Below are 55,882 nucleotides of genomic sequence, written 5' to 3'. Positions count from 1 at the left end.
TGCCGAGGATGACCGCCGGGCCGTGGTCCTGGCCCGCGGCCAGCAGCGCCACGTCGGCCGTGAGCGCGCCCGCGAAGGCCAGCGCGATGCCCTGCCGGGCCGGCCACATGCCGTTCAGCCGGAACCAGCCGGCCGCGGTGACCGCCTGGAGGACGACGAGTGGCACGAGCAGCGCGTACGAGCCGGCCGTGGCCGCGCCGGACAGCAGCGCGCCGAGCAGCGCGGTGAGGGCGGCGGGCTGGAGGCCGGGTTCGATGATCGGGGAACGGCCCTCCAGCCGGGCCCGCTGGGCCGCCGTGAGCGGCGCGGCGGGGGTGGCGGGCGCGGCGGGCTCCGGTTCGGGAGCCGGTGCCGGTGCCGCCGCCGCGGGGGCCTGGGGCTCGTACGGCTGCTCGGGCATCGCGTACGGCTGCTGCGGCGCGTACTCCGCCGTCGCCTGCTGGGTCTGGGTGTCCCAGGTCTGCCCCTCCCACTGCTGGGTGTACTGCTCCTGGTACGCGGGCTGCTGCTGGTACCCCTGGAACTGCTGATACTGCTGATACTGGTGATGCTGCTGGTACTGGGCTTGCTGGTACGGCTCGTAGCCCTGGTACTGCTGCCCCTCGTAGGGCTGCTGGTCGTACGGCTGCTGGTCGTTCATCGGTCCGGTCACCCTCCTGCGAACGGCGGGAGCACCTCGACCGTGCCGCCGTCGGTCAGCCGTACCGTCTCATGTCCACGGGTCCCGACGGGATCGCCGTCGATGAGGAACGAGCATCGCCGCAGCACGCGCGCGAGTTCGCCGGGGTGGCGCTCCCGCACCGCGGCGAGCGCGTCGGCGAGCGTGGCCGCCTCGTACGCCTCCTCGGCGACCCCGGCCGCGGCCTTCGCGGCGGCCCAGTAGCGCACCGTGACCTTTGCCATCTCGTCCCTCACGTCAGTCCACTCATGACACGGCCAGGCTAGCCCGCCGCGCTGAGAGCCCAGTCGCCGATCCGGGCGAGGAGGGTGTCGTCGGCCGCGTTCTCGGCGTGGCCCATGCCGGGTTCGATCCACAGGTCGCCGTGGTCGCCGGCCGCCGAGGCCAGCATGTACGGGTGGTCGAGCGGGAAGTAGCCGTCCCGGTCGCCGTGGACGATGAGCAGCGGGGTCGGGGCGATCCGCGGGACCGCCTCCACCGGGGAGAGCGGGACCGGGTCCCAGTCGCGGTGGTGGATGCGGGTGCGGAAGCCGTAGCGGCCGACCAGGCGACCGGCGGGGCGGGTGACCAGCCAGTGCAGGCGGCGCATGGGGGCGGTGCCGCGGTAGTACCAGCGGGCCGGCGCGCTGACCGAGACCACCGCGGCGAGCTCCTGCTCCCGGTGCAGCGCCGCGTGGCGCAGCACCACCGAGCCGCCCATGGAGAAGCCGACGGTCACCACGCGCGTGTGCCCGAGGCCGCGGGCCCAGTCCACGGCGGCGGCCAGGTCCAGCACCTCACGGTCGCCGACGGTCGAGCGGCCGCCGGAGGCGCCGTGGCCGCGGAAGGAGAAGGTGACGACGGCGCCGTGACGCGCGAGGGCGCGCGCGACCCGGCGCACGTGCGGGCGGTTCACATCACCGGTGAAACCGTGCGCGATCACGAACACGGGGTGGCCGGCGGGTGGCCGCGCCGTGTCGTATACGACCGACGGTGGTTCGTATACGGCTTCGATCCGCACCCTGTCGGCCGTGTACAGAAACGTCCGCTTACGTGCGGGGACGGTCTCCCCGGCCGTCTCGCGATGCGGACGAACGGTGGATGGCGGGGTGGATCGGGCCACATGACCTGCCGGACCTGAGCTCATGTGGGCTATTCTGCTGGGCAGAGGACTCGGGCAGCGTAGCCCCCGGGTCCTTTTGTGCTTTCGGAAGCGTTGTATACGACGCGGGAAACCGCAGGTGTACGGGCCGTCGATCGCATGAGTGGCAACAAGCGGCCCCCGGGCCGCCGTGGATCCCAGGGGCGCGGGGATCCGCACCGTACGAAGCAGTGCCGCAAACGTCCTCGCAGGGACCGAGGAGGAACCAGACGTTATGGGCGAGCGAACCGTGCACGAAGGCATGACGACCCGAGCGGGTGAGGCTCGATGAGTTCTCTGCTGCTCCTGACCAATGCCCTTCAGCCGTCGACGGAGGTGCTGCCCGCTCTCGGCCTGCTTCTGCACAACGTGCGGGTGGCCCCGGCGGAAGGGCCGGCCCTCGTCGACACCCCGGGTGCCGACGTCATCCTCATCGACGGCCGCCGCGACCTCCCGCAGGTCCGCAGCCTCTGCCAGCTCCTGCGCTCGACCGGCCCCGGCTGTCCGCTGATCCTCGTCGTCACCGAGGGCGGCCTCGCCGCCGTCACCGCCGACTGGGGCATCGACGACGTCCTCCTCGACACCGCCGGCCCGGCCGAGGTCGAGGCGCGGCTGCGGCTCGCCATGGGCCGCCAGCAGATCGTCGCCGACGACTCCCCCATGGAGATCCGCAACGGCGACCTGTCGGTGGACGAGGCGACGTACTCCGCCAAGCTCAAGGGCCGGGTCCTCGACCTGACCTTCAAGGAGTTCGAGCTGCTGAAGTACCTCGCGCAGCACCCGGGCCGGGTCTTCACCCGCGCCCAGCTGCTCCAGGAGGTCTGGGGCTACGACTACTTCGGCGGCACCCGCACGGTCGACGTGCACGTACGGCGGCTGCGGGCCAAGCTCGGCCCGGAGCACGAGTCGCTGATCGGCACCGTCCGCAACGTCGGCTACCGGTTCGTCACCCCGGAGAAGGTGGAGCGCGCCGCCGAGGAGGCCAAGGCCGGCCGGGCGAAGGCGGAGAAGGCGAGCGAGGCGGACAGCGTGACCGCGCCGGCCGCCGCGGAGGCGTGAGCCGGCACGGCACCGAGACCGGACCGGGCATACCGGACAGAGGCCCGGCCCGGATACCGGACTCCGGCGACCGCTGCTCCGGGCGGGCGCGGTCAAGGTGCAAGACGCCCTGCCCAGAGCCGTTCTCTCCGCGTAGACTCCGCGCGTGGCCAAGGTGACTCGGGATGATGTGGCGCGGCTGGCGGGGACTTCGACCGCCGTCGTCAGCTATGTCATCAACAACGGACCCCGGCCGGTCGCCCCGGCCACGCGCGAGCGTGTCCTCGCCGCGATCAAGGAACTGGGGTACCGGCCCGACCGGGTCGCCCAGGCGATGGCCTCCCGTCGCACCGACCTCATAGGCCTGATCATCCCGGACGCCCGCCAGCCCTTCTTCGGCGAGATGGCGCACGCGGTCGAACAGGCCGCGTCCGAGCGCGGAAAGATGGTCCTGGTCGGCAACACCGACTACGTCGGCGAGCGCGAGGTGCACTATCTGCGCGCGTTCCTCGGGATGCGGGTCTCCGGCCTGATCCTCGTCTCCCACGCGCTGAACGACCTCGCCGCCGCCGAGATCGAGGCGTGGGACGCCCGGGTCGTCCTGCTGCACGAGCGCCCCGAGTCCATCGACGACGTCGCCGTCGTCACCGACGACCTGGGCGGCGCCCAGCTCGCCGTACGCCACCTCCTGGAGCACGGCTACGAGTACGTCGCCTGTATGGGCGGCACCGCCGAGACCCCCGCGGTCGGCGACCCGGTCTCCGACCACGTCGAGGGCTGGCGGCGCGCGATGGAGGAGGCGGGCGTCCCGACGGAGGGACGGCTGTTCGAAGCGCCGTACAACCGCTACGACGCCTACCGGGTGGCCCTGGAGATCCTGTCCGGCCCGGACCGGCCGCCCGCGATCTTCTGCTCCACCGACGACCAGGCGATCGGCCTGCTCCGCGCGGCCCGCGAGCTGCGCATCGACGTGCCCGGCGAGCTGGCGGTGGCCGGCTTCGACGACATCAAGGAGGCGGCGCTCGCCGACCCGCCGCTCACCACGGTCGCCTCGGACCGCTCCGCGATGGCGCGCGCCGCGGTGGACCTCGTCCTCGACGAGGGGCTGCGGGTGGCGGGGGCGCGGCGGGACGAGCGGCTGAGGGTGTTCCCGTCGCGGTTGGTGGTGCGGCGGTCGTGCGGCTGTGAGCAGTAGTACGCGTCTGTGAGCAGCAGTACGCGTCTGTGAGCGGCAGTACGCGTCTGTGAGCAGGGGCACTCGGTAGCGCTCTGCCCGGTAGCGCCTTTATATCGGGCATACGAGGTTCTGCCGGGCTTCTCAGGCAGCCCTCAGGAAGCTCTCATGGTCGGGCGACAAGCTCATGGACATGACCGAGAGCAACGTGAACCCCGAGTGGCCGCCCCCTCCGGCGTACCAGCCGCAGCAGCCCACCGCGCTCCTGGCGGAGCCCGTGTCCCGGCGGCGCACCAAGAGGCGCGGGCCCGTGGCCCTGCTCACCGCCGTCGCGATCGTCGCGGCGGCCATCGGCGGCGGCACGGCGTACGGCATCCAGGAGCTGACCGGCGGCGACCCGGTCGCGACGAGCAGCAGCACCAGCACCACCGTGGTGCCGTCGAGCCAGAAGGGCACGGTCGCCGGGGTCGCCAAGGCGGTCAGCCCCAGCATCGTCGAGATCGACGCCACCTCGAACGCCGGGTCCTCCACCGGCTCCGGCGTGATCATCACCAGCGACGGCGAGATCGTCACCAACAACCACGTCGTCTCGGGCGCCTCGCGGATCACGGTGACGACCAGCGACGGCAAGGAGTACACCGCCCGCGTCGTCGGCACCGACAGCGGCAAGGACCTCGCGCTGATCAAGCTGGAGAACGCCTCCGGGCTGAAGGCGGCGACGCTCGGCGACTCCGACGGGGTGCAGGTCGGCGACCAGGTGGTGGCGATCGGCTCCCCCGAGGGCCTGACCGGCACGGTGACCAGCGGCATCGTCTCCGCCCTGAACCGGGACGTCACCGTCTCCACCGGTGACGGGCAGCAGCAGCGGCAGCCGGACGGCGGCTGGCCGTTCGAGTTCGGCGGCCGGGAGTTCAACGGCGACACCGGCTCGTCCACGACGACGTACAAGGCGATCCAGACCGACGCGTCCCTGAACCCCGGCAACTCCGGCGGCGCGCTGATCGACATGAACGGCAACGTCATCGGCATCAACTCGGCGATGTACTCGGCGAGCGGTTCCTCCTCGGCCGACGCGGGCAGCGTCGGTCTCGGCTTCGCCATCCCCATCGACACCGTCAAGGCCGACCTGGCGAAGCTGCGGGCGGGCGCGACCGACTGAGAGCGGCCGAGGAGTCGTGCGAGGCTGAGAACGTCAGCCCTCAGCCTGCCGATCACACCCGAGGAACCCACGCCATGAGCCCCGCCGAAGGCGACCGTGACCCCCAGCGCATCCTCATCGTCGACGACGAGCCCGCGGTACGCGAAGCGCTCCAGCGCAGCCTGGCCTTCGAGGGGTACGACACGGAGGTCGCGGTCGACGGCGCGGACGCCCTGGAGAAGGCGACCGCGTACCGGCCCGACCTCGTCGTCCTCGACATCCAGATGCCGCGCATGGACGGCCTGACCGCGGCGCGGCGCATCCGCGGCGCGGGCGACACCACCCCGATCCTCATGCTCACGGCCCGCGACACCGTCGGCGACCGCGTGACCGGCCTCGACGCGGGCGCCGACGACTACCTGGTCAAGCCCTTCGAACTGGACGAACTGTTCGCCCGTATCCGCGCGCTGCTGCGCCGCAGCTCCTACGCGGCGGCGATGGCCGGCACGACCGCCGAGGCCGGCGAGGTGCTGACCTTCGCCGACCTGCGGATGGACCTCGCGACGCGCGAGGTGACGCGCGGCGGGCGGCCGGTGGGGCTGACCCGCACCGAGTTCACCCTGCTGGAGATGTTCATGGCGCACCCGAGGCAGGTCCTCACCCGCGAGCAGATCCTCAAGGCGGTGTGGGGCTTCGACTTCGAGCCGTCGTCGAACTCGCTGGACGTGTACGTGATGTACCTGCGCCGCAAGACCGAGGCGGGCGGCGAGCCGCGGCTCGTGCACACCGTCCGGGGCGTCGGCTACGTACTGCGGCAGGGCGGCACCGAGTGAGCAAGGCGGTACGGCGCCTGCGCGCGCTGCCCCTGCGCTCCCGGCTCGCGCTGCTGGTGGCGGCGGCGGTGGCGTTCGCGGTGGCGGCGGTCTCGGTCAGCTGCTGGTTCGTGGTGCGGGGCAAGCTGTACGCCGAGATCGACGACAAGCTCGGCAACGTCCGGGTCACGCTGGACGCGATCCAGGACACCCTGGCCGACTGCCGCCGGTCCCCCGGCGACGCCCGGTCCTTCGGCCCGCCCACCCAGGTCTACGCCGAGCTGGTCAGCGCCGACGGGACGTACTGCGTCTTCGACACCTCCGCGGGCGCGGTGCGGGTGACCGCCGCCGACACCCGGATCGCCGCGCAGAACCCCGGCGAGGCCCCCTTCTTCCGGGACGGGAAGGACTCCGACGGCAACGCGGTCCGTACGATGACGCGTCCACTGGGCGGCGGGATCGCCCTGGTGGTCGCCCTCCCCCTGGAGGACACCGAGGGCACCCTCAACGAGCTGGCGCTGCTGCTGCTCGCGGTCTCCGGCATCGGCGTCGTCGGCGCCGGCGCGGCCGGGCTCGCCGTGGCCCGTGCCGGGCTGCGCCCCGTCGACAAACTGACGGAGGCCGTCGAGCACGTGGCCCGCACCGAGGACCTGACCATCCGCATCCCCGTGGAGGACGACAGCGAGGACGAGATCGCCCGCCTGTCCCGCTCCTTCAACTCGATGACCTCCGCGCTGGCCAGCTCCCGCGACCTCCAGCAGCAGCTCATCGCGGACGCGGGACACGAGCTGCGCACACCGCTCACCTCCCTGCGCACCAACATCGAACTCCTCACCCGCAGCGAGGAGACCGGCCGCCCGCTGCCGGAGGCGGACCGCAAGGCGCTGCTCGCCTCGGTGAAGGCGCAGATGACGGAGCTGGCCGCGCTGATCGGCGACCTCCAGGAACTGTCCCGCCCGGACACCGCCCAGCACGGCGGCCTGGCACCGGTCATCCCCTTCCACGACGCGGTCGAATCGGCCCTGCGCCGCGCCCGGCTGCGCGGCCCGGAGCTGACGATCACGGCGGACGTCCAGCCCTGGTACGTCCGCGCGGAGCCGGCCGCGCTGGAGCGGGCGGTGGTCAACGTGCTCGACAACGCGGTGAAGTTCAGCCCGGCGGGCGGCACGATCGACGTACGCCTCGACGGCGGTGTCCTCACGGTCCGCGACCACGGCCCGGGCATCCCGGAGGACGAACTCCCCTACGTCTTCGACCGCTTCTGGCGCAGCCCCAGCGCCCGCGCCCTCCCCGGCTCGGGCCTCGGCCTGTCGATCGTGGCCCGCACGGTGCAGCAGGCGGGCGGCGAGGTGACGCTGACTCCTGCGGAGGGCGAGGGCACGGTGGTGACGATCCGCCTGCCGGGGGCGGCTACTCCTCCGCCGGAGGCTCCGTAGCAGGCTCGGGCTCCTGCCAGAAGAGCTGTTCATCGAGCCGCCACTCCGTCTGCCAAGGCGGTCCCATGAAGTCGTCGGTCACTCGCCCGGCTCCGTCCTCAGAGCCTTGTCCCGAATCCTCGCCGCCTCGTCGAGGAGGGCCCTGGCCTCGGCGATGTCGGTGGACTCAGCCGCACGGAGTTCCAGGTCGTGCAGGCGTGCATCGAGCTCCGGATCACGAGCGATCGTGTACTCGATCCACCAACGAGCCATGAACGCGGGAACGGGTCGAAGGTCGTACGTGTCGGCGATCGCCCGCTTCCAGTGTTTGTCGAAGTCGGGCAGAAGCACAGGTGCGTGCTGGGCAATGGCCTCGCGCAGCGCCTTGGGAGTCCGGGAGAACGGGACCCGGGCCCCCTCCGGTGCTTGATCGAGTTCCTGTGCCATGGGATCACCGTGACCGAACCGCACACCTTCGCGTCCCGGGTTTCCCACCCGCTTCACCCGCGAGCGTGCGGAGCCCGCTCGCGCTTGACGCCCTCCACGAACGCGGCCCACGGAGACGCCCCGAAGAGCAGGACCTGGCCGGCCGGGGTCTTGCTGTCGCGGACCGGGACTGTGCCGGGGCAGTTGTCGGCGACCTCGACGCAGTTGTTGTCTCCCCCGTCGCTGTAGGACGACTTACGCCACACGACGGTGGTGAGGTCGGGGGCTCGGTTCATGATCCGGCGACCTCCGTCAGCTCTTGACGCCGTTCACGAACGACACCCACGAACCGGCCCCGAACACGAGCACCGGGCCCTCCGGGGTCTTGCTGTCGCGGACCGGGACTATGCCGGGGCAGTTGTCGGCGACCTCGACGCAGTTGGTGCCACCCCCGTCGCTGTAGCTGGACTTGCGCCACACCGCGGTGCTGAGATCGGGGGCTCGGTTCATGATCCGCACTCCTCCAGAAGGCGTTTGATGAACGCCGTCGACTCCCTCGGAGTCAGCGCCGCATCCCTGACCAGATCGTAGGACAAGCAAAAGCGCAGTACCTTGTCCGGATCCTGGACCAGCTCGCCGAAGCCATTGCCCTCCACCCAGGCAACAGGGTCGCCGATTCGCTTCCAAAACAGCCAGAGATGGCTGTCCATGAGGTCGTGAACACCGGCTGTGTACGGCAGCACCTGAATCGCCACATTCGGCAGTGCCGCCGCATCGATGAGGTGCGACAGCTGATCTGTCCACACCTTCGTGTCGGGAACCTGCCTTCGCAACGCACCTTCGTCCAGGATCACGCGCAAGTTCGGTGCCGAAGGCCGGTGGAGCAGCTCTTGGCGTCCCATGCGGACGGCCACCTGCTCCTCGACTTCGTCCCTGTTGCCTGCCGTTGTCTGAGCACCAGACAACCCTGACAACACCGCACGGGCGTAGTCCTCGGTCTGCAACAAGCCCGGCACGCGCAGCTGGAACATCCACATGATCCGCGCCGTTGCCTCCAGCTCCATGAACGCTTTGTACTTGTCCTTGACGACTTCTCTGCGCGCCTCGCGCCACAAGCGGACCAGCAGATCACCCGACCGGTAGTAGCTGTCCAGGTCCTCCATGACCGCACGCTTGGAGAGCCGTTCCCCGCTCTCCAAGCGGCTCAGGTAGCTCTTGTCGTACCCGGTGTCCTCGGCCAGCTGCCCGAGCGACTTCCCCGCCTGCTCCCGCAGGAACTTGAGAGTCCGGCCGAGCGCAGCCCGCCCCGACTCCGGTTCGTCGTCAACCATTTCGCCCACGTCACCCCTCCCCGTTGCCTGGGCGCCAGACAACACCGAACCTCTTCCGCAGCGTACGCGTGATCCGTAACCATCGAGGCACGAAAGGTAATCACCGCTCGTCAGCCACCCCTGCCACGCCCCGGAAGGGCACCCCCATGCCTCTGCGCCTCCGCCTGCGGCTCGCCGCGCTCTGCGAGACCGTCCTGCTCGCCCTCGTACGGCTCCTGCTGCCCGCCGAGGGACGCCACCGCGCCACGGCGCCGCCCCCGCCACCGCCCCCGCCCGCCCCGCCGATCGCCCTGGAGCCCGTCTGGCTCGACACCCCGCTCGTACGCCCCTACCTGGAGGTCCCCGCATGAGGCTGCTGCCCTGGACGGGCGTCGACGGCAAGCCCTGCTACCTCAGCAGCGACGACCCGCACAGCCCCCTCTCGCGGCTCGCCGACGACATCGAGGCCGCCCAACTGCGCTCCGCACAGGAGGTGCTGGCCGGGGCGAGGGCCGCCCTCGGCGACGCCAAGGCGGGTGAGCGGGCCGTGCGGTTCGCGCTCACCCGGGCCACCGAGTCCCTGGCGGACGTCCTGCGGATCGCGGTCAGCCGGCGGTGACCCGTACGAAGACCGCGTCGCCCGGTGACGTTCCCACCGCAATGGCCTTTCCGGGGTCCCAGCCCACGACCCGGTAGGCCCTGATGGGGGTGGCCGCGCCCGGATCGCCGTCGTTCGGGGTGTCGTCGCAGGGCGGCAGGACCGCGGTGCCGATGCGCTCGGCCACCTCGAAGTCGTCTCCGCCCCGGTCCATGTACGTCCGCCCCTCGTACCGCACCAGGTAGGCGCAGGCGCCCGCCGCGTCGCCCGCGCTCTCCCCCGCCGCGCACCCGGTGAGCGCGAGCAGCAGCACCGCCGGTCCTCGTACCGCCTTCATCCCGGCCTCCTGTCGTCACTCACTCCGACGCCGGGCCCGGCCGAATCGTTCGGCCACCCCGGCAACCCTTCCGCCGTCCGCGGCGACTGTTCGTCGACCATCCCCACACCCCACGGACGGAACGGAACCCGCATGAGTGAGACGACTCGTGGCAAGCCCCGCAAGCCCCGCAGGGCACAGCACCGCAGGCGCCGGACGACGGTGCTCGCGGCCGGTGTCCCCCTCGCCCTGATCGCCGCGGGGGCGCTCGTCTACGGCGAGAACGCGCAGCCCGAGGCGGCGGCGGCCGAAGCCCCCGCGTGGGCGACGGCGACCGCCGACGGCTTCGCCTCCGTGAACTCCCTCGGCCAGAACGGCACGTACGGCGGCCGGGGCGGCCGGACCGTCACCGTCCGCACGCTCGCGGACCTGGAGAAGTACGCGACCGCCGCCGAGCCGTACGTCATCGTCGTCGCCGGGACCATCACCATGTCCCCGGTCGGCAAGGAGATCAAGGTCGCCTCCGACAAGACCATCATCGGCTCCGGCACCTCCGGGCACATCGTCGGCGGCGGCTTCTTCCTCGGCCCCGGCGTGCACAACGTGATCATCCGGAACTTGACGATCCGGGACTCGTACCAGGGCGTCTGGAACGACAAGGACCACGACTACGACGCGATCCAGATGGACGGCGCGCACCACGTCTGGATCGACCACAACGACCTGCGGCACATGGCGGACGGGCTCATCGACGTCCGCAAGGACAGCACGAACATCACCGTGTCGTGGAACAAGCTGAGCGACAACAACAAGACGTTCGGCATCGGCTGGACCGAGAACGTCGTCACGGACATCACGATCCACCACAACTGGTTCCACGAGACCGAGCAGCGCAACCCGTCCACGGACAACGCCGCCCACGCGCACCTCTACAACAACGTCCTGGAGGACACCCCGGGGACCGCCATCACCTCCTCCTACGGCAACTACTCGCGCGGGAAGACGAAGATGGTCCTGGAGAATTCCTACTTCCAGGGCGTCAAGAACCCCGTCATCAAGGACGCGACGGCGTCGATCGTCCAGCGCGGCAACGTCTTCTCCGGCACCAGCGGACGCAACGAGAGCGGCGGCACGGCCTTCGACCCGAAGACGTACTACGGCTACACCCTCGACAAGGCGGCGGACCTGCCCGCACTCCTCAAGTCCGGCGCCGGCCCGCGCGGTTCCCTGGGGACCACGGCGACCACGACCGCCGCCGCCGCGGCCACCACCCTCACCGTCGCCAAGGACGGATCCGGCCAGTACAAGACCGTCCAGGCCGCGGTGAACGCCGTACCCGCGAACAACCCCTCCCGCGTCGTCATCGCCGTGAAGCCGGGCACGTACCGCGAGACGGTGAAGGTCCCCTCGAACAAGCCGCACGTCACCATCCAGGGCACGGGCGCCAGTCGCAAGGACACGGTGATCGTCTACAACAACGCCTCCGGCACCCCCAAGCCGGGCGGCGGCACCTACGGCACCGGCGGCAGCGCCACCGTCGCCGTCGAGGCGGACGACTTCCAGGCCCGCAACCTGACCATCGCCAACGACTTCGACGAGAAGGCCAACCAGCACATCTCCGGTCACCAGGCCGTCGCCCTGCGCACGGCGTCGGACAAGGTGTTCCTGGACTCGGTGATCGTGGAGGGCGACCAGGACACACTCCTGCTCGACACCGCCGCGAAGGACCGGCTGGGCCGCGTCTACATGACCAACTCTTATGTCACCGGCAACGTCGACTTCATCTTCGGCCGCGCCACCGCCGTGATCGACCGCTCGGTCATCACCCTGAAGAAGCGCTGGGACGGCACCTCGGCCGGTTACGTCACGGCCCCGTCGACCGCCGCCAACCGCAAGGGCATCCTGATCGCCAACTCCACGGTGACCGGCGCCGTCTCGGACCGCACCTTCTACCTCGGCCGCCCCTGGCACGCGGGCGGCGACGCGACCCTCGACCCCCAGACGACGGTCCGCAACACCACCCTCAGCGCTGCCATCCGCTCCACCCCCTGGACCGACATGAGCGGCTTCTCCTGGAAGGACGACCGCTTCGCGGAGTACAAGAACACGGGCCCGGGAGCCGGTTCCGCCGGTTCCGACCGACCCCACCTGACCGACGCCCAGGCCGCCGACCAGGAGGTCACGGACTGGCTGTCCGGCTGGACGCCTACGGCCTCCTGAGGCCCACGTCAGGCTCGGGGCGCCCCTCCGGGCACCGTCGCCCGAACAGGTGAACGCAGGGCGTTCCCCCCTTCCCCGGATGATGTCGGCGGCGGTCCGTAGGGTGTCCCCATGCCGGAAGACTCCCCGCTGATACAGAGCCTGCGTACGGCAGTCGCCGCCGCGCCCGCCGACGTGCCGTTGCGACTGCATCTCGCCGAACTCCTCCTGGACGCAGGCCAGTCGGAGGCGGCCGTCGCCGAGGTCGCCGTAGCGCTTCAGCACGCCCCCGGCGACGCCCAGGCCCGGGACCTCATGGCCCGGGCCATGGGGGTGGCTCAGCAACCGGCCGCGCCGAGGCGCGAGTTCGACTGGAAGGCCGCCGAGGAGCAGGTCGGTGACGTCGTGCCGCCCCGGTTCGTCGAGGCGCCGGTGCGGGCCGACGGGCGGGGCGATACCGGTGACGCGGATGCCTGGGAGGTGGAGAAGCCCGGTGCCGTGCGGCTCGCCGACGTCGGGGGGATGGAGGACGTGAAGGCGCGGCTGGAGGCCGCCTTCCTCGCGCCGCTGCGCAACCCCGAGCTGCGGAAGCTGTACGGCAAGAGCCTGCGCGGCGGGCTGCTGCTGTACGGGCCGCCCGGGTGCGGGAAGACGTTCATCGCGCGGGCCGTCGCGGGGGAGCTGGGCGCCGCGTTCCTGTCGGTGTCGGTGAACGACGTGCTCGACATGTGGATCGGCAACTCCGAGCGCAACATGCACGAGATCTTCGAGACCGCCCGGCGCCAGGCGCCCTGCGTGGTGTTCCTCGACGAGCTGGACGCGCTCGGCGCCAAGCGCAGCCGTACCGCGCACAGCGGGATGCGCAACACCGTCAACCAGCTGCTGACCGAGCTGGACGGGATCGACTCGGCCGCGAACGAGGGCGTGTTCGTGCTGGCCGCCACCAATGTGCCCTGGGACGTCGACCTCGCCCTGCGCCGGCCCGGACGGCTGGACCGGACCATCCTCGTCCTGCCACCCGACGCGCCCGCCCGCGAGGCCATCCTCCGCTACCACCTGCGGGACCGGCCCATCGAGAACGTCGACCTCGGCAAGCTCGTCAAGGTCACCGACGGCATGTCGGGTGCCGACCTGGCCCATGTCTGCGAGGCCGCGGCGGAGCGGGCCCTGCTCGACTCGGCGCGCACCGGCACCGTACGGATGATCGGCATGGCGGATCTGCTGGCCGCCGCCAAGGAGGTCGTGCCGTCCGCCGAGCCGTGGTTCGCGTCCGCGCGGAACGTGGCGATGTTCGCCAACCAGGGCGGGATGTACGACGACCTGGTGGCCTATCTGAAGAAGAGGCGCAAGCTGTGACCACCGCCCAGCACCCCGCCGTCGAGCGGGCCGACCTGCTCATCGATCTCAAGCGGTACGACGAGGCCAGGGAGCTGCTGGCCCGGCGCCTCGCCGAGGATCCGGAGGACATCCGGGCCTGGGTCAAGCTGGCGCGCAGTCATCTGGCCGGGGAGCGGAAGGACGGGACCGCCGCGCTGGAGGCGACCCAGCGGGCGCTGGCCCTCGACTCCTCGGACGTCGGCGCGATCGTCATGCACGCGCACGCCCTGCGCGCCGCCGGCCGCTTCCTGGAGACCGAGGACGTCCTGCGCGAGGCGATCCGCCTCGACCCCGGGAACTGGCGCGCCGTCGCGCTGCTCGCCGACTGGCAGTGGCGCATCCGGGGCATCCGCTCCGGGAGGGCCAACGGCGGTCAGGGCCGGCGCGAGGACCACGTCGCCGCCCTGCGGGAGTCGGCCGAACTCGCCGAGGAGGCCATCCGGCTGGCCCCGGAGGAGGTGTACCCCTACGAGGTCGCCCGGGTGATCGCGGACATGATGGGCGACCGGGCCGCCGCCGACCGGCTGGACGACGCCATCCTCCGGATCGACCCGCAGCACCCGGAGGCCCTGGCCCGGCACACGCGGAGAGCCGCGTCCGCGCCCGGCGTACCCGCCGCCCGAGCCGCCACCCTGTACGCCGACGCGCTCGCCGCCGCCCCGGACTCCGAGCCGATGCGGCAGGGCCTGGACGAGGCGTCCTACCGGCTGCTGCGCGGCATCCGCTGGCTCGCCCTGCTCTGCCTGGCCCTCGCGGGCGTGGGCATCGACCTGTTCGCCACGGACGGCGAGACGCAGCGCGAGCTGCCGCTGCCGCTCGGGCAGCGGCTCTGGGACCTGGTCCCGATGGCCGTGGTGTGGGCCCTGGGCGCCCTGCTGCGGTACCGCGGGCTGCGCGCCGGCATCCGGGTCAACCTGCGCTCGCTGGTCCGCCGCCGCCGCTGGGCCCGGATCGTCCTCGGGCAGGCGGCGTGGGCGATGCTGTGCGCCCTGCTCGTCGTCGAGATCCCGTGGACCGAGCGCACGGTCCCGCAGGTGCTCTTCTGGGCGGGGCTGCTGCCGACCCTCGCGACGATGTGGTTCGACCGGAGGAAGACCGGCTGAGCCGGGGCGGGCGAGAGGGCCTGAGCGGGCGGCAACGGTCCGCTCCTCGGTCCGGACACGGCGAAGGGGCCCGGGGACAGCGTCCCGGGCCCCTTCGCGCGGTCGGTTACTTGATGACGTTCACCCGGTCCGCCGCGGGCGCCGGCAGCGGGCTGGTCGCCGAGGAGTTGGCGGCCAGGTAGGTCTCGAAGGCCACCAGGTCGTCCTTGCCGACCAGCGGGTTCGCGCCCTTGGCCAGCTCCGTGAAGCCGTCGCCGCCGCCGGCGAGGAAGGAGTTGGCGGCGACGCGGTAGGTCTTCGCCGGGTCCAGCGGGGCGCCCGCGACACGGATGGAGTCGGTGACGATCCGGTCCGCGCCGGTCTTCGTCAGGTCCAGCGTGTACGTCAGCCCCGACGGCTGAAGGATCTTCGGGGCGGCCGCGTTGGCGCCGGAGACCTGCTGCTGGAGCACGGTGAGCAGCTGGGCGCCGGTGAGGTCGACCAGGTTCACCGTGTTGGCGAACGGCTGCACCCTGAAGGCCTCGCCATACGTCACCACGCCGTCGCCCTCACCGGCCGGGGAGGACGCGTACGTGAGGCCGGCCCGCACCCCGCCCGGGTTCATCAGCGCCACGTCCGCGCTCGGATCCACGGACTTGGCGTAGGCGAGCTGCGCGTCCGCGATCACGTTGCCGAGCGTGGAGTCGTCCGGCGCCTTGGGCTGGGCGAGCTCGGAGGCGATCCAGCCGATGGGCCGGTTCTCGACCGGTGCGGACATCGCCTTGTAGTGGGCGATCAGGTCGGTCATGTCGCGGGCCGGGTTCTCCCGGACGACGACGTGGTTCGCGGACTTCACCGACGTGCGGACGATGTCGCCGCTGCGCCGGTCGTAGGTCAGCGTGGTGTCCGTGTAGAGACGGCCGAAGGACGCGGCGGAGGTCACCGTGCGCGGGTTGCCCTCCGGGTCCGGGATGGTGCACGCGTACGCCGCGTGGGTGTGGCCGGTGACCAGCGCGTCGACCTTGGCGGTCACGCCCGTGGCGATGTCCGCGATCGGGCCGGAGATGCCGGAGCCGGGGCCGTTCGAGTCGCAGTCGTAGTTGTACGCCTCGGACGCCGGGGCGCCACCCTCGTGGATCAGCGCGACGATCGACTTGACGCCCCGCTTCTGCAGTTCGCGCGCGTACTTGTTGATCGTCGCGGTCTCGTCGAGGAACTTCAGGCCCTTGACACCATCGGCGGTGACGATGTCCGGAGTGCCCTCCAGGGTCACGCCGATGAAACCGATCTTCACGCCGTTCTTCTCCCACACATAGGTGGGGTCGAGCATCGGCTTTCCGGTCTTCTCGTCGACGACGTTCGCAGCCAGGTACGGGAACTGCGCGCCCTCGAAGGTCCGCCCTTCCTCGTAGCAGCCGTCCTTCGGGTGGCAGCCGCCGTTCTGCATCCGCTTGAGCTCGGCGGCGCCCTCGTCGAACTCGTGGTTGCCGACGCCCGCGACGTCCAGGTCGAGGGCGTTCATCGCCTCGATCGTGGGCTCGTCGTGGAACAGCGCGGAGATGAGGGGGCTGCCGCCTATCAGGTCGCCCGCGGCGGCCGTGATCGAGTACGGGTGGCCCTCGCGGGCCTTGCGCAGCGAGCCGGCCAGGTACTCGACACCGCCGACGCCCTCGATGGTCTTGACGCTGCCGTCCGGCTGAAGCTCCGTGAGCCGCCCCGAGGAACCCGTGGGGGGCTCGAGGTTGCCGTGGAAGTCGTTGAAGGACAGCAGCTGCACGTCCTGGTAGCGGCCCGGCTTGTGGCCCGTGGTCTTCTCGTCGGCGCTGGCGGCCGACGGCAGCGCGGCGGCCAGCGCGCCGGCGGTGGCGAGGGCGGCGGCGGCCGCGAGCAGCCTGGTCGTACGGCGTCTGCGGCGGTCCTGCGGCGGAGTGGTGGCTGGCATGCGCCCCCCTGTCGTTCTTTTCCGGGTGTGTGAGGGTCCCGGCGCAGCCTAGAGTCAACGCGCGTAGCGCGACAGGGGGTTCATGGTTACAGCCTGGTTTCCCTTTGGGTTTCCCCTTGCGCTGGTCCGCGCTTTCCCCGTACCGCCGATTTCGGGCCGCCGCCCCTTACTCTCGTAGGCATGACCAGCGACGACTTGGCACGGCCCGGCCCCGCGCGCGCCCTGGAGACCTACGCGGCGCTCTCCACGGAGCAGATCGAGGCCGTTCTCGAACTGCTCGCGGAGGCCGCCCGCGTGGACGGCCAGCAGGCGGTGTCCGAACAGGGCCGGCTCCAGCTGCGCGGCGGGGAGCGCGAGGGTGTCTCCCACCTGCTGCTCACCAGCGGCGGCGAACTCGTCGGCTACGCCCAGCTGGAGGACACCGACCCGGTGGAGGCGCCGGCCGCCGAGCTGGTCGTCCATCCCTCGTACCGCGGTCACGGCCACGGCCGCGCCCTCGGCACGGCGCTGCTCGCCGCCTCCGGCAAGCGGCTGCGGGTGTGGGCGCACGGCGGGCACTCGGCCGCCCGGCATCTGGCGCAGGTGCTGGGGCTGACCCTGTTCCGTGAACTGCGGCAGATGCGGCGGCCTTTGTCCGATTTCGACCTGCCGGAGCCGGTGCTGCCGGCCGGGGTGAGCGTGCGCACCTTCGTGCCCGGGCAGGACGACGCGGCCTGGCTCGCCGTCAACGCCGCGGCGTTCGCGCACCATCCGGAGCAGGGCTCCCTGACCCAGCGCGACCTCGACGACCGCAAGGCCGAGCCGTGGTTCGACCCGGCGGGCTTCTTCCTGGCCGAGCGCGAGGGCGAGCTGGTCGGCTTCCACTGGACGAAGACGCACGCCGAGGAGCAGCTCGGCGAGGTGTACGTGGTCGGGGTCGCGCCCGGCGCCCAGGGCGGCGGCCTGGGCAAGGCGCTCACCCTGATCGGCCTGCGTCATCTGGCCGCGCAGGGGCTGCCGACGGCGATGCTGTACGTGGACGCGGACAACAAGGCGGCCGTGTCGGTGTACGAGGGCCTGGGGTTCACCACGTACGAGACGGACCTCATGTACCGGTCCGAAACCTGACAGTTCCTCACACAAGGTTCGTACAGGGGGCGGCGATCTTGACGCCGCCCCCTCTCTTGCACCACCCTTTCACTACTCAATTAGTGAAAGGGTGGTTTTCCGAGTGGTCGAATACCGCATCGACCGGCGCAGCGGAGTCGCCACCTATCTCCAGATCGTCCAGCAGACCAAACAGGCCCTGCGCCTCGGCCTGCTCCAGCCCGGCGACCGGCTCCCCACGGCCCGCGAGGTCGTGGCCGCCACCGCCATCAACCCGAACACCGTGCTGAAGGCCTACCGCGAGCTCGAACGCGAGGGCCTGGTCGAGGCCCGCCGCGGCCTCGGCACGTTCGTACGGCGCTCCCTGGGCGCCGCCCCCGCCGACTCACCGCTGCGCGGCGAGCTGGAGCGGTGGGCCGAGCGGGCCCGCGCGGCCGGGCTGGAGCGGGACGACGTGGCCGCGCTCTTCACTTCCGTACTGGACAAGCACTTCTCCGTACCGGACCAGCACCTCCCGCAGAAACCGGGAACGAACAAGGGGGACCAGGAATGACCGACACCGCCATCGAGGCGGCCGGACTCGCCAGGAGCTTCGGCCGACGCGGCCGGCGGCGGGCGCTGGACGCCTGCTCCTTCCGGCTGCCCGCCGGGCGCGTGTGCGCCGTCGTCGGCCCCAACGGCGCCGGCAAGTCCACCCTGCTCACCCTCGCCGCCGGGCTGCTCGCCCCCACCGAGGGCACCATCCGGGTCCTGGGCGAGCCCCCGGCCCGGGTCCGCGAGCGCATCGCCTACGTCGCCCAGGACAAGCCCCTGCACCCCCAGCTCACCGTCGCCGACACCCTGCGTCTCGGCGCGGAGCTGAACCCCGGCCGCTTCGACCCGGCCGTCGCCGCCCGCGTCGTCGCCGAAGGCGACCTGGACGGGGGCACCCGGATCCGCTCCCTCTCCGGCGGCCAGCGCACCCGCGTGGCGCTCGCCCTCGCCCTCGGCAAGCGGCCCGAGGTGCTGCTGCTGGACGAGCCGATGGCCGACCTCGACCCGCTGGCCCGGCACCAGCTGATGGGCACCCTGATGGCGGACGCCGCCGACCACGGCACCACGGTCGTCATGTCCTCGCACGTGGTGGCCGAGCTGGAGGGCTCCTGCGACTTCCTGCTGCTCGTCGGCGGCGGCCGGGTCCGCCTGGCCGGCCCGCTCGACGACCTGCTCGCCGCGCACACCCTGGTCACCGGCCCGGCCGGCGGCGACCTCACCGCGCACACCGTCGTCGAGTCCCGGACCACCGGACGCCAGCTCACCGCCCTGATCCGCCCGCGCGGCCCGGTCTCCGACACCTGGCAGCGCGCCGAGCCCTCCCTGGAGGAACTGGTCCTCGCCCACCTGCGCGCCCCCGAGGCCCCGGCGCTGCACCTCGGCACCGCCGAGCCCCTCGACACCGCCGCGGAGGCCGCCGTATGACCGCCGTGACCGCCGCCACCGGCACCGCCCCGGCCACCCGGGGGCCGCGCGGCCTGACCTGGATGGTCTTCCGGCTGCACCGCTCCGCGCTCTGGTTCTGGCTGATGCTGCTCGCCGTCGCCGCCGGAACCCTGCTGTGGGCGTACGGTCCGGGCGCGGACGCCGCGTGGGAGGAGTTCCGGCGGATGGACTGCGGCCCCACCGGCACCCCCACCCTGTCCTGCGACTACGCGGGCCCCGCCTACCAGAACTACGACCGCGCCCTCGCCCTCGGCGCCGGGCTGCTCACCCTCGCCCCGCTGCTCACCGCCGCCTGGGCGGGCGGCACCCTGACCGGCCGCGAGCTGGAGAACGGCACCGCCCGGCTCGCCTGGGTCCAGTCCGTCTCGCCGGCCCGCTGGCTGGCCGCCAAGCTCGCCGTGCCCGCCGTGGTCCTCACGACCGGCGCCCTCGCGCTGACCGCGCTGCACCGGCTGGTGTGGGCGTCGGACGGCGAACTGCGGAACGGCTGGCGGGAGTGGTACGACCCCACGACGTACGTCGCCAACGGCCCCCTGCTCATCGCCTACCTCCTGCTCGGCCTGGCCGTCGGCGCCCTCGCGGGCCTGCTGCTGGGGCGCGCCCTGCCCGCGCTCGCCGTCGCCGCGCTGACCCAGACCGCCCTGCTCACCGCGCTGGCCGCGCTGCGCCCCCACCTGTGGCCGGTCGAGACGCTGATCGGCAAGGACCAGTACCCGGACTGGATCGGCCTGGTCGTCGGCGAGGGCGCCGTCACCTCCACCGGCGCCCGGATCGACGACCCGATCTGCGTCGACGACGCCCGCTGCCTCGCCGAGCACGACGTCGTCGGCTTCTACCGCGACTACCACCCCGCCGGCCACTTCTGGCCGCTCCAGCTCGTCGAGACCGGCATCGTCCTCTCCGTCGCCGCCCTCGCGGTCCTCGCCGCGTTCCGGCTGCTGCGGCGCCGTACGGGAGCCGCCGTATGACCACCGGCACGACCGCCCTGGCCGCCCCCGCGCCGCGCGCGCCGTGGCCGCTGGGCTGGCACCAGCCATGTACACGGGCACCGACCTGCGGAAGGTAACCGTCACCTACCACCCCCACTCCCACTTCTGGCCCCTCCAGCTCGTCGAGACCGGCCTCCTGCTCGCCCTCACCGCCGCCGCGACCGGCGCCTGCCACCTGCTGCGCCGCCGCACCCGCTGAGCGACGGCACCCTGAGCCGCGTACGTCCCTCCACGGGGGGAGGGACGTACGCACAGGTGCGTACGCGCGGGTACGCGCCTCCCCCGCCCCAGGACCCCCGCGAGCCGCCGCCCGCTATCCCACACGTCATGTCGCCGTAACCATCGATTCAGACACGCTTGCGACGCTCGCCGAATGAAGCCCGCCGTGCCAGAGCCTTCACCCCCGCCCGAGGGGAGCTCGGGAAACGGAAGCGCGGACGCCAGCGCCGTGCTCCCGCCCGCCCGCTCCGACGCGCCTGTCTCCCTCGTGGCGCGGAAGAATGGCTCTATGAGCCAGCAGAACGCCCAGGCACCGGTCCCGCAGGTCCAGCACGCCCAGCCCTCCGTGGGCTCCATCGCCGCGCACCGCCCGCACACCGTGGCGGCGGCGGTCTCCGACCTGGAACCCGACATCGACGCGGACCTCGACGTGTACGAGGAGACGCACGCGGACGGTGCCCAGCTGCCCCAGGGCCGCTTCCTCGACCGGGAGCGCAGCTGGCTCGCGTTCAACGAGCGCGTCCTCGAACTCGCCGAGGACCCCGACACCCCGCTGCTCGAACGAGCGAACTTCCTGGCGATCTTCGCGAGCAACCTGGACGAGTTCTTCATGGTCCGGGTCGCCGGTCTGAAGCGCCGTATCGCCACCGGCGTCGCCACCCGCTCCGCCTCCGGGCTCCAGCCGCGCGAGGTGCTGGAGATGATCTGGGCCCGCTCCCGCGAGCTCATGGCCCGGCACGCCGCCTGCTACCACGAGGACGTCGCCCCCGCCCTCGCGGAGGAGGGCATCCACCTCGTCCGCTGGAGCGAGCTGACCGAGAAGGAACAGGCCCGCCTGTTCACCCTCTTCAAGCACCAGATCTTCCCGGTGCTCACCCCGCTCGCCGTGGACCCCGCGCACCCCTTCCCGTACATCTCCGGCCTGTCCCTGAACCTGGCCGTCGTCGTGCGCAACCCGGTCAGCGGCCACAAGCACTTCGCCCGCGTGAAGGTGCCGCCGCTGCTGTCCCGCTTCCTGGAGGCCTCCCCGGGCCGGTACGTCCCCATCGAGGACGTCATCGCCGCCCACCTCGAGGAGCTGTTCCCGGGCATGGAGGTGCTGGAGCACCACGCCTTCCGGCTCACCCGGAACGAGGACCTGGAGGTCGAGGAGGACGACGCCGAGAACCTGCTCCAGGCCCTGGAGAAGGAACTCATGCGGCGCCGCTTCGGGCCGCCGGTGCGCCTGGAGGTCGAGGAGTCCATCGACCGCGAGGTGCTGGACCTCCTCGTCCGCGAGCTGAAGATCAGCGAGGCCGAGGTCTACCCGCTGCCCGGCCCGCTCGACCTCACCGGCCTCTTCCGCATCCACGGCCTCGACCGGCCCGAGCTGAAGTACCCCAAGTTCGTCGCCGGCACCCACCGCGACCTCGCGGAGGTCGAGTCCGCCTCGCCGCCCGACATCTTCGCCGCCCTGCGCCGGCGGGACGTGCTGCTGCACCACCCCTACGACTCGTTCTCCACGTCGGTGCAGGCCTTCATCGAGCAGGCCGCCGAGGACCCCGACGTCCTCGCGATCAAGCAGACCCTGTACCGCACCTCCGGCGACTCCCCGATCGTCAACGCGCTCATAGACGCCGCCGAGGCCGGCAAGCAGGTCCTCGTCCTCGTCGAGATCAAGGCCCGCTTCGACGAGCACGCCAACATCAAGTGGGCGAAGAAGCTCGAGGAGGCCGGCTGCCACGTCGTCTACGGCCTCGTCGGCCTGAAGACCCACTGCAAGCTGTCCCTGGTGGTCCGTCAGGAAGGCGAGACCCTACGGCGCTACAGCCACGTCGGCACCGGCAACTACCACCCGAAGACGGCACGCCTCTACGAGGACCTCGGCCTGCTCACGGCCGACCCGCAGGTCGGCGCGGACCTCTCCGACCTCTTCAACCGCCTCTCCGGCTACTCCCGCCGGGAGACGTACCGCCGTCTCCTGGTGGCCCCCAAGTCCCTGCGCGACGGCCTGATATCCCGCATCGACAAGGAGATCCAGCACCACCGCGCCGGCCGCCCCGCCTACGTCCGCATCAAGGTCAACTCGATGGTCGACGAGGCCGTCATCGACGCCTGCTACCGGGCATCCCAGGCGGGCGTGCCGGTCGACATCTGGGTGCGCGGCATCTGTGCCGTACGGCCGGGTGTGGCGGGCCTGTCGGAGAACATCCGGGTCCGCTCGGTCCTCGGCCGGTTCCTCGAACACTCCCGGATCTTCGCCTTCGCCAACGGCGGCGAGCCCGAGGTGTGGATCGGCAGCGCGGACATGATGCACCGCAACCTCGACCGCCGGATAGAAGCGCTCGTCCGGGTCGTCGACCCCGCCCACCGGGCCGCCCTCAGCCGGCTGCTGGAGACCGGGATGTCGGACTCCACCGCGTCCTGGCACCTCGGCCCCGACGGCGAATGGACCCGGCACGCGACGGACGGGGACGGCGGGCCCCTGCGCAACATCCAGGAGATGCTCATAGACGCCCGGAGGCGCCGGCGTGGCACAGCGACACCTTGACCCGACGGACCCCATGGCCCCGGTGACGGGGGACGCCCTCGCGGGCTACCTCCGCGCCCAGGCCACGGAGTTCCTTCGCGCCCTGCGCCAGCACCGCGAGACCGGCACCGGGGACTCCCTCGACGCGGCCCGGGCCCTGCGCCGCGCGGCCCGCCGCATCAGCGGCAGCCTGCACACCTTCCGCCCGCTGCTGGACGCCGACTGGTCCGAGGGCATGCGCCCCGAACTGGCCTGGCTCTCCGGCACGCTGGCCCTGGAACACGCCTACGCGTCCCGCCTGGAACGCCTGCTGAACGCCCTGCACCGGCTGTCGGGCTCGGCGGCGTTCCCGGTCCAGGGCGGCACCGCCACCGGCGACAGCCACCCCCCGGCGGCCGCCGAGCGCGGCAACCTCACCGTGGGCGCCGCCAAAGCCGGCAACCTCACCGTGGGCGCCGCCAAAGCCGGCGCCCTCCTCGACCGCCAGCTCACCCTCGCCCGCACCCGGGCCCACTCCACCGCCCTCCAGGCCCTCGGCTCCTCCCGCTTCCACGCGGTGGCCGACAAGGTCGCCTTACTCGCCAGCGAGGTCCCGCTCACCGCCACCGCGGCGGCCACCGAGCTGCACCCCCTCGCCGCCGCGGCCGAGGAGCGCCTCACCGACGCCGTCGCCGCCCTCCCCCTGGTCACCGCGGGCAGCCCGTACAACGCGGAGGCCCTGATCCACGGCCTCTCCCCGGACCCGGCCCCGCACCCCCAGGACGCCCCCTGGCACCAGGTCCGCCTCCTGCTGCGCCTGCACCGCTACGCCCGTGAGGTCCTGGAGGGCGAGAACACACCGGTCGACGTCCGCCTGCTGGCCGCGGGCCAGGCCCTGAACCGGCACCGCGACGCCTCCGAGGCCGCCGCCGCTGCCGCCGCCGCGGCCCGCACCCCACGGATCGCCCCGGCCACCGCCTACGCCCTCGGCGTCCTCCACGCCGACCAGCGCCACGAGGTGGAGGCGGCCCGGTTCGCGTTCCAGCAGTCCTGGCAGAAGCAGACGGTGGGCACACCGTGAGAGCCGACGGCGGACAGCAGCCCTCGACCGGCCGACAGGCCGGGGCCCCCGTCGGGGCGGACGCCCCCGTGCGGGCCGCCGGCTGCGTCCTGTGGCGCCGCTCGGCGGCCGGCGGGGCACCGGAGATCTGCCTCGTGCACCGGCCCAAGTACGACGACTGGTCACACCCCAAGGGCAAGCTGAAGCCCGGCGAGGACCCGCTGTCCGGCGCCCTGCGCGAGGTCGAGGAGGAAACCGGCCACACGGCGACGCCCGGCGCCGAGCTGCCGACCCTGCGCTACCTGGCCAACGGCCGCCCCAAGGAGGTCCGTTACTGGGCGGCCGAGGCCGGCCCCGGCACCTTCGTGCCCACCGACGAGGTCGACCGCATCGCCTGGCTGCCCCCGTCCGCGGCCCGCGACCGCCTCACCCAGCCCCGCGACCGGGACCTCGTGGACGAACTCCTGGCCGCCCTGCGGGACGTCTGACGCCCGGCTCACGCCTCTCCGGCATGTCCCGCCCCGTCCGTGCGTGCCTGACTGCGCGCCCGCCGGGCGGGCCCGCGCCAGCCGCAACTGCACCGCGCCACACAAAACGGCCCCTGCTCCACCGTCGTCACCCGGTGTTCCGCATGGTTTCGGCCAGGGGCGAGCCGGTCCTGCTCGGTCACGCCGCCACGGTAACCGGCGAAGGTGAACAGCTCGCAAGAGCCCCGTCCCGCGCCTCGAGCCCCGCCCCGGCGGCGTGACGGCCCAACCTACCCGTCGTTAACCGGACGACAGGGGGCCCGTGACGGACTGACGGACGGCTGGGGGTAGGCAGGCGATGGCGGAGCGGCAGCACGGCAGGGCGGGCGGGACGGTCGTCGCGGCGGGGCTGATGGCCTGGATCTGTCTGGGCACCACGGGATGCCAGAGCAGCGGCGCCGCCGCCGACGACGCACCCCTCGCCGACCCGGTGCAGGCCCTGCACCGGGCCGCGGACGTCCTGGTGGCCGCACGCACCTCGAAGGCGCACACATCGATGGAGATGGCCACCGGCGGCACCCGCGTCACCATCCGCGGCGAGGGCGTCTACGACTACACGCGCGGCCTCGGCCGGCTGAAGGTGATGCTCCCGCACGACCCGGCGGGCTCGGCCGGGCGCCGCCCGATCACCGAACTCCTCGCGCCGGGCGCCCTCTACATGAAGAACCGCGGCGCGGGCGTCCCGGCCGACAAGTGGGTCCGGGTCGACACCACCACGCTCTCCGACGGCAACCTGGTCACGGGCGGCGCCACCGACCCGCTCGCCGCGGCCGAGGTGCTGCGCGGGGCGCGGACGGCGACGTATGTCGGCCGTATGGAGTTCGCGGGCACACCGGTCCGCCACTACCGGGGCACCGCGAACCTCGCCGAGGCCGCGAAGAAGGCCTCCCCCGGCGCGAAAGCGTCCCTCGCCGCGGCGGCGAAAGGGTTCGCCACGGCCGAGGTTCCGTTCGATGTCTTCCTGGACGACGAGGGCCGGATCCGCAAGATCCGGCACCGCTTCAGCTTCGTCAACGGCAGCCGGAAGACCGCCGTGGTGGTGGCCTCCACGACCTTGCTGTACGACTTCGGCACCCCCGCCGACGTACGTCTGCCGCCCGCGCGGGACATCTACGCGGGCCGGATCGCGGAGGAGTGAGGGGGGCGCGCAGGGCGGAGTGACCGGCTGGAACTAGCCCGTCCGTGCCATGCGCGGTGCGCGGGCCGCTCCCTACTCTAGGAGGCGGTGACGGCAGAGAAGAGGTGATGCGCGTGGCTCCGGTCGGCGGTACGGCGGTTCAGGACCACGTGGCACTCGCCGAGATAGAGCTGTGCGGGGAGCTGATCATCGCGGCCTCGGCCGCCGAGGACCGGCTCAGCATGGAGAGCATCGACCAGGTCCTGCGGGTGGCCGAGGAACGCGCGGACGAACCGAGGCCGTAGCCGCCGGCGCGGTCAGGTGCGGAGCATCCGCCCGATCGCCTTGGTCGCCTCTTCCACCTTGGCGTTGATCTCGTCCCCGCCCTTGAGCGCCGCGTCGGCGACGCAGTGCCGCAGGTGTTCCTCCAGGAGCTGGAGCGCGAAGGACTGCAGGGCCTTCGTGGAGGCCGAGACCTGGGTGAGTATGTCGATGCAGTAGACGTCCTCGTCGACCATCCGCTGCAGGCCGCGGATCTGCCCCTCGATGCGGCGCAGCCGCTTCAGGTGCTCGTCCTTCTGGTGGTGGTACCCGTGGATGCCCCGATCGTGATCGGTCACCACGGCCTCGGCGGAACCCTCCGCGGCGATCTCCGCGACGGCTTCGGCGGGCACACCGGCTCCGGCCTCGGTGGTCGTCATAGCGTCCTCCATCCACATACCCCTACTGGGTATATCGTACTGGACTTTGCCGGGTATGGGCCCTTTACCGGAAGGCCGGGCCGTCCCCCTGCGCCGCCCCCGTGCCGATAACTCTGCCTGATGGGCGACACTGGATGACGGCCCGATAGCCGTGGCCGGATGATGCGCCTAGCATCAGCCTGACCGAAACCGATGCATCCTGAGGACCCCACGTGCGCTTTCGTCTGACCCCCAGGGAGACGAGCTTCTACGACATGTTCGCCGCATCCGCGGACAACATCGTCACGGGCTCCAAGCTCCTGATGGAACTGCTCGGGGCGGACGCCTCCGCCCGGGCCGAGATCGCGGAGCGTATGCGGGCAGCGGAACACGCAGGTGACGACGCCACGCACGCGATCTTCCACCAGCTGAACTCCTCCTTCATCACGCCCTTCGACCGCGAGGACATCTACTCCCTCGCCTCGTCCCTCGACGACATCATGGACTTCATGGAGGAGGCCGTCGACCTGGTCGTCCTCTACAACGTCGAGGAACTGCCCAAGGGCGTGGACCAGCAGATCGAGGTGCTGGCCCGGGCCGCGGAGCTGACCGCCGAGGCCATGCCCCACCTGCGCACCATGGAGAACCTCACCGAGTACTGGATCGAGGTCAACCGTCTGGAGAACCAGGCCGACCAGATCCATCGCAAGCTGCTCGCCCACCTCTTCAACGGCAAGTACGACGCCATCGAGGTGCTGAAGCTCAAGCAGATCGTCGACGTCCTGGAAGAGGCCGCCGACGCATTCGAGCACGTGGCGAACACGGTGGAGACCATCGCCGTCAAGGAGTCCTGAGGCGTCGATGGACACCTTCGCTCTGGTCGTGACCATCGGGGTCGCGCTCTTCTTCACGTACACCAACGGCTTCCACGATTCGGCCAACGCGATCGCCACCTCGGTGTCGACGCGCGCGCTCACCCCGCGGGCGGCGCTCGCGATGGCGGCCGTGATGAACCTCGCGGGCGCGTTCCTCGGTTCCGGCGTCGCCAAGACGGTCAGCGAGGGCCTGATCGAGACACCCGAGGGCTCCACCGGCATGGGGATCCTCTTCGCCGCGCTCGTCGGCGCGATCGTCTGGAACCTCATCACCTGGTACTTCGGCCTGCCCTCGTCCTCCTCCCACGCCCTCTTCGGCGGCATGGTGGGCGCGGCACTGGCCGGCGGTACCACCGTGTACTGGGACGGCGTGCTGGAGAAGATCATCATCCCGATGTTCGTGTCACCGGTGGTGGGCCTGCTGGCCGGCTACCTCGTGATGACGGCCATCATGTGGATGTTCCGGCGCACCAACCCGCACAAGGCCAAGCGCGGCTTCCGTATCGCGCAGACCGTCTCGGCGGCCGGCATGGCGCTCGGCCACGGCCTCCAGGACGCCCAGAAGACCATGGGCATCGTGGTCATGGCCCTGGTCATCGCCGACGTCGAGGACTACGGCGACCCGATCCCGATCTGGGTCAAGGTCGCCTGCGCCGTGATGCTGTCGGCGGGCACCTACGCGGGCGGCTGGCGCATCATGCGCACCCTCGGCCGCAAGATCATCGAGCTGGACCCGCCGCAGGGCTTCGCCGCCGAGACCACCGGCGCGACGATCATGTTCGGCTCGGCGTTCCTCTTCCACGCGCCGATCTCCACCACCCACGTGATCACCTCGGCCATCATGGGCGTCGGCGCCACCAAGCGCGTCAACGCCGTCCGCTGGGGCGTCGCCAAGAACATCGTCCTCGGCTGGTTCATCACCATGCCGGCAGCGGCGACGGTGGCAGCGGCGTCGTACGGCCTGGTGCACCTGGCGTTCTTGTAACGCCACGGCGGAAGACGCGGGCGCCGGTCCCGCGAAAGCCGCGCACCGCACGACAGACGCGCACTTCAGCGCCGTAGGACAAACGCACGGGCCCGCCCCCGGGAGCCAGGGGCGGGCCCTTTTGCGACCTCGCGGTGGCACCGCCATGCAGCACCGCGAGGAGTCGATGGATCAGCCGAAGCGGCCCGAGATGTAGTCCTCGGTCGCCTGCACCGACGGGTTGGAGAAGATCCGCTCCGTGTCGTCGATCTCGATCAGCTTGCCGGGCTGTCCGACCGCGGCGAGGTTGAAGAACGCCGTACGGTCGGAGACGCGCGCCGCCTGCTGCATGTTGTGCGTGACGATGACGATCGTGAACCGTTCCTTCAGCTCACCGATCAGGTCCTCGATGGCGAGGGTGGAGATCGGGTCGAGGGCGGAGCACGGCTCGTCCATGAGCAGGACGTTCGGCTCGACGGCGATCGCCCGCGCGATGCACAGACGCTGCTGCTGACCACCGGAGAGCCCGGAGCCCGGCTTGTTCAGGCGGTCCTTGACCTCGTTCCAGAGGTTCGCGCCGCGCAGCGACTTCTCGACGATGTCGTTCAGTTCGCTCTTCTTGTAGTTGCCGTTCAGGCGCAGGCCCGCCGCCACGTTGTCGAAGATCGACATCGTCGGGAACGGGTTCGGGCGCTGGAACACCATGCCGACCTCACGCCGCACGGACACGGGGTCGACGCCGTGACCGTACAGGTCCTCGTCGTCGAGCATCACCTTGCCCTCGACCCGTCCGCCGGGCGTGACCTCGTGCATGCGGTTCAGGGTGCGCAGGAACGTCGACTTGCCGCAGCCGGAGGGGCCGATGAAGGCCGTCACCGAGCGGGGCTCGACGGTCATCGAGATGTCCTCGATCGCCTTGTGGGAGCCGTAGTAGGCGGTCAGTCCGCTGACGTCGATTCGCTTGGCCATGATTGCTTCACTTCCAGAATGCTCGATCGGTCGCTGTTGGCCGCGTCAGCGACCGGTCTTCGGGGCCTTCCAGCGCGCGATGCCACGCGCCAGCAGGTTGAGGATCATCACGAAGGCGATCAGGGTCAGGGACGCCGCCCAGGCACGGTCGTAGGCCGCGGGCGAGCCCGCGCTCTGCGAGTACTGCTGGTAGATGTACAGCGGCAGCGACGCCTGCGGGCCGTCGAAGGGGTTGTTGTTGATGAACGGGTTGCCGAACACCAGCAGCAGCACGGGTGCCGTCTCACCGGCGATACGGGCGACCGCCAGCATGACACCGGTGGTGATGCCGCCGACCGCGGTCGGCAGGACGACCTTCAGGATCGTGCGCCACTTCGGCACACCGAGCGCCAGGGAGGCCTCGCGCAGCTCGTTCGGGACGAGCTTCAGCATCTCCTCGGTGGAGCGGACGACCACCGGCATCATCAGGATCGCCAGGGCGAGCGCGCCGGCGAAGCCGGAGAAGCCCATGTCGAAGATCAGCAGCAGGCTGAGGATGAACAGACCGGCGACGATCGACGGGATACCGGTCATCACGTCGACGAAGAAGGTGACGGCCCGGGCGAGGTTGCCGCGCCCGTACTCCACCAGGTAGATCGCGGTCAGCACACCGATCGGCGCGGCGAACAGGGTGGCGAGGCCGACCTGCTCCAGCGTGCCGATGATGGCGTGGTAGATGCCGCCGCCCGGCTCGGAGTCGGCGACCAGGCCCATGGAGTGGGTGAGGAAGTAGACGTCGAGGACCTTCACACCGCGCGAGACGGTCGTCCACACCAGGGAGACCAGCGGCACCACGGCGAGCAGGAAGGCGACCCAGACCAGCGAGGTCGCGATCCGGTCCTTGGCCTGGCGGCTGCCCTCGACGCGCGCGGCGATGACGTACGTAGCGAGGACGAAGAGGATCGCGGCGATCAGACCCCACTGGATCCGGCTCTCGATCCCGACGGCGAGGCCGCCGCCGACGGACACCGCGACGGAGCCCGCGGCGATCGCCCAGGGGGACCACTTCGGCAGACGGGCGCCCTGGAGGGAGCTCGGACGCTGGACGGCGGTCGTGGTGCTCATGCGTTGGCCCCCGAGTACTCCTTGCGGCGGGCGATGATCGCGCGGGCCGCGCCGTTGACCAGCAGGGTGATGACGAACAGGACCAGACCGGAGGCGATGAGCGCGTCCCGGCCGAACTCCGTCGCCTCGCCGAACTTGCTGGCGATGTTCTGGGCGAAGGTGCCGCCGCCCGGGTTGAGCAGGCTGCCGTGGATCAGGAAGTCCGGCGACAGCACGGTGGCGACGGCCATGGTCTCGCCGAGCGCGCGGCCGAGGCCGAGCATCGAGGCCGAGATCACGCCGGAGCGGCCGAACGGCAGCACCGCCATGCGGATGACCTCCCAGCGCGTGGCGCCGAGGGCCAGGGCCGCCTCCTCGTGCATCTGCGGGACCTGCTTGAAGACCTCGCGGCTGACGTTGGTGATGATCGGCAGGATCATGATCGCCAGCAGGATGCCGACGGTGAGCATCGAGCGGGGGGCGCCGCCCTCCCAGTCGAAGACGCCGGTCCAGCCGAAGTAGTCGTCCAGCCAGCCGAACAGGCCGTCCATGTGCGGGACGAGGATCAGGGCGCCCCACAGGCCGTACACGATGGACGGCACGGCGGCGAGCAGGTCGATCACGTAGGCGATCGGGCCGCTCAGCCGGCGGGGGGCGTAGTGGGTGAGGAACAGCGCGATGGCGACGGCGATCGGGACCGCGATGACCATGGCGATGACCGAGGAGACGATCGTGCCGTAGGCCAGGACAGCGATGCCGAAGACCGGCGGCTGGGCGCTGGTGTTCCACTCGAAGGTGGTGAGGAAGTTGCCCTCGTTCTCGCTGATCGCGAGGGTGGCCCGCCAGGTGAGGAAGACCGCGATGGCGGCCATGATCACCAGCAGCAGGATGCCCGAGCCGCGGGACAGACCCAGGAAGATGCGGTCGCCGGGCCGGGTGGCGCCGCGGGCCGCGCGCTTCTGCTCGGGGAGGGTGGGCTGTGGGGTGGGGGGAGGTGCGTCGGTGGGTGCTGTCGTTATGTCCATCGGGGTCTCCGGTCTGCGGAGCCGCGCTCGACGGGCGGCTCGGTGGAGCGGTGCGCGGGGCGCTGCTCCGGGCGGCGGTGCACCGGACGGTGCGGTCCGGTCCCGGTCGGGACCGGACCGCACTCGGGTCAGCTCAGCTCTTCGATGGTGGTGCGGACCTTGGCGATGATGTCCGCGGGCATCGGCGCGTAGTCGTTGGCCGCGAGGACCTTCTGGCCGTCCTCGCTGGCGATGTAGCGCAGGAAGGCCTTGGTGGCGGGCAGGGTCTCCTGCTTGTTGCCCTTGTCGCAGACGATCTCGTAGGTGACCAGGGTGATCGGGTAGGCGCCCTCGGCCTTGGTGGCGTAGTTCAGCTCCAGGGCCATGTCCTTGCCGGTGCCCACGACCTTGGCGTCCGCGATGGCCTTGGTGGCGTTGTCGACGGTGGCCTCGACCGGCTCGCCGGCGCCCGTGTCGATGGCGGCGGCCTTGATGCCGTCCTTGGCGTACGACAGCTCCATGTAGCTGATGGCGCCGGCGGTCTGCTTGACCTGCTGGGCGACACCGGAGGAGCCGGCGGCGGACTGACCGCCCTTGGCCTGCCAGGCCTTGCCGCCCTCGTACTTCCAGTTCTCCGGGGTGGCGGCGATCAGGTACTTGGTGAAGTTGTCCGTGGTGCCGGACTCGTCCGAGCGGTGGAATGCCTGGATCTTGAGATCGGGAAGCTTGGCGTCGGGGTTCAGCTTCTTGATCGCCGCGTCGTTCCACTTGCTGATCTTGCTGTCGAAGATCTTGGCGATGGTCGGCGCGTCGAGGACCAGGTTGTCGACACCCGGGACGTTGTAGCCGACGGCGATCGGGCCGCCGACCATCGGCAGGTCGATGCCCTGACCGCCGGAGCACACCTTCTTGGAGGCCGCGATCTCCTCGGAGTCCAGCGCCGAGTCGGAGCCGGCGAAGGCGACCGTGCCCTGCGTGAACGCGGTGACACCGGCACCGGAGCCGCCGCCCTTGTAGTTGATCTGAACGCCCTTGCACTGCTGGGTGAACTGCTTCACCCAGGCGTCGATCGCGTTCTTCTGCGCCGAAGAGCCGTCGGCCAGCAGCTGACCCTGGGCGTCGTCACACTTGATCGAGCCGGCCGCCTGCGTGCCGCCCGTCGGGTCGGCACCGGTGCCGGGGTCGTCGGAGCCGCACGCCGTGAGGGCCAGGGCGCCGGAGACGGCGAGAGCACCGAGGGTGAGGGCCCGCCGGTTCTTGCGCTGAAGCTTCACTTTCGGGAGTTCCTTCCGGGAGCCGCCGTCCTGAATCCGGCGGCGTGCGAGAAGTGCGGGTGAGACGGGCGCGGTGGCGGACGTGGCATCCGGGCGCGCTCGTCGTCAGCAAGGCCGAAATTAGGCAGAACAGGTGAAGCCGCCTATGGCCGGAAGTGAACGGGGGGTGAACCCCTGCGGACGGTGCGGTTAGGTCACGGAATGCTTACGGGGAGAACACGTGGAGGTCCCGGCCCCGGCCTGCACGGCTGCCGACACCGCAGACTCCCAAGAGCGAGTAAAAGGGGCATTTGCGTGGAAGGTACACCACTTTCCGTGCACGGCGGGAGTACCCGATCGGGTAGGGAACCCGAGGCCCCCGGACCCCGTCTCGTTCCCCGAGAGCACCGGTCGGGGGAAGGCGGGCAGCGCATGGAACGGCGTACGTTCATCGGCGGCGGTACGGCCGCGATCGCGGCGGCGGTCTCGGCCTCGGCGTGCGGCGGCGGCGCGGGCCGCGCACAGGCGACCGCCCCCGCGACCGGCACCTCCGCGTCCGCCGCCGGCACGGGCACCCGGACGGCCACGACCAGCGCGTCCACCCGGGCCTCCGCCGCCTGGGGCGCCCTCGCCCGCGACCTCGACGGCGCCCTGATACGCCCCGGCGACGCCGCCTGGTCCACCGCCCGCCAGCTCTACAACACCCGCTTCGACGCCCTGAAGCCCGCCGCCGTCGCCTACGTCGCCCACGCCGACGACATCGCCACCACCCTCGCCTACGCCCGCGCCCACGACCTGCGCGTCGCCATCCGCAACGGCGGCCACTCCTACGCGGGCTGGTCCTCCGGCAACGGCCGCCTGATCGTCGACGTGTCCAAGCTGAACCGGGTACGGGCGAGCGGCGGCTCCGCCGTGGTCGGCGCCGGCGCCAAGCTGATCGACGTCTACCGCGCGCTCGCGGCGAAGGGCGTGACCATCCCGGCCGGCTCGTGCCCCACGGTGGGCGTATCCGGCCTGGTCCTCGGCGGCGGACACGGCGTCGTCTCCCGGGCGTACGGCCTGACCTGCGACAGCCTCACGCGGGCCACACTGGTCACGGCCGACGGCAAGCAGATCACCGCCGACGCCGACCACCACAAGGACCTCTTCTGGGCGCTGCGCGGCGCGGGCAACGGCAACTTCGGCGTCGTCACCGAACTCCACTTCCGCACCCACCCGGCCCCGCAGGCGGTGACGGCGTACCTGTCCTGGCCGTGGTCGAGGGCGGCGGCGGTCGTGAAGGCCTGGCAGGAGTGGGGCCCGGACCAGCCGGACGAGATCTGGTCGTCCCTGCACCTGGCCAACACGGCGGGCGGCTCCCCGCGGATCTCCGTCGCGGCCTTCTCCCTCGGCACGTACGGCGAGCTCCAGAACGCGGTGGACCGCCTGGCCGCCCGCGTCGGCGCCTCCGCGAGCAGCGTCTCGCTGCGCCGCCGCTCCTACGAGGAGGCCATGGAGATCTACGCCGGCTGCGCCTCCTTCTCCACCGACGCCCAGTGCCACCTGCCCGGCACCACTCCCGGCCGCTCCCCGCAGGGCGCGCTCGCCCGGGAGACCTACGCGGCCCGCTCCGACTTCTTCGACCGCTCGCTCTCCACCGCGGGCATCCAGACCCTGCTCACCCAGATCAAGGGGGTCCGGGGCGGGGCGGGCAGCATCGCGCTCACCGCGCTGGGCGGCGCGATCAACCGGGTCTCCCCCACCGCGACGGCCTTCGTGCACCGCCGCTCCCGGATGCTCGCCCAGTACCTCGTCTCCTGGCGCGCGGGCGCATCCGGCTCCACCGCCCAGGGGTGGCTGGATTCCGCCCACCACGCGATGCGCCCGCACGCCTCGGGCGCGGCCTACCAGAACTACACGGACCCGGCCCTGAAGGACTGGCGCACGGCGTACTACGGCGACGCGGCCCCCCGCCTGACGAAGCTGAAGCGGACGTACGACCCGGGGCGGGTGTTCACGTATCCGCAGGCGCTGTGAGGCACCGCGGGCACTCGGAGGCGCCGCCCGGCCGCTCAGGCGGCGAGGTCCCGCTCCTCGCTCTTCTGCCCGGCGGTCTCCTGCCGGGCATCCGGGATCACCGCGTCGCGGCTCCCCGCGGAGGGCCGCTTCCGGATCAGCCACCCCACGCGCGGCGAGCGCTCCATCGCCCTGGCGACGGGCGTGAGCAGCGCCATGGCGACGGGCGAGAGCAGCAGCGCGACGGCGGTGCCGAGCGCGAAGCCGCCGACGACGTCGGTCGGGTAGTGCACGCCCATGTAGACCCGGCAGAACCCTTCGAGCAGGGCGAGTACGAGCCCGACGAGTCCGAACCTGCGGTTGGCGACGAAGAGCCCGACGGCCATCGCCATGGTGATGGTCGCGTGGTCGCTGACGAACGAGTAGTCCGTCTTGCCGGAGACGAGGACCTCCAGGCCCTCGTGCTCCAGGAACGGCCGGGGCCGCTCCACGAACCCTCGTATCGGCACGTTCACCAGCACGGCGACACCGGCCGCGAGCGGCGCCCACACCAGCGCGGCGACCGAGGAGGCCGCGTCCTCCGCGGACTCCGCCCGGCGCCGGCCGGTCCACCAGCACCACAGCACGAGCAGCACCATGGCGAGCAGCAGTCCGTACTCGCCGACGTACTCCATGACCCGGTCGAACCAGTGCGGTGCGTCCTTGGCCAGGCCATTGATGTCGTAGAGCAGCTCGACGTCGGGGTTCGACCCGGATTGCGCGAGTCCAGCCATGGTGCAGCGGCCCCTTCGTCGTCATCTCACCGGCGCATCCTTGTCGTGCGCCGTCCTGCCACCCCCGTGGTCTGTAGTGCGATCGGCTAGGTCATCGGGCTAGGTCAATCGGCTACGTCAACAGGAACGCACGGTCCCGGTCTCAACGTTCCACGTTCCACTGAATGATCACGCAGACGTTATCGAAGAGAGATACATCGCCGCAGCTCAGGGGTGTGGTTCACGCTCGGTTCCGGCCGTTTCAGACGGCCGAGGGCAACGCTTTTGCGCCATCCTCGGTGACTCGGGTCGCCCCGAAGTACTTCTTCGTGTCGATCGGGTCGAACCGGATCACGGCGCCCGTATAGGGCGCGTCGATCATGTACCCGCCGCCCACGTAGATCCCGACGTGGTCGATGGCCCGCGAGTTGGTCGGGTCGGGCGAGAAGAACACCAGGTCCCCCGGCAGCAGTTCGTCCCTCGACGGATGCGGCCCCGCGTTGTACTGATCGTTCGCCACCCGCGGCAGCTTGATCCCCACACTCTCGTACGCCGCCTTGGTCAGCCCCGAGCAGTCGAAGCGTCCGCCCTGCTCAGGCGTGCCGTTGCCGCCCCAGAGATAGGGCGTGCCGAGCTTCTTCTGCGCGTAGTGGATGGCTCCGGCGGCCTGCTTGGAGGGGTCGAGCCGGGTCTGCGGAGCGGCAAAGCTCTCCTCCAGCGAGGTGATTGTCTTGACGTAGTTCCGGGTCTCCTTGTACGGCGGCACACCCCGGTACTTGATCACCGCGTACGCGCCCGCGTTGTAGGCGGCGAGCATGTTCTTGGTGGGGTCGCCGGGCACGTCCTTCACGTACTTGGCGAGCGTGCAGTCGTACTTCGCGGCCGATGGAATCGCGTCATTCGGATCCCAGACGTCGCGATCGCCGTCCCCGTCGCCGTCGATCCCGTGCGTGGCCCAGGTGCCGGGGATGAACTGCGCTATCCCCTGCGCGGCGGCGGGGCTCTTGGCGTTCGGGTTGAACCCGCTCTCCTGGTACAACTGCGCGGCGAGCAGCGCGGGATTGATGGCGGGGCAGAGATTGCCCCACTTCTCCACCAGCGGCTGGTACGCGGCGGGCACCGAGCCCTTGGCCAGCGTCCTGCTGCCGCCGCGCAACCCGTTGACCAGGTTGCCGGCGACCAGGTACACGCCGACGACGAGCAGCATCACGAAGGCGAGCGAACCACCGACCACAGCAGTGCCAACGATCCACGCCTTACGCACCGTCAACCGCCCCTCACCATCCGGGAGTACGCCCCCGACAGTGTAGAGGCGGCCCCCGCGCGAGGGGACGCCACAGCTCGCGGGCGATTCAGATCCGGTCGGCGAGCAGGACGTAGTCGTAGTACAGGGGGTCACCGTCCTCGTCGACCGGGTACTCGTAGCTGCTCTGGTTGGCGAGGATCACCTTCAGCTCCGGCAGGGCGTCGAACCCGAGGTCGTTCTCCTCGACGGCGTGGCCCCGCTCCGCGAGTTGCTCGAACAGCTCCGCGCTCGGCGTGCGGAACACGTCCAGCCCGTCGAGCACCACCCGCACATCGGCGTCCTCGTTCCGGAAGCGGTACAGCTCCACCCCACTGAGCACGCCCTTGGTGAACCCGAGGACCACGTCCAGCTCGTACGCGTCGTGGGTGAGCACGATCTGCCCCGGTTCCTCATCGCTCGAGGCGGTGCGGAGCACCCCCCACTCCGCGACCGCGGCGCGCGCCTCCTCGACCGGCATACCGAGCCGGAAGGGGCCGACACCGGTGTGCGGCACAAGTTCCAGTTCCATGGTCACTCCCTCGGGTCACGCGCCCCGGACCGTCACGCGAGCAGGGCGTTCTCGTCGATGGTCCAGCCTCGCTTCTTGAGCATCTCCTGGAGCGGCTTGTTGTCCTTCAGGCTGCGCACCATCTCCTCGATGTGCTGATCGTACTTATCGGGGAACCGCCGCTTGATGTCGTCGATGTCCATGCGCATGGCCTCGGTGATGCGTCCCGAGTTGATCAGCTCGCGCTGGTACTGCTGCCAGGCCTGGGACTGCAACGAGTAGCCGGTGCTGTAGAGCTGGTCGTGGTCGGCCTGCTCCATACGGATGGCCGGGCCGTTGTTGACCTTCTGCTTCCTGTGGGGCTTGTTCGCGAAGTAGAAGCCGGGTTCGATGACGTCCTTGTACGCCGACTTCGCCGGGATGTGGTTGACCTCCATCCGCTGCGGGTAGCGCTGCCCGTTCGCCTGCCGGTTCGCGGGCAGCAGTCCGCCGTACCAGCCGCCGTTCTGCGTGCACCCCTTCGCGACCAGCCCCTCGGGGTCCATCCAGGTGAAGGGGTTGACGACGTACGCGGCCGGGTTGGGGGCGGGAACGAGCCCCAGCGGGTCCGAGGAAACGTAGCGGGCGGTCTCGGGGTCGTAGTGCCGGTTGAGGTTGTAGTGCAGGCCCGTCTCCGGGTCCGCGTACTGCCCGGGGAAGCGCAGCGGCGTGTGGGCGCGGGCGTCGCGGTTGCGGGTCGTGATGCCCCAGACCGTGGAGCGCTTGTGCCAGGCGATGTCGCCCTCTTCGCCGACGAGTTCGGTGGGCGTGCCGATGACGTCGGTGACGATGGCGAAGAACCGGCTGTCCACCTCGCGCCGGTCGGCATCGGCCGGCAGCCTGCGCTCGAGCTGGGCCATCGGCTGATGGCCCTCGTACTCCCAGGTGAGCGTCACCCCCGTGGCCGTGTCGGTCTCCTCGGCCAGCTGGGTGCCCTCCCAGGCGAAGCGGACCGCCGAGACGGCCGTCCGGCCGTCCGGGGACATGCGGTGCTTGGCGGTACGGCGGCCCAGCGCGTCGTAGGTGTAGCGCCACTCGGTGCCGTCGGGGGTGGTGCAGGAGACGAGGCGGTCCTCGGCGTCCCACGTGTAGCGCCAGGTGTCGGGCTTGCGGGACAGCCGCCGCTTCTGCCGCAGGACGACCCGTCCCGCGGCGTCGTACTCGTAGCGCACCCCGTCCGAGCCGAGCAGCCGGGTGCCGTCGTAGGTCCGCGGGCCGCGGCTCTCGCCGTGCCGGGCCCGGTCGGGCCAGTGGGCGTCGGTCTGGTTGCCGATGGCGTCGTAGCCGTAGCGCTCCGACCAGTCGCCCGCGGTGACGCCGAGCGGGCGGCCCACCGGGTCGAGTTCGAACCGCCACTCCGTCCCGGCCTCCTGGTCCGTGACGCCGGTCAGGAAACCGTCCGCGCGGTAGCGGTAGGAGCGATTCCGCAATGTGCCGCGGACCGTGGTCAGCGACCGTGCCGAAAGGCGGCCGAGCGTGTCCCAGTGCGTGTCGAGGATCACCGGCGCGTGTGCGGGCCCCAGCGTGCGCCGCGTCTCGCGGCCCAGCTCGTCCCGGGTGAAGCCGAGCGCGTGCCCCCCGCAGTCCACCCGCACCCGCTGGCCCGCGGTGTCGTACGCGTACGAGCTGACGGCGTCGGTCGGAGTCGTGCGCGAGACCAGCTCGCCGTGCGGGTCGTAACCGAACCGCATGCTGCGGCCGTCGACCGTCTCCGCGAGCAGCCGCCCCATGGCGTCGCGTTCCAGGGTGAGCGTGGAGAGGGGGGAGACGGCGGCGACGAGCCGGTCACCGCTGTCGTAGGTGTAGCGGGTCACCACACCGTCGGCGTCCTTCTCCAGCACGTTGCCCACCGCGTCGAACGTGAAGCCGATGCGCTGCCCGAGGGGAGTCGTCCGGGCGACGAGGCGGCCTGCGGCGTCGTACTCGTAACGCGTGGTGCGCCCGTCGAAGTCGGTCTCGGACTCGGTCAGCCCGGACGGACCGTAGCGGTACCGCCACGCCCTGCCCTGCGGGTTGCGCACCCCGGTGACGCGCAGCTCGGTGTCGTACTCGAACTCGTACCGCGCCCCGTCCTTGCCGGTGCGGGCGGCGAGCAGGTCGAACCACGTGTACTCGAAACGCGTGACACCGCCCAGCGGGTCGGTGTGGCTGAGACAGTTGCCTTCCTCGTCGTACGTCCACTGCTCGACCGACCCGTCGGGTGCCGTGCGCCGGGTGAGCCAGCCGTCCGCCGTCCACTCCAGGCGGGTCACGGAGCCGGCGGGGTCGACGGACTCTCGGGGCCTGCCGAACGCGTCGCGGCGGACCGTGTACGTGGCGCCGTGCCCGTCCGTGACCGACAGGACCAGGCCCGCCTCGTCGTTGACGCGCGTCTCCGTCTCGCCGGTCGGGAACGTGACCGTCGCCAGGGCGCCCGTGGCGTCATGGGTGAAGGTGGTCGAGGTGCCGTCCGGTGCGACGACCGCGGTCCGGTTGCCCCGCTCGTCGAAGACGTTGCGCCACACGGTGCCGTCCGGGCCCGTCACCGTCTCCGGCAGGTGCAGCGCGTTGTACGCGGTCGACGCCTGCCGCCCGTCCGGGTACCGCACCGTCAGCAGGTTGCCCGCGTCGTCGTAGGTGAACCGGGCCGTGTGCCCCAGTTCGTCGGTGCGCGACAGCAGGTTGTCGTAGCGGTCCCACTCGAAGTGGACCGTGTTGCCGAGCGGGTCGGTCTCGCCGATCGTCTGGCCCAGCTCGTTGAGGCGGGTGATGGTGACCGCGCCGGTCGAGTCGGTGAAACGGGTCTCGCGGGCGGCGAGGTCGTAGGTGAACCGCGAGGACAGCGCGCCGTCGGGACCGATCGTCTGCACGACCCGGCCGGCCGCGTCGTACACATAGCCGTAGGTGTGGCCGTTGCGGTCGGTCCAGGACGTCACGCGGTGCGCGTCGTCGTAGGTGAACCGCAGCGGCACGCCCCGGGAGCCCGAGACCGCAACCAGATCGCGGCCGGAGTCGTCGTATCCGAACGAGGCCACGCGGACCGGGCCGTCCGGTGTCCGCACCTCCAGGGCGGTGACCCGGCCCAGCTCCGGGTCCGAGGTGACACGCACCCGATAGCCGCCGTCGTGCAGGACCGTCACGGGGATGCCCTCGTCGTCGCGGGCGATCTGGAGGCCGTTGCCGTTGCGGTCCTCGATGTCGGTCAGCCAGTACAGGCTGCCGGAGGAGTAGGGGTTGCCGGTGAAGCGGCGGGTCAGACCGGAGCGGACGCCGGTCGTGGCGTAGGTGACGTCGCCCAGCGCCGACTTGCCGACGTAGGTGAGGGGGATGCGCTCTCCCTCCATCGGCAGCACCTCGTCGCCCGCCTGGAGCGGCAGCCGCGGGTACTGCAGCAGGGACCCGTCCTCGCGCGCCCAGATCGCGCCGCCGCCCGTCAGCTCCAGCCGCTCGTCGAGCGTGGAGGCCCAGCTCACCCCGAAACAGTGGCCGTAGCGATAACCGGATATGTGGGTACGCCGCAGCACCAGAGGCAGGACACCGGGCAGGACCAGGTCCGTCTGGGAGAGCACCATCTCACCGCTCGCCACGTCGACCGGGTCGGTCTTGCAGCGGCGCTGCACCAGGGCGATGGCCTTCTGACGGGCGTTGTCCAGTGCGGTGCGCAGCGAGTCGGGCACCCGCCGTCCGGCACCGCCGCCCGGGCGGGCGTGACCGCCGCGTGCGTCGCCGTCCTTCTTGCCGCCCGCGATCGCGTTGAGCCGGTCCCGGACGTCCAGGTCCTTGTTCTTCTCGAACCGGGAGGCGGCCTTCACCCGCTCGGGCACGGTCTCCGTCACATGCTTGGAGATCTTCTTCAGGGCCTTCTCGGTGCCGTCGAGCGCGCCGTGCAGGATCGACTCGAAGGCCTGCGTGAACGGGTCCTTGCCCTTGGTCCGCCCGAAGGCCGTCTTCGCGCGGGTCAGCCCCGCCGAGGAGTTGAGGTTCAGGTCGCCGCCGTGCAGCGAGATCTTGCGGGAGCCGTCCTCGAACGAGACATGGTCGATACGGGTCCTCTTGCCCGCTCCACCGCCCGGGGCGTCACCCCCGGTACCGCCGCCGGCGGAGGCGAGCCGCATCCCGTCGTGACCGCGTCCGTGCCCGCCGCCTCCGGTGCCGTCGCCGCCGGGACCGGCGGGCGGCATCGTGAACGCTCCTTCGGCGAGGTCCAGGACCGTGTCCTCGACCATCACCTGAAGCTTGGCGTTGACCGGCTCCGTGACCCGCGCGATCAGCTCCTCGACGACCCGGTCGGCGGCCTCGTCGACGATCTTCTTCATCAGCTGCCGCATCGCCGCGATCTCCGCGGCGCCGAGCAGCGCGGACAGCCCGCCCGTGAACGCGGCGAGCCCGAGCGAGATGCCCACCGAGGCCGCCATCGCGCCCAGCTCGATCTCGGCCTTCCGCTTCATCCCGAAGATGATGTCCGCGACCACGTCGCACGCGTCCGCGAACAGCCGCGCCAGCTCAGGCACCTTGTCCAGATGCCCGGACTTGACCTCGCCCCAGTGCTTCTCGATCGCGTCCACGGCCCAGCCCTCGGAGGAGGAGAGCATGGCCGTGGCCGCCTTGTAGGTCTCGCCGCCGTGCTTTTCGAACTTGTCCGCGAAGTCCCGCATGGCGTCGGCCATTTCGCGGTAGTCGTCCTCGTCGACGTTCGGGAAGTTGATCCCGATGAAGTCGAGGATTTCATCCAGCCAGTCCGGAAGCGTGTAACCCACGACTTCGCAACCCCCGTTGATGAAACATCAGTTCGCCCGGTCACTCAGGAGCGATGCCTCTGGTGACGCAGCACGTCGAACGATAGTTGCATGCGGGGTCACATGTGCGAATCGGGGTTGCCTGCGCGGACGCCGGACACCACGGCCGAGTGGTGATCACGGGCGCGGTGGCGGTGCTCCCCCGGACCTGACCGCAGAGGTGACGGACGGCAACAGCCCGCCTCTCACGCCGGCGCCCCGTCCTCCGTGACCGCCTCGGCCTCGGCCACGCCCTCCGCAGCCTCCGCCACGCCCTTCGCCCGCGTCAGCGGAAACCGCACCCCCGTCAGCTCCTCCGACACCTCCCACAGCCGCCGCGCCGCCACCGGATCGCTCGCCGCCGCCGAGCGGCCCACCAGGGTCGGGGCGCCGCGCATCCCGGCGAGGCCGTCGGGGCCCGCGTAGCTGCCGCCGGGGATATCCTCCACCGCGGCGTAGAGCGTCGGCAGGGCGCCCGCCGCGTCGTCCTGGGCGAAGAGGCGGTTGCCGAGGGCCATGGCCAGCCGGCTCACCCGACTGGCGGCATGGCTCTGGAGATTCGTCGCCGCGTAACCGGGGTGCGCCGCGAGCGCCCGGACGGGGGAGCCGGTCTCCGCCAGCCGGCGCTGGAGCTCCAGGGTGAACAGGAGGTTGGCCAGCTTCGACTGGGCGTACGCCCGCACCGGCGTGTAACCCGACGTCAGATCGAGGTCGTCGAAGCGGATCACGCCGTAGCCCCCGCGGTGCATGGCCGACGCGACCGTCACCACCCGGTCGGTGACATACGGCAGCAGCAGGTTGGTCAGCGCGAAGTGGCCCAGGTGGTTGGTGCCGAACTGCATCTCGAAGCCGTCGCGGGTCCGCCGCCGCGGCAGCATCATCACGCCCGCGTTGTTGATCAGCACATCGACCGGCCGCTCCTCCCACCGCTCGGCGAACTCTCGTACGGAGGCCAGATCGGCGAGGTCCAGCCGCCGCACCTCCGTCCTGCCACCCGCCTCCGCCGCCGCGGCCCGGCCGCGCTCCTCGTCGCGTACGGCGTAGACGACGTGCGCCCCCGCCCGCGCCAGCTCCCGCGCCGCGACCCGCCCGATGCCGCTGTTCGCGCCGGTGACGACCGCCGTCCGACCGGTGAGGTCGGGCAGGCGGCTGACGTTCCACTTGGCCGGCCGGGCCGGCTTGCTCGTCGTCATACCCATCTCCCCAAAGTAGGCAGCGCCAACAATGCTGTCAATGACAACAATGGTGGCGGCGACAACAAAGCTGGCAGCGTCAACATCGAGATACGATGACCCCCATGCCCCACCCCGAGAGCGGCAGCCGCCCCTACCACCACGGAGACCTCCGCGCCGCCCTGCTCTCCACCGCCGAGCGCACCCTCCGCCAGAACGGCGCCGGCGCCCTCTCCCTGCGAGAACTCGCCCGCGAGCTCGGTGTCAGCCACGCCGCCCCGGGCCGCCACTTCAAGGACAAGCAGGCCCTGCTCGACGCGCTCGCCCTCACCGGCTTCCAGCGCCTGGCGGCCACGATGGACGCCACCGACGACCCGGCCCTCCCCCTCGAACCCCGGCTGACCGCGCTCGCCCGCGCCTACCTCGGCTTCACCGTGGACAACCCCGCCCTGCTGGAGCTGATGTACACCCGCAAACACGACCCGGACATCCCCGAGCAGCTGGCCGGCGCCATCGCCCGCACGAAGGAACCCTTCTTCCGGATCATCACCGACGCCCAGGAGCGCGGCGAGATCGTTCCGGGCGACCCCGAGCGCATCGCCCTCCTGGCCGGCGCCGCCCTGCACGGCGTCGCCAGCTTCACCGCCACCGGCCACCTGCCGCCCGAGACGGCCCTGACCGGCGTCGACGAGCTGGTCCACCACCTGCTGCACGGACTGCGTCCCCGATAGCCTTCACCCGAACGGCCCCCACCCGCAGAACATCGGCGCGACCGTTCACCCGTCGTACCGTCAGAAACCGACGCAGTCACCAAAAGTGACACAACGACGGAACCACACCACAGGTTCCGCACCCGCTTCGTTGCCCGGCGTTACCTGCCGTGATACACAGAGTGACCATACGAGCTATTCGTACGAAACCCGCCAAGCAATGACGCCAAGTCGACATACCTGGGCGTCATTGTCGGCGAGAATGAGGCCTGACCTCTGCGCACCGCAGGGGGACTGCGGAACTACCCAACAGGGGCGGTGACTTACATGCTCTTTGCGGCCGACAAGGGAGACATCAACACCATCATCGGCGGGATCGCTCCGGACTGGGGCCCCTTCGGCAGCCTGGGCAACGAGGCCAAGGTGATGATCGAGGTGGTGATGGCGGTCGCCATCCTGATCTGTCTCGGCATCGCCATCTGGGGCGCCGCGAAGCAGCGCATCGGCGCGACCGCGCTCCGCGACACCTTCAGCGCGGAACAGGGCAAGGGCCTCATCATCGCCGGCCTCACGGGCGTCTTCATCATCGGATCCCTCGGCACGCTCTTCACCATCGTGTACGGCATGGCCGTGTAGCCCGGCGCGCGCCGCCGCCCGCCGCGGGCGCGCCCAGTCCGCTCCGGGCACGCCCGGTCCCCTCTACCCCACCCGCCCGTCGTGCCCACCGGCTGAGGTTGCGTTTCCCTGATGTCGAGTCACCACACCGCGCCCGCGCGGGAACCAGCACGGCTACCGTCGTACATCCACGCGTTCTTCCGGTACGAGGGTTTCCGCTACGACGTCGAGGGGGCGGACGCGGCATGAGTCTCGGAGACGAACACGAGCCGGGTGCCTCCGGCGGTTACGGCGGCAGCGGGCACACCCGCACCCGCCTGCCCGACCCCGACCCCTACGGCGGCGCCCGCCGGCCCGGCCGCACCTCCTCCCGCAGCCTGGTGACCGTCGTCGGCGTCGTCGTCCTCCTCATCGCGGCGATCGCCTTCGCGAACCGGGGCGGCGACGACGCCCCCGCCGGCGCGGAGGACGCCGCCCAGCCCCGCCCCGCGGCGACGGCCGCGAGCGGCGTGACCCCGGTGAAGTCGGGCTTCGCCCGGGATGAACAGGGGGCGCAGAGCGCTGCCGCGAACTATGCGGTCGCGCTCGGCTCCGCCGAGATGTTCGACAAGGCCAAACGTGACGACATCCTGCGGAACATCATCACGCCTTCCCGGGTCGCCGACTTCGAAGCGACGCTGGACAAGGCCTACTCGCCCGCGTTCAACAAGAACGTCGGCCTGAACGAGGACGGCTCGACGCCCAAGGGCTACACGTTCGTGTCGCGCACCAGCCCGATCGGCACGAAGGTCACCGAGGCCTCGGCGAACACGGCCACGGTCGAGGTCTGGTGCAGCGGCCTGCTCGGCCTCGCGGGCGAGAACTCGAAGACTCCCGTCACCAACAGCTGGTTCACCATCACCATGCAGCTCGAGTGGACTGCGGACGACTGGAAGATCGTGACGCACTCCCAGAAGGAAGGCCCCGCGCCCGTCCCCGGCGACGACAGGGCCTCCAGCGCCGACGAGATGGCCAAGGCCGTCCAGGAGTACGGAGGGTTCACGTATGCCCGGTAGGCGCCGCGCACTCAAGCTGACCGCCGCCCTGGCGGCCGTACAGACCACCGTGGTCCTGGCGGCCACGCACGCCCTCGCCGCCCCCACTCCGTCCCCCACATCCTCCTCGAAGCCCTCTCCGACGTCCTCGGCGTCACCCTCCGCATCTCCTTCCCCGAGCAACGATCCCTGCGACCTGATCCACGGCCCCGCCAAGGACTACTGCGAACGCGGCGAAGGCCGCGGCGGCAGCTCCCGCTCCGGTGGTACCGACACCCTCGACCCCACCTCCACCCTCGACCCCCTCTCCTCCCTCGCCAAGGGCTGTGCCGACGCCGCGTCCTGGACGATCGACAAGCTCAGCGAGGCCGTGCAGGAGACCGCGAACGTCGACTTCACGAACCAGACGTTCCTCCAGCAGTACGCGGTGGTCTTCGCCGCGTCGACGATCCTCACGCTCCTGCTCTGGCTGCTCGCGGTCGCCAAGCGCGCGGTGCGCGGCGTCCCCCTCGCCACCGCCATCTCGGAGGCGATCGGCTTCCTCTGGCTGACCGTCCTGGCCTCCGCGTTCACCCCGCTGATCCTCTACACCGTCGTCTCGGCCACCGACGGCATCACCGACGTCCTCGCGAAGGCCACCGGCGACCAGACCGACACGTTCTTCGGCAACTTCTCCGCCGCCCTGGAGAAGGGCGAGGACATCGGCGGCGGCCCGATCATGTTGATCGTCGTCTCCCTGGTCAGCATCCTCGCCGCGGGCGTCCTGTGGCTGGAACTCGTCATCCGCGCCGCCCTGCTCTACGTCGGCGCCCTCCTCGGCACCGTCGTCTACGCCGGCCTGGTCGACAAGAACCTGTGGGGCCACGTCCGCCGCTGGGCGGGCATCATGATCGCCGTCATCCTGGTGAAGCCGGTCATCGTGATCGTCCTCGGCCTCGCGGGCGCCCTCTCCGCCGACGACGGCCCGGACGCCTTCTCCGCGGTCGTCTCCGGCCTCGCGATCATCCTGCTCGCCATCTTCGCCAGCGCGATGATCTACCGATTCGTCCCGGGCTTCGGGGACGAGATCGCCGGCTCCCGCAACAACCGCATCATGGCGGGCGCCGAGAGCAAGGCGGCGGCCGTCATCAGCAGCCCCGCCAGCCTCGTCGCCCAGGGCATCAAGACCCACAGCTCCCGCGCGGACAACAACGGCGGCCAGGCCGTCAACACCGGCACCGGCAGCACTCCCCGCCCGGCCAACACCGCCGCCGGCGGCGTCGCCGCGCACAGCACGCGCACCTCGACCGGTGGCGGCGGATCTGTCCCCTCCGCCGCGCCGCCGCCCCGCTCGTCCAGCCCGGTGAGCACGCCTCACGCCAGCAACACCCGCAACAGCAGTACCCATCGCACGGGAGGTGAAGGGCGTTGACGACCGACTCCCATCTGCCCCATCCGGTCACGCCCCGCCGTACATATCTGATCGGCCGCGCCCGGCCGAACGCGATCGTCGGACGCAACCGCGAGACCGGCGAGATCGTGCTGATCATCTCGGGCGCGTTCCTCGGCATGATGTGCGGGCTCCTCGTTCCGGTCCTGTCCCTCCGGATCGTGCTCCTCATGGGTTTCCCGCTGCTCGCGCTGGCCGCGGTCTACGTGCCGTACAAGCACCGCACGTTCTACAAGTGGTTCGAGATCAACCGCAGCTACAAGCGCACCCTCCGCCACGGCGCCACCTACCGCTCCGCCGCCATGGAGGCCGGCACCCGCCTCGACGGCCGGGAGGTCGAGGTCGGGCCGCCGCCCGGCATCGGCCGTATCACCTGGCTCTCCGCCCCCTTCGGGCCCGACGAGATCGCCGTACTCCTGCACGCCGACCGCAAGACGGTCACCGCCTGCATCGAGATCGAGGGCCCGGGCGTCGGCCTGCGCGACTCGGAGGACCAGGAAGCCCTGGTGGACCGTTTCGGCACCCTGCTGAAGCACGTCGCCAACGGCGACGGCTTCGTCACCCGCCTCCAGATGCTGGCCCGCACCCTCCCCGCCGACCCCGACGCCCACGCCAAGGACGTCGCGGTCCGCGGCGACGACCGCGCACCGGCGTGGCTCCAGCAGTCGTACGACCAGCTCCAGTCGATGGTGTCGACCAGCAGCGAGCAGCACCGCGCGTATCTCGTCGCCTGTATGCACTACACCCGCGAACTGGCCGCCGAGGCCCACGCCATGGCCCGCGCCGCCCGCCCGCACGGCGGCAAGGTCGACCGGGACGCCGGTCTCGCCGTCGTCATGGCCAGGGAACTCACGGACATCTGCTCCCGCCTCCAGGAGGCCGACATCCGGGTCCGGCAGCCGCTCGGCCAGAGCCGGCTCGCCTCCCTCATCCACTCCATGTACGACCCGGACCACCCGATCGACCACATCCAGGCGATGACGAAGCGCAACGCCTGGCCGGCCGAGCTGGACGCCATGGAGCCGACGTTCCTCCAGGCGAAGACCCGCGAGTCCGCCACCCGCGCCCCCTGGTGCCACGCCACGGCCTGGGTGAAGGAGTGGCCGATGACCCCGGTCGGCGTCAACTTCCTCGCCCCGCTGCTGGTCCACACCCCGGACGTCATCCGCACCGTCGCCGTCACGATGGACCTCGAACCCACCGAGGTCGCCATCGAGCGCATGCTCACCGAGAAGACCAACGACGAGGCGGAGGCGTCCCGCGCCGCCAAGATGAACCGCACCGTCGACCCGCGCGACATCGCCGCCCACAACCGCCTCGACCAACGCGGCGAGGACCTCGCCAGCGGCGCCGCGGGAGTGAATCTCGTCGGCTACATCACCGTCTCGTCGCGTAATCCCGAGGCCCTGGCCCGCGACAAGCGCACGATAAGGGCATCAGCCGGAAAGTCGTATCTGAAGCTGGAATGGTGTGACCGCGAGCACCACCGCGCCTTTGTGAACACGCTGCCCTTCGCCACCGGCATTCGGAGGTAGGACCTGATGCGGGACCCGCTGTCCGTCCTCACCGACGCCTTCACGTCCTTCCTGTTCGGGAAGGTCGAGACGACCCGCCTGCCGGTCCGCACCTCGACCGGCCAGGCGCAGGCGGTCTACCTGCCGACCGCCGCCCCCGGCCTCGGCGACTCCGGCGTCATCATCGGCCGCGAGGTCTACTCCGGGAAGGGGTACATCTACGACCCCTTCCAGCTCTACGGCCAGCAGCTCCCCGCCCCCCACTGGCTCGTCCTCGGCGAGTCCGGCAACGGCAAGTCGGCGCTGGAGAAGACGTACGTCCTGCGCCAGCTGCGGTTCCGCGACCGCCAGGTCGTCGTCCTCGACGCGCAGGGCGAGGACGGCGTCGGCGAGTGGAACCTGATCGCGCAGGAGCTGGGGATAACGCCCATCCGGCTGGATCCGATGGCCGCACTCGACCACGGCATCCGGCTCAACCCGCTCGACCCGGCGATCACCACGACCGGGCAGCTCGCGCTGCTGCGGACCATCATCGAGGTCGCCATGGGCCACGGCCTCGACGAGCGCTCCGGCTTCGCGCTGAAGGTCGCCCACGCCTACGTCAACGAAACCATCGTCGAACGCCAGCCCGTCCTCTCCGACATCGTCGAGCAACTGCGCCACCCCGAGCCGGAGTCGGCGGAGGCGATGAACGTCGACATAGACGACGTACGGGCGTGGGGCCTGGACGTCGCCCTGGTCCTCGACCGGCTCGTCGACGGTGACCTGCGCGGCATGTTCGACGGCCCGACCACGGTCGGCATCGACCTCGACGCACCGCTGATCGTGTTCGACCTGTCCCACATCGACCGCAACTCCATCGCCATGCCCATCCTCATGGCGATCGTCGGCGTGTGGCTGGAGCACACCTGGATCCGCCCCGACCGGAAGAAGCGCATCTTCCTGGTCGAGGAGGCCTGGCACATCATCAACAGCCCCTTCGTCGCCCAGCTGTTCCAGCGACTGCTGAAGTTCGGCCGGCGGCTCGGTCTGTCCTTCGTCGCGGTCGTCCACCACCTGTCCGACGTCGTCGACGGCGCGGCGGCGAAGGAGGCGGCGGCCATCCTGAAGATGGCGTCGACGAGGACGATCTACGCCCAGAAAGCCGACGAGGCCAGGGCGACCGGCCGGGTCCTCGGGCTGCCGAGGTGGGCGGTGGAGATCATCCCCACCCTCACCCCCGGCATCGCCGTCTGGGACGTCAACGGCAACGTCCAGGTCGTCAAACACCTGGTCACCGAGACCGAACGCCCCCTCGTCTTCACCGACCGCGCGATGACCGAGTCCGCCAGCGACTTCCTCGACCACGACGCCCTGCGCGCCGCCGAACTGGAAGCCGAGGAGCGGGCCGCGGCCTTCGTCGAGCAGCACCTCGGCGACTCCGAGTCCACGGTGGCCTGACGATGAGACCGGACGACCGCACCCACCACCAGGGCGCCCAGGGCGGCATCCCCGACGGCCTGCTGATCGGCATACTCGCCTTCCTGCTCGGCATGACCCTGATGGTCTGGACGGCCACGGGCCTCGCCGCCCTGTTCGCCCACGGCGCCTGGCCGGACGGCGTCACCTTCACCCGTACGCCGCTCGCCATGCGCAGCCTGATCGCCCAGCCGCACGACATCGCGGGCGCCTGGCCGGGCACCCCGGCCGGGCAGCTGTCGGGGTACGGGCTGTTCTGGGGGCTCTTCATCGGCCAGCTGATGGTGCTGGTCGTGCTGACCGTGTTCGTGATGGGCACGGTGGCCCGCTGGCGCGCGGGCCGGGCACGCCGCCGGACCCAGCCGGTGCAGGAGTACGCTCCGACGCCCGCTCCGGAGCCCCGGACGACGGTCACCTCGGGTCCCGCGCCCGCTCCGGAGCAGCAGCAGACGCAACAGCCGCAGTCACAATCACAGCCGCAGCCGCAGCCGACCGTCGTCTCCGGTCCGGCTCCCGCCCCCGCTCCGGCGCCCGAGCCCCCGTACGAGGTCCCCACCCCCCGCCGGGAGCCCGAACCCACCCCGGTCCACGCCCCCGCCACCGGCCCGGCACCGGCGCCCGCCCCGCTCACCCATGCCCCACGGGAGCAGACGCCCACCGAACCTGCCCCCGCCGCCCCCGCCCGGAACCGCCTGATCCTCGCCCCGCGCGAGCTGCGCCACCCCACCGCCGCCCAGGCCGTACGCGACGCCGAAGGCCCCGCCCTCGTCGTCACCTCTAACCCGGCCGTCTGGTCCGACACCAAGGACGCCCGCGCCAAACTGGGCCCGGTCCTCCTCTACGACCCCCACCACCTGTGCGACACCCCCTCCCGGCTGCACTGGTCCCCCACCGCGGGCTGCGAGTCCCAGCAGACCGCGGTCCGGCGCGCCGTGGCCCTCCTCGCACCCGTCCGCCCCACCGCACGGATCGACCAGGCGGTGACCGACACGGCGGAGACCCTGCTCCGCTGCTGTCTGCACGCCGCCGCCCTGGACGGCCGTACGATCCGCCATGTCCACCGCTGGTCCCAGGGCAGCCAGATCCAGGAAGCCGTCCGCACCCTGCGCACCCACCCCAAGGCCGCGCCCGGTTCCGCCGGCGAGCTGGAGTCCGCCCTCACCGCGCACCCCGAGCGCCGGGACATGGCGCAGCAGCTGATCGGCCGGGCCCTGTCCGCGCTGTCCACGGTTCACGTGCGCGAGGCATGTACTCCAAACCGAACTGATGCCCTCGCCTTGGATTCCTTTATCGCGGAAGGGGGAAGTCTTTATGTGGTGGGTGAATCCATCGAGGACCCCAGGACCGACCCAGGGGCGATGCCCTTCCTGACGGCCCTCGTCTCCAGCGTGGTCGAGCACGGCCGGCGCATGGCCGAAAGGTCATCCCCCGGTCGGCTCGACCCACCAATCACCCTCGTCCTGGACGACATCGCGGCCGTGGCCCCGCTCCCCCAGCTCCCGGAGCTCCTGGCGTCCGGCCCCGACAAGGGCATGCCCACCCTCGCCCTGCTCCGCTCCCGCGAACAGGCCCGCAGCCGCTGGCCGCACGACGAGCTGCCCGTCTGACCATCGACCCGCCCACGCGTCAGGCCCTCTTCAGGAACCGCGCCGCGCGTCAGGCAGCCTCCGCGCGGGCCCCCTCTGCGGTGAGCGCCGCCGCCGCGTGACGTGGCGCCGCCGCGTGACGTGGCCCGCGGGCGCGTGCCAGGCGGCCTCCGCGGACCGCGTGCCCGCGTCAGTCAGCCCGCCGGCCACTCCAGCACGAACTCCAGCTCCCGCTCGTCCTCCCGCCCCGCCAGCGGCACCTCCACCCCGCTCGGCTCGAAACCGATCTTGCGGTAGAAGCCCTGGGCCCGCCCGTTGTCCGCGTGGACGATCAGCCGCACCCGCTCCAGCCCGATCTCCCGGCACCAGGCCAGCGCCGCCCCGAAGATCCGCTCGGTCAGCCCGCGCCCGCGGTACTCGGGCCGTACGAACACCCCGACCACATGGCCCTGCCGCCGCTCGACCGGGAACCCCGCCCAGTCCGTCGTCCCGGCCTCCTCGACCAGCACGGTCACGGTCCCCGCCCACGCGCCGTCCGGCCCCTCGGCGATGATCTGCCGCGCCCGGCCCGACCCGTCGGCCGCCCCGGCGGTCCGCTCCCGCCAGAAGGAGTCCGGACGGTCCAGCGCCGTCTCGTAGGTCTCCAGAAAGGCCAGGTGCGCGACCGGATCCCTGAGCGCGGCCAGCCGCAGCGCCTTCGCGGCCGGCCACTCCTCGGCCCGCACCGCGCGCACCACGAACGTCTCGTCAGCATCCACGACAGAACCCATGCGGGCCACCGTAGTACCGGGGTACTACACCGCTCACCCGGAATACTGCCCGCGGTCGGACGCCCGCCGCCCCCGCGCGGACGAGCATCGAAGCATGATTTCGGCCCAGGCTCTCACCAAGCGCTACGGCGACAAGACCGTCGTCTCCGACCTCTCCTTCACCGTCCGGCCGGGCACCGTCACCGGCTTCCTCGGCCCCAACGGCGCCGGCAAGTCCACCACGATGCGGATGCTGCTCGGCCTGGACGCCCCCACCCGCGGCCACGCCACCATCAAGGGCCGCCCCTACGCCGCCCATCCCGCGCCCCTCACCCAGGTCGGCGCCCTCCTGGAGGCCCGCTCCGTCCACCCGGGCCGCACCGCCCGCCACCACCTGACCGCCCTCGCCCTCACCCACGGCATCCCCCGCAGCCGCGTCGCCCACGTGCTGGACCTGACCGGCCTCACGGACGTCGCGAACCGCCGCGTCAAGGGCTACTCCCTCGGCATGGGCCAGCGCCTCGGCATCGCCGCCGCCCTGCTCGGCGACCCGGAGGTGCTCGTCCTCGACGAACCCGTCAACGGCCTCGACCCCGAGGGCGTCCTGTGGATCCGCACCCTGCTGAAGTCCCTCGCCGCGGAGGGCCGCACGGTCCTCGTCTCCTCCCATCTGATGAGCGAGATGGCCCTGACCGCCGACCACCTGGTCATCATCGGCCGCGGCCGCCTCCTCGCCGACACCACGGTCGCCGACTTCGTACGCCGGTCCGGAGCCGGCACCGTCAAGGTCGTCACCCCGCAGGCCCCCGCCCTCGCCCGGCACCTCGCCGCCCCCGGCGTCGACATCACCACCGACACCCCCGGCACCCTCCACGTCCACGGCACCGACGCCGAACACATCGGCCGCACGGCCGCCGCCCACGGCATCCCCCTGTTCGAACTCACCCCCCGTGCCGCCTCCCTCGAGGAGGCCTTCATGGACCTGACCCGCGACGCGGTGGAGTACACCGCCACCCTGGAAGGAACCCCCGCATGACCACCCTGGCGGTCACCCCGGCCCGCGTCCTGCACGCCGAATGGCACAAGCTGTGGACGCTCCGCTCCACCTGGCTCAACCTCGCCCTGATCCCCCTGCTGACCATCGGCACGGGCATCGCCATCGGCAGCGCCTACGAGTCCGGCGACGCCGCCGAGATGGACACCGTCCTCCTCACCCTCCTCGGCATGCAGTTCAGCCAGATCACCGTCGGCGTCCTCGGCATCCTCTCCACGGCCGAGGAGCACTCCACGGGTCTCGCCCGCTCCACCATGGCGGCCGTCCCCACCCGTCTGCCCGTCCTGTGGTCCAAGGCGGCCATCCTCGGCGCGGTCTCCTTCCTCACCGTCCTCGCCACCAACCTCCTCACCTTCCCTCTCGTCCAGACCTTCCTCACCGGCACCGACAAGGAGGCCTCCCTCGGCGACCCGGGCATCCTGCGCGCCCTCGTCGGCAACGCCGCCGGCCTCGCCCTCATCGCCGTCCTCGCCGCGGGCCTCGGCTCCCTACTGCGCTCCGTCCCCACCGGCATCGGCGTCCTGATCGGCGTCGTCATGATCCTCCCGGAGGTCCTGAGGATGCTCCCCTACGACGTCGTCGACGACGCCGTACGCCACTTCCCCGGCAAGGCCGTCGAAGTCCTCACCCACGCCGACCCGGCCCCCGGTATGACCACCCCCGGCACCGCCCTGCTCGCCCTCGCCCTCTGGACGGCGGCCACCCTCACCGCGGCGGCCGTCTTCCTCAAGCGAAGGGACGTATGACCCGCGCACCCCGCACCATGGACGCCATGCCGCAGGCTCCCGAGCCCCTGACCCAGCACATCCAACGCCTCCTCACCCGGGTGCGCGCCTTCGACCGGCGCCACCCACTGGCCTGGGACCTCCACCTGACCGGCTTGTGCGTCAGCATCGCCCTCCTCGACCACGCCGTCGGCGGCTGGCGCGACCTCGCCCGCGCCGCCCCGCCCCCCGGCTGGCTCATCGTCATCCTGAGCCTTGGCTTCTCCGTCCCCCTCCTCTGGCGCCGCACCCACCCCCTCGCGGTCCTGCTCGCCATGACCCCCGCCGCCCTGGTCACCGCCTGGACCGGCACCGTCCTCCAGGCCGCCATGCTCCAGCTGGTCGTCGTCTACAACATCGCCCTGCGCCTCCCCCTGCGCACCCTGTGGTGGACCACCGCGGTCGCTACTCTGCCCACTCTCCTCCTCACTGTCCGTCACCGGGAAAACGGCTGGGATCAGGAGATGGTTCCCCCACTGATGTCGATCGCCGTGGCGGTCCTCGCGGGCATCGCCGTCCGAACCCGCCGCGACTACACGGAGGCCCTCGAGGACCGCGCCCGCCGCCTGGAGATCGAACGCGACCAGCAGGCCCGCCTCGCCGCCGCCGCCGAACGCGCCCGCATCGCCCGCGAGATGCACGACATCATCGGCCACAACCTCTCCGTCATCACGGGCCTGGCCGACGGCGGACGCTACGCCGCCGCGAAGTCCCCTGAACGAGCCGCCCAGGCCCTGGACGCCATCGCCGACACCAGCCGCCAGGCCCTCACCGACCTCCGCCGCCTCCTGGACGTCCTCCGCGACGACCACCAGCACCCCGAAGCCGACCTCGCCCCGCAACCCGCCCTGGCGGACCTCGACCGGCTCATCGACGGCGTCCGCGCGGCCGGCCTCCCCGTCCGCACCACCCTCCACGGCACCCCGTCCCTCTCCCCGGGCCGCCAGCTCACCGTCTACCGCGTCATCCAGGAAGCCCTCACCAACACCCTCAAACACGCGGGCCCGAACGCCACCGCGGAAGTAGTCATGCACCACGACCCCGAGGGCGCCACCACGGTCACCATCACCGACACCGGCCAAGTCCACAACCACACCGTGAACGGCAGCGGCGGCGGCCGAGGACTTCCCGGCATGCGCGAGCGAACGGCCCTCTACGGCGGCACACTTGAGGCCGGCCCCCGCCCGCACCCGGAACGGGGCTGGCGCGTCCGTCTGCACCTACCGGAGGAAGCCCCGCAGTGACGACCGTCCTCATCGCCGACGACCAACCGCTCCAGCGCCTCGGCTTCCGCATGCTGCTGGAGAGCCAGGACGACATGACGGTCCTCGGCGAGGCCGCGAACGGTACGGAGGCGGTCCGCATGGCCGCCGAGCTGCACCCCGACGTCGTCCTGATGGACGTCCGCATGCCCGGCCTGGACGGCATCGAGGCCACCCGCCGCGTCGTCGCCACCGGCGACCGCACCCGCGTCCTGATCCTCACCACGTTCGACCTCGACGAATACGCCTACGCCGGCCTCCGCGCCGGAGCCTCCGGTTTCCTGGTGAAGGACGCCCAGCCCGAGGAACTACTGTCCGGCATCCGCGCGGTCGCCACCGGAGACGCGGTCGTGGCCCCGAGCCTGACCCGCCGCCTCCTCGACGCCTACGCCCACCACCTCCCCACGGGACAGCCGCCGACCGGCACCCCGGCCCCGGAGGACCCCCGCCTGGCCGCCCTCACCGACCGGGAACGCGAAATCCTGACGGTCATCGGCAAAGGCTGGACGAACACCGAGATAGCGTCCCGGCTCCACCTCGCCGAATCCACGGTGAAGACACATGTGAGCCGGATCCTCGCGAAAACCGGCTGCCGGGACCGCATTCAGGCGGTGATCCTGGCGTACGACGCCAGGCTGGTGGAACCCTCTTGAAACGCAGAAAAGCCCCGTGCCTAATGGCACGGGGCTTTTCTCAATAATTGTTCGGCGGCGTCCTACTCTCCCACAGGGTCCCCCCTGCAGTACCATCGGCGCTGTAAGGCTTAGCTTCCGGGTTCGGAAT

Annotated in this window: 54 protein-coding genes and 1 rRNA gene (1 of these 55 cut by a window edge); 34 read left to right on the top strand and 21 right to left on the bottom strand. The window is 71.3% G+C overall.

Annotated features, from left to right (window positions below; genetic code table 11):
- The 3 genes in view from ACIG0D_RS08140 to ACIG0D_RS08130 are tightly spaced (at most 38 nt apart) and all read right to left on the bottom strand, a layout consistent with a single transcriptional unit that may run on beyond the window.
- Window positions 1-640: the 5' portion of a hypothetical protein gene (locus ACIG0D_RS08140; protein ID WP_399797188.1), read on the bottom strand. The gene continues 455 nt to the left of window position 1, outside the view; only the first 640 of its 1,095 coding nucleotides appear in the window; its start codon is at window positions 638-640; the stop codon falls past the left edge of the window.
- An 8-nt stretch (window positions 641-648) separates the two neighbouring features.
- A complete protein-coding gene (locus ACIG0D_RS08135) occupies window positions 649-903 on the bottom strand; it encodes a MoaD/ThiS family protein (RefSeq protein WP_365760422.1) in 255 nt (84 codons plus the stop codon).
- 38 nt (window positions 904-941) lie between these two features.
- Window positions 942-1,805: an alpha/beta hydrolase gene (locus ACIG0D_RS08130; RefSeq protein WP_399797186.1), complete on the bottom strand. Its 864-nt coding sequence runs from the start codon at window positions 1,803-1,805 to the stop codon at window positions 942-944.
- Between the two features lie 282 nt (window positions 1,806-2,087).
- Here ACIG0D_RS08130 and ACIG0D_RS08125 point away from each other — a divergent pair, with 282 nt between their 5' ends.
- From ACIG0D_RS08125 to ACIG0D_RS08105, 5 genes are all read left to right on the top strand, one after another.
- Window positions 2,088-2,858, top strand: a complete 771-nt coding sequence (locus ACIG0D_RS08125; protein ID WP_399797185.1) for a winged-helix domain-containing protein — start codon at window positions 2,088-2,090, stop codon at window positions 2,856-2,858.
- Window positions 2,859-3,003: 145 nt separating this feature from the next.
- The gene (locus tag ACIG0D_RS08120; protein WP_365760416.1) at window positions 3,004-4,032 is read left to right on the top strand and encodes a LacI family DNA-binding transcriptional regulator; all 1,029 of its coding nucleotides are present in this window, start codon (window positions 3,004-3,006) and stop codon (window positions 4,030-4,032) included.
- A gap of 166 nt (window positions 4,033-4,198) precedes the next feature.
- Window positions 4,199-5,170: a S1C family serine protease gene (locus ACIG0D_RS08115; protein WP_399797183.1), complete on the top strand. Its 972-nt coding sequence runs from the start codon at window positions 4,199-4,201 to the stop codon at window positions 5,168-5,170.
- 74 nt (window positions 5,171-5,244) lie between these two features.
- Complete coding sequence (locus tag ACIG0D_RS08110) at window positions 5,245-5,982, top strand: response regulator transcription factor (RefSeq protein WP_399797182.1); 738 nt, start codon at window positions 5,245-5,247, stop codon at window positions 5,980-5,982.
- Window positions 5,979-7,397 (top strand): sensor histidine kinase, encoded by a 1,419-nt coding sequence (locus ACIG0D_RS08105; protein WP_399797180.1) that lies wholly within the window; start codon window positions 5,979-5,981, stop codon window positions 7,395-7,397. The genes ACIG0D_RS08110 and ACIG0D_RS08105 overlap by 4 nt, the downstream gene beginning before the upstream one ends.
- 78 nt (window positions 7,398-7,475) lie before the next feature.
- Here ACIG0D_RS08105 and ACIG0D_RS08100 read toward each other — a convergent pair whose 3' ends face one another.
- From ACIG0D_RS08100 to ACIG0D_RS08085, 4 genes are read right to left on the bottom strand one after another with little or no spacing between them, the layout of a single operon-like run.
- A complete protein-coding gene (locus ACIG0D_RS08100) occupies window positions 7,476-7,823 on the bottom strand; it encodes a DUF6247 family protein (RefSeq protein WP_166000089.1) in 348 nt (115 codons plus the stop codon).
- 53 nt (window positions 7,824-7,876) lie between these two features.
- Window positions 7,877-8,098: a DUF397 domain-containing protein gene (locus ACIG0D_RS08095; RefSeq protein ID WP_399797178.1), complete on the bottom strand. Its 222-nt coding sequence runs from the start codon at window positions 8,096-8,098 to the stop codon at window positions 7,877-7,879.
- Window positions 8,099-8,114: 16 nt separating this feature from the next.
- A complete protein-coding gene (locus ACIG0D_RS08090; protein WP_399797176.1) occupies window positions 8,115-8,312 on the bottom strand; it encodes a DUF397 domain-containing protein in 198 nt (65 codons plus the stop codon).
- Entirely contained in the window at window positions 8,309-9,142 is an 834-nt protein-coding gene (locus ACIG0D_RS08085) for a helix-turn-helix domain-containing protein (RefSeq protein ID WP_399797174.1), read from the bottom strand. The genes ACIG0D_RS08090 and ACIG0D_RS08085 overlap by 4 nt, the downstream gene beginning before the upstream one ends.
- A gap of 137 nt (window positions 9,143-9,279) precedes the next feature.
- On the opposite strand from ACIG0D_RS08085, the gene ACIG0D_RS08080 reads away from it, so the two are divergent.
- Window positions 9,280-9,483 carry a hypothetical protein gene (locus tag ACIG0D_RS08080; RefSeq protein ID WP_399797172.1) on the top strand — a complete coding sequence of 68 codons (204 nt, stop codon included), beginning with the start codon at window positions 9,280-9,282 and terminating at the stop codon, window positions 9,481-9,483.
- Window positions 9,480-9,731 (top strand): hypothetical protein, encoded by a 252-nt coding sequence (locus tag ACIG0D_RS08075; RefSeq protein ID WP_399797170.1) that lies wholly within the window; start codon window positions 9,480-9,482, stop codon window positions 9,729-9,731. Before ACIG0D_RS08080 ends, ACIG0D_RS08075 begins: the two co-directional genes overlap by 4 nt.
- Here the strand turns inward: ACIG0D_RS08075 and ACIG0D_RS08070 are convergent.
- Entirely contained in the window at window positions 9,718-10,047 is a 330-nt protein-coding gene (locus ACIG0D_RS08070) for a DUF6281 family protein (RefSeq protein WP_399797169.1), read from the bottom strand. The genes ACIG0D_RS08075 and ACIG0D_RS08070 overlap by 14 nt on opposite strands.
- A gap of 132 nt (window positions 10,048-10,179) precedes the next feature.
- Here ACIG0D_RS08070 and ACIG0D_RS08065 point away from each other — a divergent pair, with 132 nt between their 5' ends.
- From ACIG0D_RS08065 to ACIG0D_RS08055, 3 genes are all read left to right on the top strand, one after another.
- On the top strand, window positions 10,180-12,246 hold the full coding sequence (locus tag ACIG0D_RS08065) for a pectinesterase family protein (RefSeq protein ID WP_399797167.1): 2,067 nt from the start codon (window positions 10,180-10,182) through the stop codon (window positions 12,244-12,246).
- 111 nt (window positions 12,247-12,357) lie between these two features.
- Window positions 12,358-13,581, top strand: coding sequence for an ATP-binding protein (locus ACIG0D_RS08060; RefSeq protein ID WP_399797166.1), 1,224 nt, complete (start codon window positions 12,358-12,360; stop codon window positions 13,579-13,581).
- Complete coding sequence (locus ACIG0D_RS08055; protein ID WP_399797165.1) at window positions 13,578-14,705, top strand: tetratricopeptide repeat protein; 1,128 nt, start codon at window positions 13,578-13,580, stop codon at window positions 14,703-14,705. The genes ACIG0D_RS08060 and ACIG0D_RS08055 overlap by 4 nt, the downstream gene beginning before the upstream one ends.
- Window positions 14,706-14,811: 106 nt before the next feature.
- Here ACIG0D_RS08055 and ACIG0D_RS08050 read toward each other — a convergent pair whose 3' ends face one another.
- Entirely contained in the window at window positions 14,812-16,626 is a 1,815-nt protein-coding gene (locus ACIG0D_RS08050; RefSeq protein WP_399797164.1) for a bifunctional metallophosphatase/5'-nucleotidase, read from the bottom strand.
- Window positions 16,627-16,806: 180 nt separating this feature from the next.
- Here ACIG0D_RS08050 and mshD point away from each other — a divergent pair, with 180 nt between their 5' ends.
- The 10 genes from mshD (at window position 16,807) to ACIG0D_RS08000 (ending at window position 25,896) form a co-directional block, all read left to right on the top strand.
- Complete coding sequence (gene mshD / locus ACIG0D_RS08045; protein ID WP_399797163.1) at window positions 16,807-17,733, top strand: mycothiol synthase; 927 nt, start codon at window positions 16,807-16,809, stop codon at window positions 17,731-17,733.
- A gap of 103 nt (window positions 17,734-17,836) precedes the next feature.
- Window positions 17,837-18,265 carry a GntR family transcriptional regulator gene (locus ACIG0D_RS08040; RefSeq protein WP_399797161.1) on the top strand — a complete coding sequence of 143 codons (429 nt, stop codon included), beginning with the start codon at window positions 17,837-17,839 and terminating at the stop codon, window positions 18,263-18,265.
- On the top strand, window positions 18,262-19,170 hold the full coding sequence (locus ACIG0D_RS08035; protein ID WP_399797160.1) for an ABC transporter ATP-binding protein: 909 nt from the start codon (window positions 18,262-18,264) through the stop codon (window positions 19,168-19,170). Before ACIG0D_RS08040 ends, ACIG0D_RS08035 begins: the two co-directional genes overlap by 4 nt.
- Window positions 19,167-20,159: an ABC transporter permease gene (locus tag ACIG0D_RS08030; RefSeq protein WP_399797159.1), complete on the top strand. Its 993-nt coding sequence runs from the start codon at window positions 19,167-19,169 to the stop codon at window positions 20,157-20,159. Before ACIG0D_RS08035 ends, ACIG0D_RS08030 begins: the two co-directional genes overlap by 4 nt.
- Window positions 20,160-20,226: 67 nt before the next feature.
- Complete coding sequence (locus ACIG0D_RS08025; protein ID WP_399797157.1) at window positions 20,227-20,379, top strand: hypothetical protein; 153 nt, start codon at window positions 20,227-20,229, stop codon at window positions 20,377-20,379.
- A 174-nt stretch (window positions 20,380-20,553) separates the two neighbouring features.
- A complete protein-coding gene (locus tag ACIG0D_RS08020) occupies window positions 20,554-22,929 on the top strand; it encodes an RNA degradosome polyphosphate kinase (RefSeq protein WP_399797155.1) in 2,376 nt (791 codons plus the stop codon).
- Window positions 22,910-23,968 (top strand): CHAD domain-containing protein, encoded by a 1,059-nt coding sequence (locus tag ACIG0D_RS08015; RefSeq protein ID WP_399797153.1) that lies wholly within the window; start codon window positions 22,910-22,912, stop codon window positions 23,966-23,968. Before ACIG0D_RS08020 ends, ACIG0D_RS08015 begins: the two co-directional genes overlap by 20 nt.
- Window positions 23,969-24,036: 68 nt before the next feature.
- A complete protein-coding gene (locus ACIG0D_RS08010; RefSeq protein WP_399798168.1) occupies window positions 24,037-24,435 on the top strand; it encodes an NUDIX hydrolase in 399 nt (132 codons plus the stop codon).
- 337 nt (window positions 24,436-24,772) lie between these two features.
- Window positions 24,773-25,612, top strand: coding sequence for a hypothetical protein (locus ACIG0D_RS08005; RefSeq protein WP_399797152.1), 840 nt, complete (start codon window positions 24,773-24,775; stop codon window positions 25,610-25,612).
- A 107-nt stretch (window positions 25,613-25,719) separates the two neighbouring features.
- Window positions 25,720-25,896 (top strand): hypothetical protein, encoded by a 177-nt coding sequence (locus tag ACIG0D_RS08000; RefSeq protein ID WP_399797151.1) that lies wholly within the window; start codon window positions 25,720-25,722, stop codon window positions 25,894-25,896.
- 12 nt (window positions 25,897-25,908) lie between these two features.
- Here ACIG0D_RS08000 and ACIG0D_RS07995 read toward each other — a convergent pair whose 3' ends face one another.
- Window positions 25,909-26,292, bottom strand: a complete 384-nt coding sequence (locus ACIG0D_RS07995; RefSeq protein ID WP_365760374.1) for a metal-sensitive transcriptional regulator — start codon at window positions 26,290-26,292, stop codon at window positions 25,909-25,911.
- Between the two features lie 212 nt (window positions 26,293-26,504).
- On the opposite strand from ACIG0D_RS07995, the gene ACIG0D_RS07990 reads away from it, so the two are divergent.
- Both ACIG0D_RS07990 and ACIG0D_RS07985 read left to right on the top strand, forming a co-directional pair.
- Entirely contained in the window at window positions 26,505-27,125 is a 621-nt protein-coding gene (locus tag ACIG0D_RS07990) for a DUF47 domain-containing protein (RefSeq protein WP_010036288.1), read from the top strand.
- Window positions 27,126-27,132: 7 nt separating this feature from the next.
- Window positions 27,133-28,131: an anion permease gene (locus ACIG0D_RS07985; RefSeq protein ID WP_399797149.1), complete on the top strand. Its 999-nt coding sequence runs from the start codon at window positions 27,133-27,135 to the stop codon at window positions 28,129-28,131.
- A 171-nt stretch (window positions 28,132-28,302) separates the two neighbouring features.
- Here ACIG0D_RS07985 and pstB read toward each other — a convergent pair whose 3' ends face one another.
- From pstB to pstS, 4 genes are all read right to left on the bottom strand, one after another.
- Entirely contained in the window at window positions 28,303-29,079 is a 777-nt protein-coding gene (gene pstB / locus ACIG0D_RS07980; protein WP_399797148.1) for a phosphate ABC transporter ATP-binding protein PstB, read from the bottom strand.
- A gap of 45 nt (window positions 29,080-29,124) precedes the next feature.
- Complete coding sequence (pstA, locus tag ACIG0D_RS07975) at window positions 29,125-30,183, bottom strand: phosphate ABC transporter permease PstA (protein WP_399797147.1); 1,059 nt, start codon at window positions 30,181-30,183, stop codon at window positions 29,125-29,127.
- A complete protein-coding gene (pstC, locus tag ACIG0D_RS07970) occupies window positions 30,180-31,187 on the bottom strand; it encodes a phosphate ABC transporter permease subunit PstC (RefSeq protein WP_399797146.1) in 1,008 nt (335 codons plus the stop codon). Before pstC ends, pstA begins: the two co-directional genes overlap by 4 nt.
- 128 nt (window positions 31,188-31,315) lie before the next feature.
- Entirely contained in the window at window positions 31,316-32,440 is a 1,125-nt protein-coding gene (pstS, locus tag ACIG0D_RS07965) for a phosphate ABC transporter substrate-binding protein PstS (protein WP_399797144.1), read from the bottom strand.
- A gap of 411 nt (window positions 32,441-32,851) precedes the next feature.
- On the opposite strand from pstS, the gene ACIG0D_RS07960 reads away from it, so the two are divergent.
- Window positions 32,852-34,435 carry an FAD-binding oxidoreductase gene (locus tag ACIG0D_RS07960; RefSeq protein WP_399797143.1) on the top strand — a complete coding sequence of 528 codons (1,584 nt, stop codon included), beginning with the start codon at window positions 32,852-32,854 and terminating at the stop codon, window positions 34,433-34,435.
- 35 nt (window positions 34,436-34,470) lie between these two features.
- Here the strand turns inward: ACIG0D_RS07960 and ACIG0D_RS07955 are convergent, their stop codons facing one another.
- The 5 genes from ACIG0D_RS07955 to ACIG0D_RS07935 all read right to left on the bottom strand — a co-directional run bounded on the left by ACIG0D_RS07955 (window position 34,471) and on the right by ACIG0D_RS07935 (window position 42,951).
- Window positions 34,471-35,187, bottom strand: a complete 717-nt coding sequence (locus ACIG0D_RS07955; protein WP_399797141.1) for a phosphatase PAP2 family protein — start codon at window positions 35,185-35,187, stop codon at window positions 34,471-34,473.
- A gap of 241 nt (window positions 35,188-35,428) precedes the next feature.
- Window positions 35,429-36,436, bottom strand: a complete 1,008-nt coding sequence (locus ACIG0D_RS07950; protein WP_399797139.1) for an NlpC/P60 family protein — start codon at window positions 36,434-36,436, stop codon at window positions 35,429-35,431.
- An 82-nt stretch (window positions 36,437-36,518) separates the two neighbouring features.
- Window positions 36,519-36,980: a hypothetical protein gene (locus ACIG0D_RS07945; RefSeq protein WP_399797138.1), complete on the bottom strand. Its 462-nt coding sequence runs from the start codon at window positions 36,978-36,980 to the stop codon at window positions 36,519-36,521.
- 32 nt (window positions 36,981-37,012) lie between these two features.
- A complete protein-coding gene (locus ACIG0D_RS07940; protein ID WP_399797137.1) occupies window positions 37,013-41,734 on the bottom strand; it encodes an RHS repeat-associated core domain-containing protein in 4,722 nt (1,573 codons plus the stop codon).
- A gap of 224 nt (window positions 41,735-41,958) precedes the next feature.
- Complete coding sequence (locus ACIG0D_RS07935; protein ID WP_399797135.1) at window positions 41,959-42,951, bottom strand: oxidoreductase; 993 nt, start codon at window positions 42,949-42,951, stop codon at window positions 41,959-41,961.
- 89 nt (window positions 42,952-43,040) lie between these two features.
- On the opposite strand from ACIG0D_RS07935, the gene ACIG0D_RS07930 reads away from it, so the two are divergent.
- From ACIG0D_RS07930 to ACIG0D_RS07900, 7 genes are all read left to right on the top strand, one after another.
- On the top strand, window positions 43,041-43,655 hold the full coding sequence (locus ACIG0D_RS07930) for a TetR/AcrR family transcriptional regulator (protein WP_399797134.1): 615 nt from the start codon (window positions 43,041-43,043) through the stop codon (window positions 43,653-43,655).
- A gap of 306 nt (window positions 43,656-43,961) precedes the next feature.
- Window positions 43,962-44,270 (top strand): hypothetical protein, encoded by a 309-nt coding sequence (locus ACIG0D_RS07925; protein ID WP_004000049.1) that lies wholly within the window; start codon window positions 43,962-43,964, stop codon window positions 44,268-44,270.
- 224 nt (window positions 44,271-44,494) lie between these two features.
- The gene (locus ACIG0D_RS07920) at window positions 44,495-45,304 is read left to right on the top strand and encodes a hypothetical protein (protein ID WP_399797132.1); all 810 of its coding nucleotides are present in this window, start codon (window positions 44,495-44,497) and stop codon (window positions 45,302-45,304) included.
- Complete coding sequence (locus tag ACIG0D_RS07915; protein WP_399797130.1) at window positions 45,294-46,694, top strand: hypothetical protein; 1,401 nt, start codon at window positions 45,294-45,296, stop codon at window positions 46,692-46,694. The genes ACIG0D_RS07920 and ACIG0D_RS07915 overlap by 11 nt, the downstream gene beginning before the upstream one ends.
- Complete coding sequence (locus tag ACIG0D_RS07910; RefSeq protein ID WP_399797128.1) at window positions 46,691-48,247, top strand: SCO6880 family protein; 1,557 nt, start codon at window positions 46,691-46,693, stop codon at window positions 48,245-48,247. Before ACIG0D_RS07915 ends, ACIG0D_RS07910 begins: the two co-directional genes overlap by 4 nt.
- Window positions 48,248-48,253: 6 nt before the next feature.
- Entirely contained in the window at window positions 48,254-49,666 is a 1,413-nt protein-coding gene (locus ACIG0D_RS07905; RefSeq protein WP_166000150.1) for an ATP-binding protein, read from the top strand.
- Window positions 49,667-49,668: 2 nt separating this feature from the next.
- Window positions 49,669-51,291, top strand: a complete 1,623-nt coding sequence (locus ACIG0D_RS07900) for a type VI secretion protein (RefSeq protein ID WP_399797126.1) — start codon at window positions 49,669-49,671, stop codon at window positions 51,289-51,291.
- Between the two features lie 173 nt (window positions 51,292-51,464).
- On the opposite strand, the gene ACIG0D_RS07895 is transcribed toward ACIG0D_RS07900, so the two are convergent.
- Window positions 51,465-52,040, bottom strand: a complete 576-nt coding sequence (locus ACIG0D_RS07895; protein ID WP_399797125.1) for a GNAT family N-acetyltransferase — start codon at window positions 52,038-52,040, stop codon at window positions 51,465-51,467.
- A gap of 94 nt (window positions 52,041-52,134) precedes the next feature.
- On the opposite strand from ACIG0D_RS07895, the gene ACIG0D_RS07890 reads away from it, so the two are divergent.
- Genes ACIG0D_RS07890 through ACIG0D_RS07875 form a run of 4 tightly spaced genes read left to right on the top strand, consistent with a single transcriptional unit; the run spans window position 52,135 to window position 55,752 of the window.
- Window positions 52,135-53,055, top strand: a complete 921-nt coding sequence (locus tag ACIG0D_RS07890; protein ID WP_399797123.1) for an ABC transporter ATP-binding protein — start codon at window positions 52,135-52,137, stop codon at window positions 53,053-53,055.
- A complete protein-coding gene (locus tag ACIG0D_RS07885; protein WP_399797122.1) occupies window positions 53,052-53,819 on the top strand; it encodes an ABC transporter permease in 768 nt (255 codons plus the stop codon). Before ACIG0D_RS07890 ends, ACIG0D_RS07885 begins: the two co-directional genes overlap by 4 nt.
- On the top strand, window positions 53,816-55,081 hold the full coding sequence (locus tag ACIG0D_RS07880; RefSeq protein WP_399797121.1) for a sensor histidine kinase: 1,266 nt from the start codon (window positions 53,816-53,818) through the stop codon (window positions 55,079-55,081). The genes ACIG0D_RS07885 and ACIG0D_RS07880 overlap by 4 nt, the downstream gene beginning before the upstream one ends.
- Window positions 55,078-55,752, top strand: a complete 675-nt coding sequence (locus ACIG0D_RS07875) for a response regulator (RefSeq protein WP_399797119.1) — start codon at window positions 55,078-55,080, stop codon at window positions 55,750-55,752. The genes ACIG0D_RS07880 and ACIG0D_RS07875 overlap by 4 nt, the downstream gene beginning before the upstream one ends.
- Before the next feature lie 49 nt (window positions 55,753-55,801).
- Here ACIG0D_RS07875 and rrf read toward each other — a convergent pair.
- Window positions 55,802-55,882 (bottom strand): 5S ribosomal RNA (gene rrf / locus ACIG0D_RS07870); the annotation flags it as partial.

This window comes from Streptomyces sp. NPDC052773 (assembly GCF_044547145.1).
Taxonomy (GTDB): domain Bacteria; phylum Actinomycetota; class Actinomycetes; order Streptomycetales; family Streptomycetaceae; genus Streptomyces.
This window is presented reverse-complemented; position numbering and strand designations above follow the sequence as displayed.

Bases quoted from the DNA above. Each gene is read 5' to 3' on its own strand.
- ACIG0D_RS08135 (WP_365760422.1), bottom strand. From the start codon at position 903: ATGGCAAAGGTCACGGTGCGCTACTGGGCCGCCGCGAAGGCCGCGGCC.
- ACIG0D_RS08050 (WP_399797164.1), bottom strand. From the start codon at position 16,626: ATGCCAGCCACCACTCCGCCGCAGGACCGCCGCAGACGCCGTACGACC.
- ACIG0D_RS08030 (WP_399797159.1), top strand. From the start codon at position 19,167: ATGACCGCCGTGACCGCCGCCACCGGCACCGCCCCGGCCACCCGGGGG.
- ACIG0D_RS07960 (WP_399797143.1), top strand. From the start codon at position 32,852: ATGGAACGGCGTACGTTCATCGGCGGCGGTACGGCCGCGATCGCGGCG.
- ACIG0D_RS08080 (WP_399797172.1), top strand. From the start codon at position 9,280: ATGCCTCTGCGCCTCCGCCTGCGGCTCGCCGCGCTCTGCGAGACCGTC.
- ACIG0D_RS07985 (WP_399797149.1), top strand. From the start codon at position 27,133: ATGGACACCTTCGCTCTGGTCGTGACCATCGGGGTCGCGCTCTTCTTC.
- ACIG0D_RS08035 (WP_399797160.1), top strand. From the start codon at position 18,262: ATGACCGACACCGCCATCGAGGCGGCCGGACTCGCCAGGAGCTTCGGC.
- ACIG0D_RS08130 (WP_399797186.1), bottom strand. From the start codon at position 1,805: ATGAGCTCAGGTCCGGCAGGTCATGTGGCCCGATCCACCCCGCCATCC.
- ACIG0D_RS08090 (WP_399797176.1), bottom strand. From the start codon at position 8,312: ATGAACCGAGCCCCCGATCTCAGCACCGCGGTGTGGCGCAAGTCCAGC.
- pstB (WP_399797148.1), bottom strand. From the start codon at position 29,079: ATGGCCAAGCGAATCGACGTCAGCGGACTGACCGCCTACTACGGCTCC.
- ACIG0D_RS08075 (WP_399797170.1), top strand. From the start codon at position 9,480: ATGAGGCTGCTGCCCTGGACGGGCGTCGACGGCAAGCCCTGCTACCTC.
- ACIG0D_RS07995 (WP_365760374.1), bottom strand. From the start codon at position 26,292: ATGACGACCACCGAGGCCGGAGCCGGTGTGCCCGCCGAAGCCGTCGCG.
- ACIG0D_RS07885 (WP_399797122.1), top strand. From the start codon at position 53,052: ATGACCACCCTGGCGGTCACCCCGGCCCGCGTCCTGCACGCCGAATGG.
- ACIG0D_RS07920 (WP_399797132.1), top strand. From the start codon at position 44,495: ATGAGTCTCGGAGACGAACACGAGCCGGGTGCCTCCGGCGGTTACGGC.
- ACIG0D_RS07880 (WP_399797121.1), top strand. From the start codon at position 53,816: ATGACCCGCGCACCCCGCACCATGGACGCCATGCCGCAGGCTCCCGAG.
- ACIG0D_RS08025 (WP_399797157.1), top strand. From the start codon at position 20,227: ATGTACACGGGCACCGACCTGCGGAAGGTAACCGTCACCTACCACCCC.
- ACIG0D_RS08065 (WP_399797167.1), top strand. From the start codon at position 10,180: ATGAGTGAGACGACTCGTGGCAAGCCCCGCAAGCCCCGCAGGGCACAG.
- ACIG0D_RS07935 (WP_399797135.1), bottom strand. From the start codon at position 42,951: ATGGGTATGACGACGAGCAAGCCGGCCCGGCCGGCCAAGTGGAACGTC.
- ACIG0D_RS07895 (WP_399797125.1), bottom strand. From the start codon at position 52,040: ATGGGTTCTGTCGTGGATGCTGACGAGACGTTCGTGGTGCGCGCGGTG.
- ACIG0D_RS08020 (WP_399797155.1), top strand. From the start codon at position 20,554: ATGAAGCCCGCCGTGCCAGAGCCTTCACCCCCGCCCGAGGGGAGCTCG.
- ACIG0D_RS08000 (WP_399797151.1), top strand. From the start codon at position 25,720: ATGCGCGTGGCTCCGGTCGGCGGTACGGCGGTTCAGGACCACGTGGCA.
- ACIG0D_RS08070 (WP_399797169.1), bottom strand. From the start codon at position 10,047: ATGAAGGCGGTACGAGGACCGGCGGTGCTGCTGCTCGCGCTCACCGGG.
- ACIG0D_RS07915 (WP_399797130.1), top strand. From the start codon at position 45,294: ATGCCCGGTAGGCGCCGCGCACTCAAGCTGACCGCCGCCCTGGCGGCC.
- mshD (WP_399797163.1), top strand. From the start codon at position 16,807: ATGACCAGCGACGACTTGGCACGGCCCGGCCCCGCGCGCGCCCTGGAG.
- ACIG0D_RS08125 (WP_399797185.1), top strand. From the start codon at position 2,088: ATGAGTTCTCTGCTGCTCCTGACCAATGCCCTTCAGCCGTCGACGGAG.
- ACIG0D_RS08115 (WP_399797183.1), top strand. From the start codon at position 4,199: ATGGACATGACCGAGAGCAACGTGAACCCCGAGTGGCCGCCCCCTCCG.
- ACIG0D_RS07945 (WP_399797138.1), bottom strand. From the start codon at position 36,980: ATGGAACTGGAACTTGTGCCGCACACCGGTGTCGGCCCCTTCCGGCTC.
- ACIG0D_RS08095 (WP_399797178.1), bottom strand. From the start codon at position 8,098: ATGAACCGAGCCCCCGACCTCACCACCGTCGTGTGGCGTAAGTCGTCC.
- pstC (WP_399797146.1), bottom strand. From the start codon at position 31,187: ATGGACATAACGACAGCACCCACCGACGCACCTCCCCCCACCCCACAG.
- ACIG0D_RS08110 (WP_399797182.1), top strand. From the start codon at position 5,245: ATGAGCCCCGCCGAAGGCGACCGTGACCCCCAGCGCATCCTCATCGTC.
- ACIG0D_RS08005 (WP_399797152.1), top strand. From the start codon at position 24,773: ATGGCGGAGCGGCAGCACGGCAGGGCGGGCGGGACGGTCGTCGCGGCG.
- ACIG0D_RS07925 (WP_004000049.1), top strand. From the start codon at position 43,962: ATGCTCTTTGCGGCCGACAAGGGAGACATCAACACCATCATCGGCGGG.
- ACIG0D_RS08100 (WP_166000089.1), bottom strand. From the start codon at position 7,823: ATGGCACAGGAACTCGATCAAGCACCGGAGGGGGCCCGGGTCCCGTTC.
- ACIG0D_RS07955 (WP_399797141.1), bottom strand. From the start codon at position 35,187: ATGGCTGGACTCGCGCAATCCGGGTCGAACCCCGACGTCGAGCTGCTC.
- ACIG0D_RS07905 (WP_166000150.1), top strand. From the start codon at position 48,254: ATGCGGGACCCGCTGTCCGTCCTCACCGACGCCTTCACGTCCTTCCTG.
- ACIG0D_RS07890 (WP_399797123.1), top strand. From the start codon at position 52,135: ATGATTTCGGCCCAGGCTCTCACCAAGCGCTACGGCGACAAGACCGTC.
- pstA (WP_399797147.1), bottom strand. From the start codon at position 30,183: ATGAGCACCACGACCGCCGTCCAGCGTCCGAGCTCCCTCCAGGGCGCC.
- ACIG0D_RS07930 (WP_399797134.1), top strand. From the start codon at position 43,041: ATGACCCCCATGCCCCACCCCGAGAGCGGCAGCCGCCCCTACCACCAC.
- ACIG0D_RS07900 (WP_399797126.1), top strand. From the start codon at position 49,669: ATGAGACCGGACGACCGCACCCACCACCAGGGCGCCCAGGGCGGCATC.
- ACIG0D_RS08060 (WP_399797166.1), top strand. From the start codon at position 12,358: ATGCCGGAAGACTCCCCGCTGATACAGAGCCTGCGTACGGCAGTCGCC.